The organism is Streptococcus sp. HMSC072C09 (assembly GCF_001813105.1).
GTDB lineage: Bacteria > Bacillota > Bacilli > Lactobacillales > Streptococcaceae > Streptococcus.
The window spans coordinates 1-56,290 of sequence record NZ_KV811485.1 but is presented as its reverse complement, the minus strand read 5'-3'; the positions used below and the strand labels follow the sequence as shown (position 1 = coordinate 56,290).

The following is a 56,290-nucleotide window of genomic DNA, read 5'->3' as shown; positions in this document are numbered from 1 at the left end:
CAGCTGCACGTTCAACAGTGAAGGCAACATCTTCGAAGGCCACTGCACCTTCTGGAGCTGAACCTTCTGCAATGGTCAACTCAGAAACAATCAAGAGTTGAGCGACATTGCTATCAACAGCTCCAAGAAGTGTTTTCACAACTTCATTTGGATAAACTGTCAAGTGAGCTTCTAGTGATTTACCAATCACTTTTTCATTACGTGCTTCTTCCAAGGCTTTTTGAGCTTGACCACGGAAGTCCATGAAGGCTGACCAAGTATCCAAGATTTCTTCTTGGTTGGCAAATGTTTCTGCTTCTGGCAATTCTGATAATTGAACAAAATCCTCTGCTTCAAACTCAAGGTATGACCAAATTTCTTCAGCAGTGTGAGGAAGAATTGGCGTCAAGAGTTTAGTGATTTTCACAAGGATGTCATAGAAGACTGTTTGCATTTGACGGCGTTCAAGGGATTTTGCACCTTCAATATAGACAACATCTTTGGCAAAGTCAAGGTAGAAGGCAGACAAATCAACGTTGATAAAGTTGACTAGCGCTTTGTAGATCGTCAAGAATTCGAAGTTGGTATAAGCATCACGAATCGTCTTAACAAGTTGGTTAAAGCGAATGGTCATGTACTTGTCAACTGAACGAAGCTCGTCGTAAGCAACTGTATCCTCAGCTGGATTAAAGTCAGAAGTATTGGCAATCAAGAAACGAAGGGTATTCCGGATCTTACGGTAAGTCTCAGACACTTGGCTCAAGATATCCATTGAGATACGCACGTCATTGCTTGAGTCTACACTGGTTACCCAGAGACGCAAGATTTCAGCACCAAATTGCTTTTCAACATCACTTGGAGCAATGGTATTTCCAAGAGATTTAGACATCTTCTCACCTTTCCCATCCAAAGCGAAACCTTGAGACAAGATTTGTTTGTATGGTGCGACACCATGGTTCGCCACAGATGTGATGAGTGATGAGTTGAACCAACCACGGTATTGGTCAGAACCTTCAAGGTAGAGGTCGGCTGGGTATTTGAGTTCTGGACGGTTAACCACAACCCCATTCCATGATGAACCTGAGTCAAACCAGACGTCCATGATGTCAGTTTCTTTTGTAAATTCGCCATTTGGTGAACCTGGATGCGTAAATCCTTCTGGCAAGAGGTCTTTCGCTTCACGCTGCCACCAGATGATGGAACCATGTTCTTCAAAGAGTTGCGCTACATGTTCGATGGTTTCAGCTGTCATGATTGGCGTTCCGTCTTCTGCATAGAAGATTGGAAGAGGCACACCCCAGGCACGTTGACGAGAGATGACCCAGTCACCACGGTCACGAATCATGTTGTAAAGACGGACTTTCCCCCATTCTGAGTGGAACTTCACTTTTTCAATTTCGTCCAAGATATCTTGACGGAATTTCGATACTGAGGCAAACCATTGTGGAACTGCACGCCAGATAATTGGTTTTTTCGTCCGCCAGTCAAATGGGTAGGAGTGAGAAATTTCTTCTTGAGCAAGGAGTAAATCGCCAAGTTTTTCGATAACTGTTGGAACAACCTTGTCATAGAACTGACCTGCAAAGTCAGGGCCAGCATTCTCCATCATGATTCCTCGTTCGTTAACAGTAACAGCAACTTCGAGACCATTAGCAATCCCTACATTGTAGTCATCCTCACCAAAACCAGGAGCGGTATGGACGATACCAGTACCTGAATCAAGCGTTACATGCTCACCAAGGATCACCAATTCATCCACTTCAGGATCCCATGGGTGTTCTGTAACAATATGGTTCAATTCTTTCCCTTGGTAAGTCGCAAGGACTTCAGCATTTTCCCAACCGAATTTTTCAGAAAGGCTTGGCAAGAGCTCAGATGCTACAACATACTTGCGGTCAGATCCAGCAGGTTTCACTACGACATAATCAAACTCTGCACCCACCGTCAATCCACGAGAAGCTGTAACCGTAAATGGAGTTGTTGTCCAAACAACGATGTAGGTATCTGTATCTAGGACACCCTTACCATCTTTAACCTTGTTCGCATAGTAAAGAGACGTTGATACCAAATCATGGTATTCAATCTCTGCTTCAGCGAGGGCTGATTCAGAAGACCAAGACCAGTAAACTGGCTTAGCCCCACGGTAGATATAGCCTTTATTGGCCATTTCACCAAAGACGCGGATCTGTGCTGCTTCATAGTCAGGCGTCAAGGTTACATAAGGATGATCCCAATCACCTGAAACACCTAAGCGTTTGAAGTCTTCGCGTTGTTTATCTACTTGAGAAAGCGCATATTCACGGCAGAGTTTCAAATACTCAACCAAGTCCATTTCTTTACGTTTCACACCTTGTTTGGCTAAGACTTGCTCAATTGGCAAACCATGGGTATCCCAACCTGGAATATAAGGAGCGTAAAATCCTGACATAGACTTAGAACGAACGATGATATCTTTTGAGATCTTGTTCATGGCATGCCCTACGTGAATATTTCCGTTGGCATAGGGAGGGCCATCATGAAGCGTAAAATGCGGTTTCCCTTCATTCAACTCTTGACGGCGTTGATACAATTTTGCATCTTCCCATTCTTTTTGCCAAACTGGTTCCTTCGTTGGAAGCCCAGCCCGCATTGGAAAAGCTGTTTTTCCAAGATTCAATGTTTCTTTGAGTTTCATTGTGTCTCCTTATTGATTTAAAAAGCTATAAAAAAACACGAGCATCCTAAAAAGGACGATTGCTCGTGGTACCACCTTTGTTCGAGAAGTCGCAAACGACTTTCTCCTCTCATCCCGTAACGAGGGAAACGTCCGTTCTTACTCAAGGGTTCAGAACGAATACTGTAAAAGGATCATCCATTAAGAGGGAGTGCAGATCTTCCACCATCATCTGCTCGCTAGACCTATCATTAATGGACCTGTTTTTACAAAATTATAAAATATTGACAGATTCACGATTTGCATCATCTTCTGGTTGAACAGTTTCTTCAACCTCAACGACTTCCTCATTTTCATGACGAGCGTGCTCTGCTTCTTCTAAAGCGGATTGAACTTTTTCATTCAAACCTTCAAACGCTTGTGTTGCACCCAATTCTAAATTAGCAGCTTCGATGCGTTTTTGCAATTCTTCGATTTCAGCTGGAGAGAATTGACGAGTCAAATCAATGTTATCATCTTCTGCATGATGATGGTGAACTGATTCACCCAAAGCTTTCTCCACAATTTCACGGAAAGCTTCATCACTTGTTTGAATGTACATAGCTGTTGGACGAAGAATTTCATCCCATTCAGGTGTATCGATAATGCTCAATTGGCTTTCGATGGTTGATTTCAAACGTTGATGGAAGACGCGTGTCTTGTTCTTCAATTCCTCTGTTTCAACGGCAACCTTCTTGGCATTATCCGTTGCATGACGAAGGATTTCATTTGCTTTTTGTTTTGCTTCATCTACTAAGTGCTGTGCATCTTGTTCAGCTTGACGAACAATATTTTCAGAACGTTCGTTAGCGGCTTGTTTGACACGTTCCGCAGTATCTTGTGCAATCAAAACAGATTGACTCAATGAATCTTTCATTTCATCAAAATAGTTTAAGCGTTCTTCAAGAGCTTGAATTTTTGCTTCTTGATCATGATTTAAACGAACAAGATCTTCATAATCGCGAACAACGATATCTAGAAATTCTTCTACTTCGTTCGCATCATACCCTCTAAATTTAACGCCAAAAGTTTTATCTTTAATTTCTAAAGCAGTAAGAGCCATAACTCCTCCTCATTTTTTACTTAAGAGTACTTCAACAGTTATTTTATATTTTCCACTCTTTGAAATACCATTTTCAGAAACAATTTTAAGACGCCCAAAGCGTCGGACACTGACTAAATCATTCAGACCTACAGCATAGCTAACATTGGAAGTAGTAGCATAGTTAACTTTCACTAAACCAGAACTAATCAACTGACTAGCTTGTGAGCGTGAAAGCTTGAAGGTCCCAGCAATCACCTTATCTAACCGATAACTCGACACGAGAATATCTCGCTGCTGGCTTTCTTCCTCTACGATCATTTGTTCAGAGAGAGGAACTTCCCTCAGCTTAACAGGTACCCGAGAAATTTTCTGGATGTGATCCATGAAATAGGGAACAAAACGCTGTTCAACAAATACTTGGATCTTTTCATCACTCGTTAGAATATCTCCAAAGGACTTGCGTTCCACACCTAATTGGTGAACAATGGTCCCCAGTACCTGGGAATGGGTCAAGTGATGAAATTTTGAAGCATAGACCATTTCCAATAGGGCCAGATCAAAGTCACTTGGATCTAATTGGTAATAATCTGGAGCAACAATAACCTTGGCATACTCCATTTTCTGCTCATCGCTGGAAGCAAAGACCTGTAATTGGTAGCTTGCCGCGACATTTCGTAAAATAGTGACCTGATGAGGGTTTAAAAAGCCCGTCACCTCAACAGAATAGCGTTCCACCACTCTTTCAGACAATTCAATACAACGATCAATGAATTCGTGATCTTCGCGATTGAAATGTTGGTAAATCTCTGTCTGTCCCATCGTTTTCTACCCAATCAAAAGTAGGAACAAGCGGGCTAATAACTGATTCATCAAGTTCAAGACCAAAAGTGCTACAAGAACCGTAAAATCCAAGCCCCCAAACTGTAATGGTAACTTTCTAAAAAGGCTCAAAAATGGTTCAACTAGGCGGTGAACCATTTGTCCAAGAGTACTCTGAGGTGCCCCAGGGAACCAAGATAGTAAGGCATAGATGACAAGAATGATGGAATAGATTTGAATGATATTTGATAAGTATTGAAAGATAACCATCTTAACGATTACGTTTCATATCATAGTCAAATTCTGTCACTTCCACATCATTTGGAAGGCGGATATCTTCAATGTTAACAACTACATTAATTGGAGTCAACAAGTACATGGTACTTGCAACACGACGAAGATTTCCTGCTAAAACATAACGAGCCCCATCCAAATAATCTAAACAACGACGTGCTTGTACTTCTGTCATATATTGGAAGTCAATCAAGATACTCTCATTAGATAGTAATAGATCAACAATTTCAGTCGCTTCCTCGTATTTGCGGGGATAGCGTACATCAATGGTAATCTTTTCATCTGTATTCGCACGATTAGCAGCCAATTCACGTTGACGTTCATGCAAACGAGTAATATTTTCAGATGTATTTTTCGTTGTTGAAACAGGTTCCTTCACTGCCGCTGTAGACACTGGAGTCGTAACAGGTGCGACAGGAGTCGGTTTTGGTTTTACTGGTTCTCTTTGACTAATCTGTGGACGTGGAGAAGTCACTTGAGGAGTCGGCTGTGGCTGTGGAACTGGTTGTGTTTCCGCCCCAGCTGCTTTTGCCTCGCGAACTTCTACTTCTTCACCGTCTTCTGTGAAGTAGTCAATAAAGTTGTTAAATTTATCTTTTAATGACATAGTTCTTTCCTATTTAAAAAATGATGTCCCAATTCTAACATAAGTCGCTCCGTTCGCAATGGCTACTTCAAAGTCACGACTCATACCCATACTTAGTTCTGAAAAAGGCATATTTTTTAATTGTTTCTTTTCTAGTTGTTTCTGAAGTTGGTGAGTTTTTGAAAAAATATCCTGCAACTCTTCTTGACTAGCCTCAAAAGGAGCCATCGTCATTAAACCAACAATTTCAATTTTGTCCAGCTGTGCGATTTCCGCTAAAAAATCACCCAGTTCATCGGGTGCAAATCCATGCTTACTTTCTTCTCCAGAAATGTTCACTTGGAGGAAACACTTGATCGGGTGTTCTGCTCGCTTTTGAATTTCTTGAGCCAGCTTCACCGAATCCAAGGCATGAAAGTAATCGACGAGATTGATCACGTCTTTTACTTTCCGCCGTTGGAGGCTCCCAATCAAGTGCCAAGTGAGATCATACTCTTTTAGAGCTTGATACTTTTCTAGGAATTTATCAACACGATTTTCACCGATATGTTGGATACCTGTTTTCACCAGTGCTTCTGTTGTAGCAACATCCACATACTTGGTGACAGCTATCACATTAACTTGATCTTGACGGTTAGCTTTGTTTCTTGCTGTTTCTACTTGTTGCCGAACAAGATCAGCATTCTCTACCAGATTCATGATTAACGATTCCGGAAGAATGGTGGTGTTTCCAATTCATCATCATCTGAAGATGAATCTACGTAACGATCAACTTGATGTGTTGATGTTGGTTCAGTTTGGCGAACGATATTCTCACGACGAATATCCCAATCACCAAAGGCTGAGCCACGGTTTGGTTCTACCGCTGGACGACTTGGAGTTGTTGGCAATTCAACATCTTGTTTCAAATCAAATTCACGGTCAAATGGTGCAGCTTGTGGGCGTTGTTCACGTGGTCCTGTTTTATAAGGACGTTGTGAGGAAGCAATTCCGCTAACGCGTTCTACCTTGTCTTGACGGACACCAGTTGCAACAACCGTCACGCGGATTTCATCTTTAAGAGATTCATCAATAGATGTACCCAACCAGATGTTCACTCCGTGACCTGCAGCTTGGTTCACAATTTCTGAAGCTTCTTCAGCTTCGATCAATGTCATATCCAAACCACCTGTTACGTTGACGATCACGTCTTCTGCACCATCAATTGTAGTTTCAAGAAGTGGAGAGTAAATGGCTTTACGAGCCGCTTCGATAACGCGTTCTTCACCGCTACCAACACCAATACCCATGAGGGCATTTCCTTTGTTTTCCATAACAGTCTTCACGTCTGCAAAGTCAAGGTTGATCAATCCAGGACTTGTGATCAAGTCAGTGATCCCTTGAACACCTTGACGAAGAACGTTATCTGCTTCACTCAAAGCTTCAAGAAGCGGTGTCTTCTTGTCTACAATTTCAAGCAAGTTGTTATTAGAAATAATCAACAATGTATCTACATGTTCGCGAAGTTCGTTGATCCCATCAATAGCGAAGTTACCACGTTTTGACCCCTCAAACCCGAATGGACGAGTGACAACCGCTACTGTCAAAGCACCTACAGCTTTGGCAATACGAGCGATGACTGGTGCAGCACCTGTACCAGATCCTCCACCCATCCCTGCAGTGATGAAGACCATGTCTGCACCTTGCAAAGCTTCTGTTAACACTTCTTCGCTTTCTTCAGCTGCCTTACGACCAACTTCAGGTTGACCTCCAGCACCCAATCCACGAGTCAATTTTGGACCCAATTGGATAACTGTTTCAGCTTTTGCACTTGAAAGTGCTTGAACATCTGTATTAGCTGCGATGAATTCTACACCGGCAACGCCTTCGTCAATCATACGATTGATGGCGTTACCGCCACCGCCACCGACACCGATTACTTTAATTACTGCACCTTGTGCCGCTGCTGTGTCAAATGAAAATGTCATAAATACTTACACTCCTTAATCAAACATATTACCGATCAAATTTTTCATTCGGTCTGTGAATGTAGTTTTTGGTTCTTGTTTGCTATCATTGCTTGCTGCTGGAATTTCTTGAGCATCCACTGGAGATTCAATCTTCTCAGCATTGTATGCAGGTACTACCGGTTGTGCTGGAGCAGCAGGTTGTGGTTGTACTTGTGGTTGAACTGGACGATCAAATTGAATCGGTTGTTGACGCAAGACTTCGTCTCCATGAACCGCAGCCTGAGCAATAATATCCACATCTGTCAAATTGCCTGCATATTCAGACAAGCTAATTACATGGGCAAAAGCTGGATTGCGAATTCCAATTTGATTTGGAACAAACAATTTCACATTTACACCAAAGACTTCTTGAGCCAATTCTTCAACACCAGGAAGGATCGCCCCTCCACCGATAATCACAATACCACCAGGAAGATCCAACAAATGTCTTCTCTCAAGGTCTTGTTTGATTTGCTCAAAGATGTGTTTGATACGTGCTGAAATGATTTCAGCTAAATACTTCTCAGTCACTTCAACTGGCTCTACTTCACCGATGACTTCTACATGGAAGACTTCGTTTCCAGCAGATGGCACATAGGCCTCACCATAGTTGAACTTCAAGCCTTCTGCCAATTTTTGAGAAGTTTTCAATACTTTAGAAATATCTTTGGTAACATAATCGCCACCTTCTTGGTAGATATTTGTAAATTGAAGTTCTTGGCTACGAACAGATGCCACCGTTGTTTGGCCACCACCCATATCGATCACCGTTGCTCCGAATTCACGTTCGCCTTCATTCAAGACTGTTTTGATCATCGCAAGCGGTGAAATGATGATGTTTTCAACTTGTAAGCCTGCACGTTCAACGGTTTTACGCAAATTGTGCAAGATTGTACGAGGTCCTGTATAAAGAAGGCCACGCATTTCAAGTCGGATCCCCATCATTCCGCGTGGATCGCGGATTCCTTGGAAACCATCTACTGTGAATTCTTCAGGAATGAAGGTGATTACTTCACGATCCGGTGTCATACTTTTTGTGAGTGCAGATTTGACAACATTTTCAACATCTGCATCTGTGATTTCTTTCGAATCACTTGTGACTGGAATCATTCCTTGAGTTGCTTCGATTTGTAGTAAGTTTGCAGGCAACCCAACATTGACTAGATTGATTGAAATCCCTGCTTTTTCTTCAGCTTGGCTGATTGCATTTTTAATTGCATTTGAAGCAGCTTCGATATCTACTATAATTCCATCTTTGACGCCAGCACTTTTTGCATTGCTGACTCCAATTACATTCATTTCTCCATTGACATGTTCTGCCACCAATACTTTTATTGAACTAGTACCGATATCTAAACCTGTAAAAAAGCCGTCTCTAGCCATTACACCAGTCCTCTCTCTTTATTTGTTTTCACTTTACATCTATTTATAGCCCTTTTAGTTGGAACTATCCAAACTTCATTATATCACAAAGAAGCCTAAAATGGACATTTTTTCTTCAATTATTTGAGATAATTTATGGGCTTTACTCATTCCCAGAAGAATTCTCTCCTTCTGGATTCTGTTCTGGATTCTGTTCTTGGCTTGCTTCCTCAGAATGTTCTTCTTGCTTTTCTGTACTTTCAGCCTTTCCTTTTTCAGCTTGCTCTTTGGCAGCTGCAATGGATTGTTCACTATAGCTGAATACTCCAGCCTCCATATCAATGGTGGAATCATCGTCTAATTGCTTACTGATCGCCTTATAATAAGGAAGCTTGCGGGTAATTTGGGAAACAGGCACCAAGATTTTATTATCGTTTTTCATAGTGATGGTCACCAGATCCTTGGTGACCTTGCTCGGAGTCAGATCTACCGAAACAATTTTATCCGTAATGGAAGAAGAAATAGACTTCATTTCTTGGACAAATTGTCTAACTAATTCTCGATCTGAGAATTTTAAGCTAATATAGGAGGACGGCAATTCCGAAGCTGGAGTTACTGTCTCCACTACTTCTCCATTTTCCAATACTGGATAGTGGTCTTCTCCCGTCACATAATAGGCAACCACTTTGTGTTCCACGATATTGACTTTAAAGGTCACTGGGAATTGATAATGCATGTGCACTTCTTTGATCCACGGACTAGCCGTTTTCATATTTTGTTCATAGACCGATTTATGAAGGAAGGTCGTCAGAGTATAATCTTCTTCTTTGATGCGACTTTTTTCATACAAGAGTTGCTGATCAACCGCCTTGTTCCCTGAAAATTCAATCACTTTCTGTGTGGACAAGGGACTTAAAAAATAGATTGAGAGAAGGGCGACAATCGAGCTGATTCCGATTACCGGAAGGGCACGATAGATATGGCGTTTTGCCACTGTCGGTTCCTTCTTTGGTTTTTTCGTCTTCAAGCCTTTAAAAAATGAAGGCTTTTTCTCTTGTTTCTCTGAAGGATCTAGCTCCTCTTTAGCCGGATCAACTTCTTCTCCTTCTGAACTTTCTCCATCCGCATCTGGATCCTCTTTGGCCTCAGATTCATCTTCCTCTTCAGACTCTTCTATTTCTTCAGATTCTTCCTCTGAGACAGAAGCTGTTTCTTTTTCTGAAAGGTCTTCGTCTTCTTTTGCTTCTTCGCTTTCAGTTTCCTCTGTCTCAGCTTCTTCCGCTTTTTCAAGCGCTTTTTTTTCTAAATATTCTTTGTTTCTTTTTTGCCAGGCTGACAATTCTGTAATTTTGTCATCCGTTGGCGTTTTTTTATTGTCGTCCGTCATCTTTTCCCTTACTGATATCTTTTTGAAGCAGGCCATAAAAATCGTCTAGTGAAAGGAGTTCTGTCGATTTTTCCATTGCTTGGTGGTAGACTTGGCTTTGCTTCAACATTTCTTGAATGGTTTCATTGAAGGTTTCGAGCGTCAATTGATCTTCCTGCAATTGCTCTGCATAACCTTTATCCACAAAATATTGGGCATTTTCAATCTGATCGCCACGGCTGGCTTCTTTTCCTAGCGGTACAATCAAATGGAGTTTGTTCATAGCTAAGAGCTCAAATAAGGTATTGGCTCCACCCCTAGTCACCACTAAATCAGCCTTTTGGAGCATTGGTAAATACTGATCGGTTACATAATCCACTCGATACAAGCCACCCTCAGCCTGATTCAATGTTGAATCACCCGTCAAATTGATGATATTGTAGTGCTGCAAGAGCTCTGCTTTGTGCTCTGTCACAAATTCATTAAAGACACGCGCACCGGCTGATCCTCCGACAAAGAGAAGGGTCGGCAAGTCTTTTCGGAAACCTTTTGTTTTTTCTTCTAAAACTTCTGAAGTTGGCGGTATATGATCTGTGACCTTGGTTACCGCACCGATATGCTCACTCTTTGTCAAACCATGTGCTTGCTCAAAAGTCGTGTACATCTTGGTAGCAAATTTATAAGCAATTTTATTGGCCAATCCCATAGAAAGATCGGACTCATGGATATAGACAGGAACACGCGTGAGTCGGGCTGCGATCACTGGTGGCACAGAAACAAATCCTCCTTTTGAGAAGAGAACTTGTGGGCGCACACGAAGCAGGATTGCAATGGACTGGAGCGTCCCCCAAGCCACCTTGAACACATCCATCATATTTTGGAAAGAGAAATAGCGGCGCAATTTCCCTGTTGCAATCGAATGGAATCGTACCTCTAATCCAGACTTTTTGATCTCTTGGTATTCGATTCCTTTTTTGTCCCCAATATAATGAACTTCCCATCCATCTTCGATAAATTTTGGAATCAAGAGGAGATTAAGGGTCACATGTCCCACGGTTCCCCCACCAGTAAACATTATTTTTTTCATCTTATTTCAACCCTTTTACTGTAGCAAGGAATTCATCCCCACGCACTTCAAAATTCGGATACATATCCCAGCTGGCATTGGCAGGACTTAAGAGCACAACATCTCCAGGGCTAGCCAAGTCGAAGGCTTTCTTTGTAGCATCTGCCACATCTGTCGCATCGACATAAGGGACGCCTGCTTTATCGGCTGCACGTTTCACTCGAGGAGCTGATTCCCCTAGAATTACCATTTCCTTTAAGCCAGTAATGTGAGGCACCAATTCATCAAATTCATTGCCACGATCGAGCCCCCCTGCAATCAAGATCACCTTGCTGTTATCAAAACCAGAAAGAGCTTTTTGTGTTGCTAGAATATTAGTCGATTTGCTATCATTGTAGAATTTGACACCTTGAATTTCATCCACATATTGAAGACGGTGTTTCACTCCTCCAAAGGCTGACAAGGTTTCTTTAATGACCTCATTCTCCACACCACGGACTTTTGCAACAGCAATCGTTGCCAAGGCATTCTCTACATTGTGACTACCTGGAACGCCCAGTTCATCTGCACGCATGACAGCTTCTCCCTTAAACTTGAGAAGTCCATCTTCCAAATAAGCCCCATCCACTTTTTCAACCGTTGAAAATGGAAGGACCCTTGCCTTGGTTTTTGTAGCGAGTTCCTTGGCCAGGTCTTGGTTGAAGTTCAAGACAATGACATCTTTTTCTGTCATATTCTTTTGAAGATTCCATTTGGCAGCTACATAATTTTCAAAAGAACCATGATAGTCGATATGAGTTGGCATGAGGTTGGTAATCACTGCAATCTCTGGATGGAATGCATCAATTCCCATCAATTGGAAAGAAGACAATTCCATGACCAGAACATCCTTTTCTGTTGCTGTTTGTGCAACTTGACTAGCTGGAAAACCGATATTCCCAGACAATAGACCACCTTGGCCGGCAGCCGTCAAGACTTCTCCGATCATGGTTGTTGTCGTCGTTTTTCCGTTTGATCCTGTAATCCCAATAATTGGCGCATCCGAAATCAGATAGGCCAATTCCACTTCAGTGAGGATGGGAATGCCTTTTTCAAGCGCTTTTTCAACCATTGGATTGGAATAAGGGATTCCTGGATTTTTGACCATGACTGCAAAGTCTTCATCCAACAGTTCCAGAGGGTGACCTCCTGTCACAACTTTAATCCCTTCTTCCAGTAAACTTTGTGCTGCTGGATTTTCTTCAAAAGGTTTGCCATCATTGACGGTCACAATCGCTCCTAAGCGATCCAACAAACGGGCAGCTGACTCGCCTGACTTAGCCAAACCTAATACAAGAACCTTTTTATTTTCAAATTGTTTCACAAATTTCATGATTTCTTCGCTCCATTTTTATCACTCTCTATTTTACCTTTTTTTAGCAAAATTAAAAAGCCCAAAGGGCTTTAAAAATCACGTCACCGTTTATTTTTTCTGTTTGGTCGTCATTTTGGAAATATCTACCAAAGCCATGTAGCCAACAAAGGCCAGAAAGGCACCGACAAAAAACTCGGACGGTAGTTGGAATATCTGAAAAATGGCTAGACAAGCAAGGACGATAAAAGAGACGATCAAGACCACCATTGTGACACTGTTTAAGGTACCACGAATACTCTTTGGGGTCATAAAAAGGTAAAAAAGGAGAATCAAAATCCCTAAGATAAAATAGACCATTTTGTTTCTCCTTTCTTTTCGTATTATTCAGCAGCTGCTGATTTTTTCTTTTTATTTGCTTTTTCGCGTTCTGCTTTGTTCAAGATCTGTTTACGCAAACGGATAGATTCAGGTGTTACTTCCATGTACTCATCGTCGTTCAAGAACTCAAGAGATTCTTCCAAGGTCAAGATACGAGGAGTCTTGATAACCGCTGTTTGGTCCTTAGTAGCTGAACGAACGTTGGTCATTTGTTTGGCTTTCGTAATGTTTACGGTCAAGTCGTTCTCACGAGAGTTTTCCCCGATGATCATTCCTTCGTAAACTTCTGTACCTGGATTGACAAAGATCGTACCACGTTCTTCGATAGACATGATAGAGTAAGTGGTTGCTTTTCCGTTATCGATTGAAACAAGAGCACCACGGTGACGTCCACCGATTTCTCCTGGAATCACTGGCAAGTATTGGTCAAAGGTGTGGTTCATGATTCCGTAACCACGTGTCATTGACAAGAACTCTGTTGAGTATCCAATCAAACCACGCGCTGGAACAAGGAAGACCAAACGAGTTTGACCGTTACCAGTTGAGATCATATCCAACATTTCACCTTTACGTTCAGAAAGACTTTGGATAACAGCTCCTTGGTATTCTTCTGGTGTATCGATTTGTACGCGTTCAAACGGTTCGCATTTGACACCATCAATTTCTTTGATGATAACTTCTGGACGAGATACTTGCAATTCGTATCCTTCACGACGCATGGTTTCGATCAAGATAGACAAGTGCAATTCCCCACGTCCTGAAACGGTCCATTTATCAGGTGAATCAGTTGGGTCAACACGAAGAGAGACGTCTGTTTGTAATTCCGCTTGCAAGCGTTCTTCAACTTTACGAGAGGTTACCCATTTTCCTTCGCGACCAGCAAATGGTGAGTTGTTGACCAAGAAGGTCATTTGAAGGGTTGGTTCATCGATGTGAAGGATTGGAAGAGCTTCAACTGCGTCTGTCGGTGTGATCGTTTCTCCAACGAAGATATCTTCCATACCAGAGATAGCGATCAAGTCACCCGCTTTAGCTTCTTGAATTTCACGACGTTCCAAACCAAAGAAACCAAAGAGTTTGGTAACACGGAAGTTCTTAGTCGTTCCATCCAATTTAGAAAGGGTTACTTGGTCCCCAACTTTTACAGTACCACGGAAGACACGTCCGATACCGATACGTCCAACGAAGTCGTTGTAATCAAGCAGGGATACTTGGAATTGAAGAGGCTCATCTGAGTTATCAACTGGAGCTGGGATGTGATCAATGATGGTATCAAAGATCGGTGCCATTGTGTGCTCTTGATCAGCTGGATCATCTGAAAGTGAAGATGTTCCGTTGATCGCTGATGCATAAACAACTGGGAATTCCAATTGGTCATCATCCGCACCCAATTCGATGAAGAGTTCAAGAACTTCATCTACAACTTCTTCTGGACGAGCAGATGGTTTGTCGATTTTGTTGACAACAACGATTGGAACAAGGTCTTGTTCCAAGGCTTTTTTCAATACGAAACGCGTCTGAGGCATGGTTCCTTCGTAGGCATCGACGACCAATACAACCCCATCAACCATTTTCATGATCCGTTCCACTTCTCCACCGAAGTCCGCGTGTCCTGGTGTGTCCATGATATTGATTCGAGTTCCGTTATAAGCAACGGCTGTATTTTTAGCAAGGATCGTGATCCCACGTTCTTTTTCAAGATCGTTTGAGTCCATTGCACGTTCTTGCAATTCTTTACGTTCATCCAAGGTGTGCGATTGTTTCAACAATTCGTCTACCAAGGTTGTTTTACCATGGTCAACGTGGGCAATGATCGCAACGTTACGAATATCTTCTCTTAATTTTGTCATGATTTCCTCTATAAAATTTTAAATAATATTTCTAACTGAACAATTATACCACAGTCCTATCTAAAAAACACAGTTCAGCTAGTTGTAAATGTTTTCATCTTCATTTCTTTTCTCGGACTCGATTTCCTTTTCTTTTCATGATACACTGATGATAAGAATTTCAGAAAAAGAGGCTCTCATGAGATTAGATCAATTGATGGCAGACCATCAGTACGCTCGCAAAGACATCAAACAACTTCTGGCCCGAAGGCAAATCTTGGTCGATCACCTACCAGCTCAAAAGCTATCCCAAAACATCGACCCTGGACTCCAACAGATTCAAATCGGGGAACGAATCATTCAAGAACCGCGTCACCACTACTACATGCTCCATAAACCAATTGGGGCCGTGACTGCCAAAAGAGACGCCCACCATCCAACGGTGATCGAGTTAGTGGACCCCCAGCAAGAGTACCCAGACCTCTATCCACTTGGTCGCCTCGATCGCGATACCAGTGGTCTGCTCCTCCTCACAGATAATGGTCCCTTAGGCTTTCAACTGCTCCATCCTCAATACCATGTGGAGAAAGTCTATGAGGTAGAAGTCAATGGTCCGCTCTATGCAGCCCACATCGAGCAATTTCAGAATGGGATTTCATTCACAGACGGTCCTATCTGCAAGCCTGCCTCCTTGACCATTCTAGAAAGCCGCCCCAGCTACAGCAAGGCCCAAGTCCGGATCTCAGAAGGAAAATACCACCAAGTGAAAAAGATGTTTTTGGCTATTGGAGTCAAAGTAATGACCTTAAAACGCTTGTCTTTTGGCCCCTTCACCTTGGATCCTCAGTTAGCACCTGGCGAAAGCCGACCTTTAAATGAGGTAGAACTCACATGGGTCAAAGACTTCCTTGAAAAAACGAGATAAAAAAGCTCTAACCACACATTTGGTGCAGTTAGAGCTCTTTTTTATTAGGCGTCTTTTTTTACTTTCCCATTCCAAGAATCAAGACCATAAGACAAGACATAAATGTCTGTATAGCCCTGTTTCTTAAGATAGAGAGCCGCATTGGTTACACGCGAACTACGGCTATTTTCATAGAGCAAAATTGGTTTATCTTTACGCAAGGCTGCAAGACTCAACTTCAACTGAGTAGAAGGAATGTTGCGTGCTCCTAAAATATGCTTGGCATGAAACTCAGCTGGCTCTCGCAAGTCAATCAACTGCCCTTTACGAATCAGCTCTTCAAAAGTGGCATTATCCACAAATTTAGCAGCTTTACGGATGCGGAAATAATTAAACGCCATCCATCCAAATGCTCCTAAAATAGCCAACCAAACAATGATATTTCCCATCACTCTACCTCACTCTTTTTCAAAAATTCTAATTCTTGCTTGTGTTCTCTTCTTAAAACGGTATCGGCTTCTAAATAATCGAGCCGCTCCATTAGGCCTGCATCATAAAGACGTTGAAGCTCAATTTTCATCAATTCGATGTCATAGAGGCGCTTCCCCACGTAAATGATGATTCCAAAACGTTTTAAAAATTGTTGAACATCATACAGGTTTTTCATGTTCATTATTGTATCAAATTTAGAAAGGCTTTACAAGATTTTCAAGCAAATGATGACATTTTTCGATTTCTTTACGAATAAATAAGTATGATCAACTTTTATTTTTTTACCATCGGTACTTGCATCGCCTCTTTTTTGGGGCTAGTTGTCGATCGTTTCCCAAACCAATCCATTCTCGCTCCTCGTAGTCATTGTGATCAATGTCAGCACGTCCTTGGAGTTTGGGATCTCATCCCCATTATCTCGCAACTACTCCATCGTTTTCGCTGTCGCTATTGTCATCAGACCTATCCATTTTGGTACTGCCTTTTTGAGATCTGGAGTGGCCTACTCTTTTTAGCCTGCGCCAATGGTTTCCTTTCTCTGCCTCAGCTTCTAACACTACTGGGAGCTGCCGTTTTAGCCATTTATGACCTTCGCTTTATGGAATACCCCTTGGTCATCTGGTGCTGTCTCCATGCCCTGGTCCTCTTTTTATCCGGTAGTAATCTCCTCATGCTGGTCTTTTTACTCCTTGCGATCGGAGCTCACTTTTTCTTTATCGGAATGGGAGCAGGAGATTTTCTCTTACTAGCTACCTTTTCGCTAAGCTTTTCTTCTACCCAGATCCTCATTCTCATTCAGATCGCATCCATCTTAGGCATTCTCGTCTTTGCTCTCAAAAAAGAAAGAGACCGGATTCCCTTTGTTCCCTGTCTCTTTCTCAGTTATCACGCTTTACTGCTTTATACGATGTTTTGCAGATAAATTCTTTTTATTTTGCAGCTTTCGCTTCTAGATAATCGGCGATGGCAGCCACATCCTTATCCCCACGTCCGGAAACATTGATGATGATGATCTTGTCTTTATCCAATTGTGGAGCACGCTTAACCGCTTCTGCAATCGCGTGTGAGCTTTCAATAGCTGGGAGGATCCCTTCTGTCTTACTGAGGAGAAGAAGAGCTTCTACTGCTTCATCATCTGTTGCAGCCACATATTCGACACGACCAGAATCTTTAAAGAAAGCATGCTCTGGACCAACCCCTGGGTAGTCCAAACCAGCAGAGATCGAGTACACTGGCGCTACTTTTCCATCTTCGCCAAAGACTGCATAGGTCTTCATACCATCAACCACACCGATAGTCCCTTTGGTCATGGTCGCTGCGTGTTGATCGGTGTCCAAGCCATGTCCAGCTGCTTCTACCCCAATCAAGCCGACTTCCTCTTCTGCGACATATTCAGAAAAGGCACCGATGGCATTGGAGCCACCACCGACACAGGCAATCACATAGTCCGGCAAACGACCTTCTTTTTCCAAGATTTGACGTTTAGATTCTTCACTGATCACTTTTTGGAATTCATGCACAATAGTTGGGTATGGGTGAGGGCCAACAGCAGAACCCAAAACGTAAAAGGCATCTAGATCCGCCATCCATGCTCCAAAGGCAGCATCAACGGCGTCTTTCAAGGTCTTAGTCCCGGTTTCAACCGCATGAACGGTTGCCCCCATCATTTCCATGCGGAAGACATTCAAGCGTTGGCGTTCCACATCTTCTGCCCCCATGTAGACATCACAGGCCATACCGAACTTAGCTGCCGCAGCTGCTGTAGCTACACCGTGTTGACCGGCTCCTGTTTCAGCAATCACGCGCGTTTTGCCCATGCGTTTAGCCAAGAGGATTTGCCCCAAAACGTTATTCAATTTATGCGAACCTAGGTGATTCAAGTCTTCGCGCTTCAAATAAATTTTTGCCCCACCTAAATGTTCTGTCAAACTTTCCGCAAAGTAGAGCGGTGTTTCGCGTCCAGAATAGTCTTTCAAATAATGTTTGTATTCTGCAATAAATTCTGGGTCCTTTTTATACTGTTCAAAAGTTGCCTCTAATTGATTGAGCAAGTTTTGAATGGGTTCTGGTACGAAAGATCCACCAAATTGTCCGAAATAGCCTTTTGTTTCTGTCATGATTGTGTCCTCTTTTCTATATCTTCAATCCTGTTTATGATCTTTTTCTCTCGCAAGCCCTTTGAGCTGCAGTCTCACTGGGTTCCTTTGAGATACAAAAAACCTCACACAGAAAAATCTGTGTGAGGACGATTCGATACCGCGGTGCCACCTCAATTGTAGGAAACTATTTTTTCTCCTACATCTCTGACCTGTCTAACAACAGGGTGCACGATAAGGTGTGCTCACCGAATTTTTATTGTTTCAAATTCATTATCATAAACGCATCAGCCCATTTCAAGATTCACCACTGCTTGTTCGCAATCACCACAAGCTCCCTGGAAGTGAGAAAAATCTCTACTTTTCTGATGTCTTGAAGCTATTATAGCTCCCACTTCTGACTTTGTCAACAAAAATTTTAAAAAGTGGCTGAAATGTTCGGATTTTACATTTCCCTATTTTTTGCTAGCAATCGTGCTCTGAAATACTGAAAGCCTAAATAAGCTAGATAAGCCCCTAAGGTATTGGTCCACAAATCATCTAGCTCAAAGACACGATTGGCATCAAACAAGAGATCTAATAGAACTTGGCTGCATTCAATCCACAAGCTCATCGCAAAGCCGAAGCACAAGACCCGTTTGCGGCTCCTCAACCAGGGCCATAGCCAGAGGAGTTGAAAGACCAGCGGGCTTAACAAAAAGATATTGGCTATGTTTTGGAGAATGACCTTAATGAGTTGGAGGACACTGGTGATCTGGCCAAGATTCATCACCGAATTAAGAGGAACCAGCAGGACGACGATGCGACCGAAATGTTGAATACCCGGTGTTTCCATACCTGGCTCTGGCTGTTGGGGCAAAAAACACATCAAACACAAGAGGATAAAATAGAAGAAGCTGCCACTCCGTAACAGCCTTCTTCCTCTTTTTGTTAGTTCTGTATGATCGATCAGCCCTTGTTTAAGGTTGCGCATGTTCAACAATCGCTTTCTCCCGGTCCCGTTTCATGGTATTTGAACGCAATTGGCCACAGGCAGCATCAATATCTGTACCGTGCTCTTGACGCACTACACAGTTAACACCTTGTTTTTTCAAGGTATCATAGAAGGCCATGACCCGTTCTTTTGGACTCCGGCTATATTGGTCATGCTCACTGACAGGATTATAAGGAATCAAGTTGACATAAGACAATTTCTTGATATTCTTGAGCAATTCTGCCAACTCTAAAGCTTGCTCGACTCCATCATTGACTTCATTGAGCATGATGTACTCAAAGGTCACCCGACGATTCGTAGTCTCAATATAGTATTCAATCGCCGCAAACAATTTTTCAATTGGAAAGGCCCGGTTGATCTTCATGATACTAGAGCGCAAGTCATTGTTTGGAGCATGAAGGGACACTGCCAAATTGACCTGCACACCTTCATTTGCAAAGTCACGAATTTTATGAGCCAAACCAGAAGTTGACACGGTAATATGGCGAGCACCAATCGCTAATCCCTTGTCATCGTTGACCGTCCGGATAAATTTCAAGACATTGTTATAGTTGTCAAATGGTTCTCCGATCCCCATGACAACGATATGGCTGACCCGTTCATCTTGGCCACGTTCGTCAAAGTATTTTTGGACCAACATGATTTGAGACACGATTTCCCCATTGTTCAAATCGCGTTGTTTTTTGATCAAACCAGAAGCACAGAAGGTACAACCGATATTGCATCCTACTTGAGTCGTTACACAGACAGATAAACCATAGTGCTGACGCATCAAGACGGTTTCAATCAACATGCCGTCTGGCAATTCAAAAAGATACTTGACCGTTCCATCTGCTGACTCTTGCACAATCCGTTGCTTGAGTGGGTTGACGACGAATTGATCATTTAACTTCGCAATCAAGTCCTTAGAAAGGTTGGTCATTTCTTCGAAAGACTGGACGCGTTTGCGATAGAGCCATTCCCAGATTTGTGCTGCACGGAATTTCTTTTCGCCGTTTTCTTCCGCCCAATCAATCATATCCTGGCGTGTTAAACTATAAATGGATGGTTTCATTCTTTCTTACTCCTCTTTTTGTCGAATCACAAAATGACGTTTGTTGTCTGTCTTCGTTGTCTTTTTAGTCTCAGCAGACGGTCTTGTTTTTTTCGAGTTTTTGGCTGGTTGTCCCTTGTCGCGTTCTCGTTTTTGGAAACGATCTTTTTGTTTGCGATTACGCGAACGCTTTTTAGGTTCTCTTTCTTCTGATTGAGCTTTTTTGACCGGTGATTTCTTATCAAAAGAAGCACGATGAGGCTCCTTATTTTCAAGGACAAAATAAGCACAACCATAGCTACAATATTCTAACAAATAATCGTCTAAGCGACTTAGTTTATCCATCGTTGCAACATCGCGCTCTTCCTTATAAAAGCCACGCAAGCGCAACTGCTCATTGCTCCAATCACCAACAATGTAATCAAACTTGGTTAAAATCTCAGAAAATCGCTGACCAAAAACGGTCGCATCAAATGCTTCCTTCTCATTTTTCAACAGTTCAAAGGAGAGGTTTTCTGAAAGGATCTGGTCTCCTACCTGACGAAACACAGGTCCAGGAAATTTATTGTAATTATATAATTCAGGGTCAATCTCTTTTCGCATAGTGTTCCTTCATCAAAATCTATTTACTGTAACACTTTATTTTATCACAAATTTGATGACTTGCGTCAGATTTGACTAGAAAAGAGTTGAAATTCCTTTGAGAACAAAAAGAGAGTGGGACAGAAATCGGTAATTCGTTAGAATTCGATTTCGTCGTCCCACCTCCGCACAGTTGAGTAGGGCTGTAAAAGCTGATGAAATCAGCGTAGTAGAGCCCACTCAACCACTGCGTCTTGCTCGACAATCCAAAAACTAATTGAGAGGCTAGGACTTTTGTCCCAGCCTCTATGAATATTCTTTGCCGGATGGAAGAGGCAAATAAAGAGTGATTTTCGTATAGCTATTGGCCTTAGAATCAATCTCCATATGATAGGCTTCGCCAAATTGAAGATGCAATCGTTGGTCCACATTTTTCAAGCCAACACCTCCTAAACGAAGAAGGGTTTGGTCTGTTGACTCTGATCGGTCAAACCCTCGTCCATTGTCAAAAATCGATACGCAGGCGGAGTCTCCACTGACTTCAGTCGTCACTCGAATGAGACCGGGCCGATCGATCTCTTTAATGCCATGGTAAATCGCATTTTCCACTAAGGGTTGAAGCACTAATTTGGGGAGCTGATAGTCGCCCAAGCGTTCATCTTCTAGAATTTCATAATTGAGCTTTTCACCATAACGTTGCTTTTGAATGAAAAGATACTGGCGTACATGGTCAATTTCATCTCTCAGTAGGATTTGTTCCTGGCCTTGGTTGAGAGCCAGTCGAAAATATTGAGCCAGAGACTTGGTGATGTCGACCACGCGCCGACTATCATTAAACTCCGCCATCCAGACAATCGTATCCAAGGTATTATAGAGGAAATGCGGATTAATCTGAGCCGAAAGTGCCCGCAACTCGTAACGCCGTGCGTTCTGCTCCTCTTCCTTGACCTGTTGCATGAGGTTATCGATTTGGTCCAACATGGCATTAAAAGCTTGAGCGAGGTCCACCAATTCTGGAGATCCTTTGGCTGCAGCTCTCACGTGAGCATCTCCTGCTCCAATCCTCAAAATGATAGTCTGAAGGTCTCGTAAGGGTTTGATCCACAAACGCAGAACAAAGCCGATTCCTATTAAACACATGATCAAAGCTAGTAATCCTAGGCCAATAAAAGAGTACAGGAGTTGCGACTGAAGCATCTGAAGTCCTTCAAGTGAAGCCACTCCAATCAAGGTCCAATCACTATTTGGAATCGGAACCTGATAGATAAAATTCTGCCCTCCTTTTGCATAACCATCTTTCACAGCAATATAGGGCTGCATGGCCTGCATTTCTTTGCTGGAGGAATAGACCGCCTTTTTAGGATGGTAGACAAACTCATGCTTTTGATTAATGATAAAACTAAAGCCTTGCTTCCCTAGTTGAAGGTGATCCAAGTAAGCCTGAAGGCTATCGTAGCCAATATCCAAGCGTACTACTCCGAGATTTTGTCCGGTCTGATCGACCACTTCTTGGGTAATAGAAACCACCCATTTTTCTTTTTCCGAGGTCAAGGATTCCTTTCGAGCTGGCGTCAAGACCGGCATGGCTCTTTCCTTAATCGCCTCTTGATACCAACTTTCATTCATCATATCTGAAGAAGTCTGCATGCTGATTTTGGTATCTGTCGCTACCAGACGTCCGTCCTTAGTCACCAGGACTGCTGAGACCAGGTCCGGATCCGTTTCAATCATCGTTCGCATCAAGTGCTGAACCGTTTCTTGATCCGCACTCTTGTCTTGGGCAAATTGCCTAACAGCCTGTTCCTTGCTAAGCACTGTTGTGGTCTGCTTTAATTTTTTTAGATAAGAGGTTATAAACTGACTGCTTTGATCGATACTATTTCTTGTCGTCCGCTCCGTTAGCTGGCGGATCGTCCCTGAGCTCGTTTGATAATAGAGGCTACCGATAAGACCAAACAGCAAGAGAATGAAGAGAAAAAAGTAGAGGACCAGCTGGATCAGCAAAGGATATCGTTTCATTCATGCTCTCCTTTTTTGTACTGCCTTGGCGTCACCCCAACAACCTGCTTAAAGCGTTGAGAAAAATAGTTCATATCTTCAAAACCAACCTGATCGGCGATCTCATAAATCTTTAAATCTGTCGTGAGAAGCAAGAGCCGAGCCTTCTTCATTCGCTCCTGGATAAGGTATTCTTGAAAGGGAAGTCCCAATTTTTTCTTGATCAATACACTTAGATAAGAGGGACTGAAACCAAGTTGATAGGCCAAATCCTTCAGGGTTAACTGGGAATCTGCTAAACGAGCATGAATAGCTTCTTCCAAGTCTGTCGAATAACCATGACTGACCAAATCTTCGACTTGTGCCTTTTTTCGCTCTTGATCGAGTTTTCCTTTCACCTTTGCTAACATCTCTTCAATATCATCTTTTGAAAAAGGCTTCAGCAAATAATCATCTGCACCTAACTTGATGGCTTTCCTTGCAAACTCAAAGTCATCATAACCTGTCAAAAAAATGATATGACAAGACGGAGACTGCTCTTTGACGAGATGGGCCAGATCCAAGCCATTCATTTGTGGCATATTGATATCGGTTAGAAGGATATCAGCTGGTTGATCTTGAAACTTCTCCCAGGCCTCACGGCCATTTTCTGCCTGGTTGATGACGGTCATTCCAAGCTGTTCATAATCCACTAAGGAAGTCAGTCCCTGCCGGATAAGCTCTTCATCTTCCACAATCATGATCGCATACATGTCTTTCACCTACTTGTCTTTGCTATGCTTATTATAGCAAATTGTGGCTCCAAATGTCTCAGACATAGTCCAATAAATAACCGTAGCCCTTTTCCACCATCTCTGCTTTAGGGATGAATTTGATTGACAAGCTATTGATGCAATAGCGAAGGCCGCCTTTTTCCTTGGGACCGTCGGTAAAAACATGGCCCAGATGAGAATTTCCCACACGGCTCCGAACTTCTGTCCGAGTCATATTGAAACTCTTATCCTCCTTATAAATCGCCACATCAGGACTAATTGGCCGACTGAAACTTGGCCAACCACAACCAGAATCAAATTTATCCTTAGAGGAGAAGAGAGGCTCACCAGTCACGACATCTACATAAATACCGGCATCAAACTGATCCCAGTAACGATTGGAGAAGGCTCGTTCGGTATCATTTTTTTGTGTCACCGCATACTCTTCAGGAGATAACTTCTTTTTGATTTCCTCATCGCTTGGCTTGGAGTAGCGGCTAGCATCAATAACAGGATAAGAAGCCTGATTGACATCGATATGGCAGTACCCATTCGGATGTTTCTTTAGATAATCCTGGTGGTAGTCCTCAGCCTTGATGAAATTGCTCAGTTCCTCTTTTTCCACTGCTAACGGTTTGTCGTATTTTTTTGCTACCTCTTCAAAGACTTGGTTAATGGTTGGAAGGTCTTCTTGGGAGACATAATAGACACCTGTTCGGTATTGAGTCCCTTGATCATTTCCTTGACGATTCTTCGACGTTGGGTCGATAATCCGGAAATAATGCAGGAGCAATTCTTTCAGAGATACCTGCTTGACATTGTAAGTGATATGAACTGTTTCAGCATGGCCTGTTTGAGGGACTAATTCATACTTGGTGGTATCCCCTTTTCCATTGGCATAACCTGATTCGGCATCAATGACACCCGGAACACGGGAAAAATACTCTTCCACACCCCAGAAGCAACCACCAGCTAGATAGATTTCTCGTTGGTCTTCTGGATTGACTTTTTCTTCCTTCTTTTTGTTTGCTACTGGTGTCTGACTCATGGACGCTTTTTTGATCTGCTCAGTCGTCGCATCTGATGTATCCAAGGCCATGGATCCTTTGACAAGGAAAAAGATTCCAAAACAAAATAGCCCCACTAAAAGAATGGAAATGAGTTTCCATTTTGTTTCCATTTTATGTCCTCCTTACTTCATTTCTTTTAGAGTCTGGACGATGTCTTCCTTGCTCATATAACCGATATGGGTCTTAGCGAGAGTCCCATCACTATTGATAAAGAGTGCCGATGGATAAGACCGAATCCCATACTCTTTTAGCAGCTCCCCTTTACTATCTAGCAAGACTGGGAAATCCTTGTAATCCAAAGACTGGTACCAGTTTTTGAAATCTGCTTCTGATTTTTCACCATTAAAAGTTGGAGCTACAACGGATAAGACCACATAATCCTTACCCGCCTCTTCTTTTGCCAACTCATTGGTATCCTCTAATGTCGATAGGCAAATAGAGCACCAGGAAGCCCAAAATTTGAGGTAAACTTTCTTCCCTTTGTAATCAGATAAGCGGTAGGTCTTACCGTCTACTCCTTGCAGGTTAAACTCTTGAACCTTCTTTCCAGCTTGCTCTGAAGATCCCGTTGTGGATGTCTGCTTAGTCTCACTTTTGTTGGATGATTCCATTCCTTGGTTAGAGCAAGCCCCCAAAAGTCCAGTACACAAGAATCCTGCAGCTACTAAAGCTAATTTCTTCATCATTATTACCTCTTTAAACAAGGAGAAAGTCATCCTCAGATGACCTCTCCCTTCTTTCATTAGTTGTCTGATTTCATATCAGATGATTCACTCTTTTCATCTTTCATTTCTGAATCGCTAGATTTCATCTCATCTTTTTTCATATCGTCCTTCATTTCAGAACTGCTGTCAGACATCATAGATGAATCTTTCATGTCTTCTTTTTTCATTTTATCATCGGACATGGATGAATCCTTCATGTCATCTTTCTTCATATCTTCCTTCTTCATATCGTCCTTCTTCATCATACTACTATCGTCCGTTTTTTTCATGTCTGAATCTGATTTCTGTCCAGAACAAGCTGCTAAAGTGACGATGCTAAGTGTAGCAATAGAAAGTGCAAGAATTTTTTTCATGATTTTTCTCCTTTAATCATTCAAGATTATTGAAACAGGGATGCGAGGCTATTAAGATTTCCTAGCATCAGCAAGATGCCCATCAAGATGATGAGGGCACCACCAATTTTTTTCAAGGTTCCCATATGGGGCTTGAGTTTAGCAAAATGTTGTAGAACCCAGCTAGAAGCCAAGGCCAAAAGCAAGAAAGGCAGCGCCAAGCCTAATGTATAGACCAGCATCAGGAGAGCGCCTTGCAATGCACCATCTCCTCCAGAAGCTGCAATGGCTAAAACAGAGCTCAAAACTGGTCCGACACAAGGGGTCCAACCAAAACTGAAGGTGACCCCTATCAGAAAAGCATTGAAGAATTCATTGCGTTTTTCATCCTTCTTCAGTTGGATACTCTTTTGTTTTTGGAGTTGCTGAAGATTGATGAGGCCCATCTGATGGATTCCCAATAAGATGACAATCCCTCCTAGTAGGTAACGGAACCAGGGAGCATAAAGCACCTGGCCAAGGGCCCCTGCACCGTATCCTAGAATCAGGAAAACAGTTGATAGACCTGCGATAAAACAAAGAGTCTTCACCAGGCCATACCAAGAAATGTCTCTTCCAAAAATTCGAACCGTCTTCACGCGTTCATAATCCAATAGAATCCCTACATAGACTGGCATCAGTGGCAAAATACACGGGGAGAAAAAGGATAGAACTCCCGCTAAGAATACTGAAATGGAAAACAAACTGGTTTGAATCATTTCACTACCTCCCTTTCTTTCTGATACCAGTATAAAGAAAAAATCCCTCTAAAAATAGAGAGATTGATAAGCAAAAACTTGAATTTAATTAGAAGGTGAATATTCCCCTCTGCTAACACGATGTCATACGTTCAAGTACGAAATTTGTCAAACAAGCTACTTTAATTCTTTTTCAAATAGTCAATGGCATCCTGCAAGGTTTTGACAGGAACAATTTTCATCTTGGTTTTAATTTTCTTAGCTGTTTCTACCGCTTCGTCGTAGTTGCTCTTGGCATTCGGATTGTTCTTTTTGACTTCTTCTGTCACTGGATTATCAGGGGCAAAGAAGATTTCAGCACCAGCGCGATCTGCTGCTACGACTTTTTTATCCACTCCACCGATATCTCCGACAGTCCCATCATGGTTAATGGTCCCTGTCCCCGCGATATGGCGTCCCTGACGAAGGTCTGGATCCGCTACTTGGGTATAGATGGACAAACTAAACATCATCCCGGCACTTGGACCACCGATGCCAGCTGTCGCAAATTCAATCGGTACATCACTCTTCACTTCTGTCCGGTCAATCAAGCTAATCCCAATCCCATTCTTGCCATTGACCAACTTAATAATCTTTCCTTCAGCAGTCTTGGTCTGGCCATCTTCTGTGTAGGTCACTGAGACCTTGTCCCCAATTTTTTGGGAACCAACATACTCGATGAGCTCTTTTGAGCTCTTGAAGGTTTTGTCATTCACAGCGATAACTGTATCCGTAACATTTAAAATACCTTTAAAAGTAGAATCCTCCATGACTTCCATGACGTAGACACCCAAGAATTCCATCTCTGTCTCTTTACCAGCAGTTTTCAACCCTTGGTATTTGGCCATATTTTGCGAGGTTTCCATATAGAATTGATTCATCCTGAAAAATTCCTCACTGGAACTGCCACCAGTCATTTCTTGTTTAGAGTGGATATCTGTAAAAGGAGTCATCCAGGCATAGATCAAATCAGCCGGAGTTGCTTCTTTCACTGCCACGGTTACAAAATCATAGGATCCTGACTTGGTATCCATTTTTCCATCCACTGTCATGACGGATCGAATATCTTCTGCCGTTCCCGGCATCTCAATATAATAGGGAAGGCGGATCACAAAAGCAGCTAGCAAGAGAAGCAAGAAAAGAACTCCTGCAATCGGCCATCGGTATTCTTTCAACCGTCCTTTTTTCTTTTTAGGGGTCAAGCTTGGTTTATTCGCTTGTGTCATCTTTAATTTCCTCCATTACACTCTCTGGGACATAAGGTGAGATATCCTGCTGAAAAGCCAGCAACTCTCGAATACGCGTTGAACTAATGGCCTGGTAAGGAGGCTGGGCATAAAGATAAACCGTCTCCAATTCAGGTGCCAACTGGTGATTAAAATAATCCATATTGGCTTCGTAAACCAAATCCTGTGCATTGCGCAAGCCCCGGATCAAGGTGATGACACCAAGATTACGTGCCACTGTCACAGCCAACTCTTGGGTCGACGTCACAATTTCAATATTTTCCAAATGAGCCAAGGCCCCTTCCACCATGCGCACGCGCTGCTCAATGGAAAAGAGTCCGACTTTTTCCGGATTATAAAAAATTCCGACATAGACACGGTCAAACAAGCGGCTCGCCCGCTCGATCAATTGCACATGCCCAATGGTAATCGGATCAAACGATCCTGTAAACAATCCAGTTCTATCTGACATATACTGTTACCTTACTAATTCCATAGATTTTTTCTTTCCAAATTCCCACCTGTCCGATTTCCTCAGGAAGTTCTACATGTTTATCTGTTTCGCACACAATCATGATGTTTTCTGATAAGAGATGGCGCTCGCACAAGGTTTCGATATCGCGGACAATCTCTTCCTTGGCATAAGGCGGGTCTAAGAAAACCAGATCAAAGGTGCCCGTTAGAAGCCACAAGGCTTGCTTGGCCTCCATTTTTAGTAGTTGAAACCGTTCCTTTTCCTTGGTCATGGCAATATTAGCTGCCACAATCTCCTGCGCTCGACGATCTCTTTCCACTAGAACCGCCTCTGACATGCCTCGAGAGACTGCCTCAATAGAGAGACCACCGCTTCCTGCATAGAGATCCAGCACTCTTCCGCCATCAAAGTAAGGACCAATCATATTGAACATGGCCCCTCTGACCTTATCAGAAGTCGGCCTGGTTGTTTTTCCTTCAAGTGTTTTGAGGGGACGTCCCCCATAGGTTCCAGATACTATTTTCATAGGGACCATTATACCAAAAAAAATCAGAAAATTGCGATTTGATATGGTTAAGCGACAATTAAAAGAGCCGAGCTCTCTGCTCGACTCTTTCATCCATTATAGGATATTTTCATATTCATCGCGGACAGATTGAGGCCAGACACTGGTTTGGACTTCACCGATATGTTTCTTACGAAGTAAGAACATGGCCAAACGAGATTGCCCGATCCCTCCACCAATTGTGAGTGGGAAAAGACCGTTTAACAAGGCCTTGTGCCACTCTAATTGGAGACGATCTTGATCTCCTGTAATCGCAATTTGACGGCGAAGCGTTTCCTCATCGACACGGATCCCCATTGAAGACAACTCAAAGGCTGAACCTAGGACATCATTCCATACAAGGATATCACCATTCAATCCCTTGTAGCCATTTTCAGATTCTGTTGTCCAGTCATCGTAGTCAGGTGCGCGTCCATCGTGTGGTTTGCCATCTGCCAGCTCTCCACCAATCCCAATCAAGAAAACAGCTCCGAATTCTTTGGCAATGGCATTTTCACGCTCTTTTGGAGTTAAGTCTGGATAGCGTTCCACCAATTCTTCAGTGTGAATGAAGGTGATTTGTTTTGGAAGGACAGACTCAATATCATAACGCGCTTCTACTGCTAGTTCTGTTAACCGAATCGCCTTGTAAATTTTTTCAACTGTTTCTTTAAGGTAGGCGATGTTGCGTTGACCATTTGGAATGACTTTTTCCCAATCCCATTGGTCTACATAAACAGAGTGGATGGCGTCTAGCGAATCTTCATCTGGACGAAGAGCCTTCATATGGACGAAGAGGCCTTCGCCTTCGCCAAACCCAAAACGTGCCAAGGTATGGCGTTTCCATTTCGCAAGTGAATGCACGACTTCATAAGTCTCATCAGGAATTTGAAGGACCTTTACAGATACCGGATGTTCAATCCCAGAAAGGTTATCTTGCATCCCGTCTCCGACCTTGCTCAAAATTGGCCCTTGGACTTCAATGATGTCCAATTTATCTTTTAAATATTGTGTAAAAGTCGTTTTAACAAACGAAATTTCTTTTTGTTGGTGTATAAAACTTTTTTTCATATAATCCCTCGTTGATAGAAGTTGTAAAACTGATTATACTCTTTTTTCACTTAAAATCCAAGTCTTTCCATCCCCTTATAACGGAATTTTTCTCTTGCAAAAGGATTTTATTTTTGATAAACTATATGTAACTTTTAAAACGTTACGTAGGAGAAGCGACATGTTTGATGCAAAAAAACTAAAAGAAAGACGCCTGGAAAAAGGCTTGACCCAAGCAGATGTCTACGAGGATCTCAAAATTTCTCGCAAGACTTACTCCAGTTGGGAGAATGGCTTAGCGGAGCCACACGAAAAAAATCTCAGGAGGTTGGCCAAGCGCCTCTCCGTTAAAGAGGACTACTTTATTAACAAAGAGTCTGCACTCTACACCTACCCTTTATTAACCCCACCTCATCAAAAGAAAGTCGACCAATTGGCCAGCCAGTTATTAGAGCAGCAGCAAAAAGTTGTTTCCTTGACGGCTTATAAGGTTCTTTCAATTGAGCTGGCAGCTGGTTTAGGACATACCTTTTATGATAACGAAACAGACTATGAAACCGTCTATTTTGACAAAGAGATCCAGCATGACTTCGCATCTTGGGTATCCGGAAATTCCATGGAACCTCTCTACCCCAATGGCTCTGTTGCCCTCATGAAGCAGACCGGATTTGACTATGATGGAGCTGTCTACGCCCTCATCTGGAATGGAAAAACTTACATCAAGAAAGTCTATCGGGAAGCGGAAGGCTTGCGCTTAGAATCCATCAACCCTGATTATGACGATTTATTTGCTCCTTATGAAGACGAGCCCAAAATCGTCGGTATTGTAGTCGGGCATTTTCTTCCACTTGAGGTGTAAGTATGCTATTTGATTATTCACGTGAGCCTCATTCTGATATTGCTTTTGTGGATATGAAAAGTTTTTATGCTAGCTGTGAGTGTGTCCGTCTGGGGCTCAATCCCTTGACCACTTCCCTTTGTGTCATGAGCCGAAGCGACAATTCTGCTGGCCTGATTTTGGCCAGCTCTCCCGTTTTCAAACAAGTCTTTGGCAAGAAAAATGTCAGCCGGAGCTACGACCTACCTTTTGATCTCAAAACCAGAAAATTTAATAGCTACGTCGCCGAAAAGCAAGGATTGCCAACAGATCCAGCCTTTATTGCATCCATTGAATCCTGGGCCAAGAGGACTCTGATTGTGCCTCCACGGATGAATGCCTACATTCAGGTCAATATGGAGATTCAGAAGGTCTTTCAGGAATTTGCGGCACCAGATGATATTTTCCCTTACTCGATTGACGAAGGCTTTATCGATCTGACTTCTTCCTTAAATTATTTTATTCCAGATTCCTCCCTCTCTCGAAAGGAAAAACTGGATCTCCTTTCTGCCAGAATCCAAAAAAGGATCTGGCAGGAAACTGGAATCTACTCTACCATCGGCCTCAGCAACGCCAATCCCCTTCTTGCCAAGCTAGCCTTGGACAATGAAGCCAAGCATTGTCGAAATATGCGCTCCAATTGGTCTTATGAAGATGTAGAAAGTAAGGTCTGGAAACTGCCCCAGCTCACTGATTTTTGGGGTATTGGACGTCGCACTGAAAAACGATTGCAAGGGATCGGGATCACGTCGATTGCTGAACTAGCCCAGGCTCACCCAGATCTCTTAAAGAAAGAATTCGGAGTCATGGGTCTTCAACTGTGGTTCCATGCTCATGGCATTGATGAAAGCAATGTCCACAAGCCTTATCGTCCGAAATCACGAGGCATTGGTAACTCTCAAATCTTGCCCTATGACTACTATCTACAAGCCGACATTGAACTGGTATTTCGGGAGATGGCTGAACAGGTGGCTATTCGCTTGCGACGGAAAAAAAAGAAGACCCAACTGGTCTCCATTCATGCCTCCTACTCCAAAATCGAGGGGCTTCCGTCCATTCACTGCCAGCAAAAGATTGAGCCCACCCAATCCACCAAGGTTTTATCCGATACGGTTCTGCGGCTCTTTCGCTCCAAGTACGAAGGAGGCGCCATTCGGCAGATTGGTGTTTTTTATGGAGAACTTGTCGAGGAGTCTCTTCAACTCTTTTCTCTCTTCGATGATCCAGTAGCCTTGGAAAAAGAGGAGAAACTCCAGCAGACGATTGATCGCATTCGGGACCAATTTGGCTTTACCTCTCTTCAGAAAGGCTCCTCATTACTAGAAAACTCACGCGCCATTGCACGCAGTAAACTAACAGGCGGACATTCCGCAGGAGGCTTAGATGGATTAACATGATCGACCGTTCTTATCTCCCTTATCAATCCGCACGCGAATTTCAAGACCGTGGCATGGCCAAATGGGCCGGCTTCTTTTTATCTGAGCACACAACTGCCCTTCACACCAAAGAAATCAACCGCAGTCAGCTCACGGTTCTTCCATTTGCTGAACAGATTCAGCTCCTCGAGCAGGCCTTCCAACAACAAACGACGATCTCGATCACGACTCTAGAGGGGAATCAATTTGCAACCTACACAGGTTCGATTCACACCTTATCTGCTTCTGAGCTTCTTCTCAAAAGCGATGGCCACTACCACCGTCTCCTCGTAGACTCTATCATTTTTATTGAATCTGAGGAAACACCCTATGAAACCTATTCAGAATAAACACGAATTACAATTTGATTATTTTTCGGAGAATTACCACCAATTTGAGATGGACTTTTACAAGTGGGCCGCTACTTCTACGCCGCTCGTCTTTTTAGAAGACGATATTCTCCACTCTATGGCAGCAGGCCAGCGAAACTACTTTCGTCTTCACCACACCAAAAGTCGGGATCATCGAGACCATTATTTCTATTTTAAAGTTTCCACACTCTCCCAATCACCCCTGACCCGTATTTACGCTTATACAGGACATCACTTACAAAAGATAGATCCTCATCAGACAGAGAAAAAGGATAGCTTGATCTAAGAAGCTATCCTTTTTCTTGATTTATGGGATTCACTACAGTCCTTACGAGTGATTAGAATCCATCTACGTTTGTGTAGATTTTTTGTACGTCCTCGTCGTCTTCAAGAACGCTGTAAAGTTTTTCAAATGTTTCCAAATCTTCACCTGACAACTCAACTTCTGATTGAGGAATCATTTCCAATTCTGTTACTTGGAATTCTTCGACACCTGATTCACGCAAAGCAACGATTGCTTTGTGAAGATCAGTTGGAGCAGTGTAGACTGTGATCGTTCCTTCTTCTGCTTCGACATCATCTACATCCACATCTGCTTCAAGCAAAAGTTCAAAGATCGCATCAGCATCATCACCAGCAAAGACGATAATACCTTTGTTGTCAAAGAGGTAAGATACAGAACCTGAAGCTCCCATGTTCCCACCGTTTTTACCAAAAGCAGCACGGACATTGGCAGCTGTACGGTTAACGTTTGAAGTCAAAGTATCAACGATCAACATCGAACCATTTGGTCCAAATCCTTCGTAACGTCCTTCTGTAAAGGTTTCGTCAGTGTTTCCTTTTGCCTTATCGATCGCTTTATCAATCACGTGTTTTGGCACTTGCGCTTGTTTGGCACGGTCAATAACGAATCTCAAAGCAGTATTTAGTTCTGGATCTGGTTCACCCTTTTTAGCAGCTACATAGATCTCCACACCAAATTTGGCATACACTTTTGAGTTGGCACCATCTTTGGCAGTTTTCTTGGCAACAATATTGGCCCATTTACGTCCCATGAGGATTCTCCTTAAATTTTTTCAAATTATTTTCAATCTTTTATATTATATCACAAATCACAAGACTTGGAAGAGTTTTTTGCGTATCCTTCCAATTGGAGTTGCTCGGCTATTCACCCTTTATTGATCTTCCACTCTCACGGGCACTCGACCCCAGATCTGTTCTGGCAATTGGGGATGGCCTAGCTGATACACCTGATCGGCTTGCTGGGTCAAGTCATCCCAAGGTTCCTTACCGATTCGAGTCACGATTTCTACTGATTTTTTCAAGCCTTTGAGGTGAGCTTGTCCCTTTGCGGAAAATCCTAAGACATGAATGGCATCGGGAAGAGCTTGATCCATCGCCCCTACCAAGATGTAGGTCAAGATGCGGCGCACGCGCGCCTTGGTATAGCGCTTGGTTGCGACTTTCTCCACCAGGTCTTCCACAGAGCTAGCACTTCGAACCGCATCCTTTATCCGATTGGCCAGTTCCTCATTGACCTGAAAAATCTGTGTCAAATCCGGACGGGTTAGGATTTGATAACGGAGCAGTTGGTCATAATTCTCCCAAGATACCTGTGGAGCCGACTGAAAGAGTTGGCTATTAGGCATGAATCTAGCGACAAAGCCCTGATCTTCCTTGTGCAGGCGTAGACTAGTGGCAGAAGCATAGGCCACCTCTTTTTCTTCTGAATGGTAGCCTGCTCCCTGGCGTTGGATAGCCTTGAGCGCAATCCCCTTCCCAGCACAAGCCTTGGCATAAGCCAAGCCCAGGATATGATTGGGAGTAGCTCCTGTGACCTCCACTCCAGCAAAGGTTTCCCACATTTTTTGGGTCTTCTGTGGATAGGATAAATCTTCTGGAAGGCTTCGCAAGAAAGCTTCCATTTCCGCCTCTTTCTCCGCATAAACTGTAGCAATCGCTTGGTAATCTAGAACTTCTTCTGTCCCAAAAATCAATTGGTCAATTCCTAGACGGGACAAGATTTCTACCGCTCCCTTGGCAAAATGATCCGCCGACTGAACAGCCACGAGAAAGGGGAGCTCGACCACCAGATCCGCTCCATTTTCCAAAGCCATCTGCGCGCGAATCCACTTGTCAACAATGGCAGGCTCGCCACGTTGAACAAAATTTCCGGACATGGCCACAATCTTCAGCCCTTCTGCCTGTTCCAGCAGGTACTTGTGTCCATTATGAAAGGGATTAAATTCTGCAATAATTCCTGTAACTGTCATGTTTTCCTACTTCTGTGCTACAAAAAACCATCGTTTGCTGGTCTTTGTTGGCGCTTTATCTTCAAAGTCTGCATAGAGTTTAAAGGATTTAAAGCCAGCCTGCTCCAATAAGATGTCATAGGTTAAAACTTCATAAGTGCGTTCCTCATGAACTTCATCGTGGCGACTAAAGGAGCCATCCTCTTCTTGGACAAAGAAGGTTAACTCATGGACGATCGAGTGAGGGGCCGCATCCTCATAGGTATCCCAGAGCATGGCAAAATCTTCCGCATTCTCATGATAAGAATAGCCTGGAAAGACCTCATCCGTCTGGTAGGTCGAATGGACATCAAAGATAAAGACCCCGTCCTCATTGAGGGCATTGTAGACTTCTTTAAAGACGTCTCCTACTTCCACCTCGTCCTGCATATAACAGATAGAATCGGAATAGCAGGTTACAAAGTCATAAGTGCCTGCTTGTGACAGGTCCAGCATATTGCCCTCGATAAAATCAATCTTCTGCTTGGCTGAAGCAGCTCTTTTTTCAGCAATTTTCAGCATGTCAGCACTCAGATCTAACCCTGTCACATCAAATCCAGCTTGAGAAAAGCGAACAGACTGAATCCCTGTCCCACAAGCCAATTCCAGTAATTTTTTCTTATCTTTTGTCTTTGGGAGATGGCGGAGGGAAAAATCCGTCCATAAGTCATACAGACTATCATCCATGACCGCATCGTAGACCGCCGCAAAGGTTTCATATGTTGCCATAATTAAGATACAAAGAGCGTTAAAAGCTAAGAGAAAATAGGAAACTTTCTGCCGTATCGTCAGATACAAAGGAAGTTACCCTTTTTCTCACAGCTTTTAGCTCGTGTTCAATTATCAAATTAACCAAACACGAGGCCCCATCCTTTCTTTCCATAGAATTTCAATTTAACCAACAAAACTCAGTTGCTACCAACTGAGTTTACCTGCTTATGCTAAGGCTGCTGAAAGATCGACAGCACTTGCTTCGTGCCATAGCTTTTCTAGGTTATAGTGGGCACGCATTTCTTCTGAGAAGACATGGACTACTACACCACCTAAGTCAAGAAGGACCCAACCTCCAGCTGAGTCACCTTCGACGTGGCTGGCATTGCCACCAGCTTCAACGACTTTCTCGCGAATATTTTCAGCGATAGCCTCCAACTGGCGGCTATTCATAGAGCTTGCGATGACAAAGTAGTCTGTCACACTGGTCAAGCTTTGAACATCCAAAGCCACAATGTCTTCCGCGCGCTTTTCATCTGCTGCTTTGACAACTAATTCAAGTAGTTCTTTTTCTTTCATGTAATCCTCTTTCCTTAAAAAATTGATTTGTAATCTAAGACATCCGCAAAACGTTCTGCCCAAATATTTTCATAAAATTCATTAAGCGTTTCTGCCGGAATATCCTCTCCATCAAAGGTTGTGACAGCTCCTTCTGGAATGACCAGCTTATAGCCGTATTCAAACCCCACTTTGACGGATGTATCGACACAATATTCTGTCTGCATACCACACAGGACCAGTTGTTGAATTCCTTGTTGATCCAAGTATTCTTTTAATCCTGTCTCCTTAAACATGCTATTGTATTGCTTCTGAAATACCTTTTCATTCTCCTGTCTTTTCAACAGGGGCGATAATTGCCAATCTTCCGACGTTAAAGCCTCTGGCGTTTCAATATGCTGCATGTAGATAATTTCAATCTGCTGTTTTCTAGCCTGATCTTGCAAATAAGCGATCTTCTCTATGATCTTTTCTGTCTCAAAACCTGTTTCCACTAAGATATTTTGTACATCAATAATGATAAAAGCTGTCTTCACTCACTGCTCCTCTTTCAAATACTTCACAAAGGCGTTATAGGTTTCAAGGGTTTGGGGATAAATGGGCAATCCTTGGTGGGCCAGGTGTTCGACCGTGCGAGCCGTCTCATAGGCCACGGCACGATCCAAAGAGACTTGGGCGATATCACGTGCTTGATCTACCCCTGGAAAGGTCCGGTTGTGCTCAATGTAATCAGCCACATAGACAATCTTGTCTAAGGTCGACATCTGTCCACTCCCCACGGTGTGAATCTCAATACTGCGAAGAATGGCTGGATCTGTCAGTCCGAGGTCTTCTTGGATCTTGTAAATCCCGACCATCCCATGCCAGACATTGTTGCCCCAGTTTTTTAATGCTGGATCCAGCTCATAGCGATCAATCAAGTCCAGAAATTCCTGATCTGATAGTTTCTTGGCGTAGTCATGTAACAAACCTGCTAGGCCAGCCTGCTCTTCGTCAGCCCCATAGCGTTTGGCCAAGTCACGAGCAGCCTTCTCAACCCCTAAACAGTGAGTGAGCCGCTTTTCTGGCAGGATTTGACGCATTTTTTCAAGCAAGACCTCACGAGAAAAGCCGAGATAGTTTTCATAGGTCATTGATACAATCCTTCTTTCTTGATGTAGTCCAAGACTGGTTTTGGCAACATAAAATTCGGCGTCCGACCCTTGGCTACAAAATCACGCACCATACTAGAGGAGATGTCCATTAGAGGAACATCCACCCAGATCACCGGATAAGAAGTCCCCGCCTTATAGCGTGGTCGCTGTACTCCGACAAATTGCACAATCTCCACCAATTCATCGATCCGGTGCCATTTTGGTAAATAATCCACCATATCTGCACCAATAATGAAGTAATAATCTGTGTCTGGATCCCGTTCATTGAGCAAGAGCATGGTGTCGTAGGTATAGGAAATCCCTTTCCGCTCGAGTTCAATCGTCTCGATCTCCAGACCTTCAATGCCTTCAATTGCTAATTCCAGCATCTTAAGGCGATGATGCTCTGCAATCGTCCCCTTGGCATCGACATGCGGCGGCTCATACTCAGGCATCAAGAGCACCTTATCTAACCCTAATTGTTGGCGCACTTGATCCGCAACGACCAAATGGGCATTGTGGACCGGATTGAAATTTCCACCCAAAATACCAACTTGTTTGCGTTTCTTGTCTTTGATCTCTGGCTCTAACTCTACCTTGGTAAAGGGAGTCAATAGTTCAATTGCCATAGGTTTGCTCTCCTCGATGTCCTAAATTTCTTTTACCTTCGCTGAAATTTTACGATTTTCTTTTTTGCTCGATTGTTTAAACAAGATGAGAATCCGACCAATCTTTTGGACAGTTTCCACACCGATTTCCTCTTCCAAGATTTCTGCTACTTCATGGATATTCTCATCCGTATTTTGAAGAAGGGTCACCTTGATCAGTTCACGCGCATCTAGCGCTTGGCGCACACTGGTTTTGATTTGGTCATTGAGCCCATTTTTCCCAATTTGGATAATGGGTTTAAGGCTATGGGCTTGGCTATTGAGGAAAGCCCGTTGTTTAGATGTTAATGTCATGTTTTTTTCATTGTTTCTTTTTTGATACTTTTCTGATGTGGTGGCGGTCGTCAGCGACCTCCTAGCGGAGTTCCATGACTTAAATTTGAGCCTAAGGTCTCAAATTTTCCACGCCTAAGTAGTAAAATACCTACTTAGGCTTTCACCACAGCGAAAAGTATCCTTTCTAGGCTCGTTACACTCGCCCTGTCTATAAAGAAACTATTTCCTTTCAAATTTTTAAATAATAGCTTTGCGGGTGACGACGGCGACGCCTTCTGGTGCCCAAACGGCTACTTTGGCTTCTCCATTGACGCGAATCCAGCCGAGGCCTGAGATGACCAGGTCGGTCTTGTCCTTGATGGTAAACTCATGAGAAACCAAGGGCGGGAATTCTTCTTTTTCCTTGCTGTTAGGTGGAGTTAGTAAGCCGCCGACATGCTTGTTATAAAAGGCGGTCGCGCCCTCTAGCTTGGTTCGGTGAAGCTTGAGTTCGTTGTCAAAGAAGGCAGTGAAACCTTGCTTTTCTCCCTTGATAAAGTCAAAGCGTCCCAAGCCACCCAAGAAGAGAGTCTGCTCTGGATTTAGCTGATAGGTCTTGGGCTTGATTTCCTTTTTAGGGCTGACATACTTGAGGTTTTTCGCCGTCAAGTAGTGAGCCATCTGGTGGCGATGGATAATCCCCGGTGTATCGTAGATGTAGGATCCATCGTCCAGTGGGATTTCGATCTTGTCCAGTGTCGTCCCTGGGAAGCGAGAGGTCGTGATGATATCCTTGTCTCCAGTGATTTCTTGGATGATTGCATTGATGAGGGTCGATTTCCCTACATTGGTCACACCCACCACATAGACATCACGTCCCTTACGGTACTGTTCAATCTTTTCCATTAAGTCCTTGATAGCGCTCTTGTTTTGAGCAGAGGTGAGGACCACATCGACAGGACGCATGCCTTCTTCGTGGGCCCGCTCCATCAACCAATGGGTCACCTTGCTGTCCTTGACAGACTTGGGCAAGATATCTTTTTTGTTCCCGACCAAGAGGACATCATTTCCTGCTACAAAGCGTGGTAGGCCAGGAATAACGGATCCATTAAAGTCAAAAATATCCACTACGTTGACCACGAGTGCGTCACTATCCCCTACTTCGTGAAGGAGCTTTAGGAAATCATCATCTGTCAAATGCACATCTGTGATTTCATTATAGTGACGCAGACGGAAACAGCGTTGGCAATAGACTTCGCCTGTTTCCAAGCCCTTTTCAAGAGCTGATTGGGGAGTATAGCCTAGCCCCTCTTTGTTTTCTGTCTGAATGGGGGCTCCACAGCCGATACAGAATAATTCTTCCATTCTTAAATTCCTTTTTTGTATACAATCGGACCATATTTCTCGGCCATTTGCTTCATAACACGGCGTTCACGCGCCCGGTTGATCTGCGTCTTGATCGAGTCATGCTCGACCAAAGGCTTGACCAAAATCGAACGAATGCCTGCACGATGGGCAGCCCGAATATCGGTCATCAACTGATCACCCACCATGACTACTTCATTTTTCTCATAGTGGAAACGTTTGAGAGCCCGATCAATCCCAAAAGTAAAGGGCTTGAGCGACCAAGCTTCATAGTCAATATCAAATTTCTCAACCGCACGCTTGACCCGTTTCGGACTATTATTAGACACCACGATAACCCGGATCCCCCCATCACGAAGGTCATGCAACCACTGGCGCATCTCAGGAGTTCCATCCGGATTGTTCCAAGCAATCAAGGTATTATCCAAATCCACAAGAACGGCCTTGATGCCCTGTTTTTTCAAGTCTGTAACGGTGAGATCATAGGCTGCTTCCACCGCAAAATCTGGTTTGTAATTTTCGATTGACACGTTTTTCTCCATTTTTTATACTCCTTTCATTGTAGCATAAAAAGGCCCATTTTGCACTCGCTTGACGACTAAAACAACGACAGACTCCTATCAGGTCAATTTCACTGCTCAAAAAATAGACAAAATCCTTACAAAGTTCCAAAAACATGGTATAGTAGAAGAAAAAGAACTCGGAATTTTTTATGAAACAAACAAGCTTAAAAGAGGTCTCTCCTCTTCTCCAGCGCATCATCAATTGGTCCTCCATCATCGGAGCTCTTGGGACCTTGGCCTTTTGTATCTGGGCCTACTTTGCTGGCATCCTTCAATCCAAGGAAACCTTGTCAGCTTTTATTCTCCAAGCAGGCATCTTTGGACCACCTCTCTTTATCTTTCTTCAGATCCTTCAGACAGTGGTGCCTATTATTCCCGGTGCTCTGACATCTGTAGCAGGTGTTTTCATCTACGGCCATATTATCGGGACCATTTATAATTACATTGGCATCGTGATTGGCTGTGCTATTATCTTCCATCTCGCCAGAATGTACGGACCTAAGTTCGTCCAATCCATGGTCAGTCAGAAGACCTATGACAAGTACATTGGCTGGCTCAATGAAGGCAAGCGGTTCGATCGCTTCTTTATCTTCATGATGATCTGGCCAGTTAGTCCCGCTGACTTCATCTGTATGCTGGCAGGTCTGACCAATATGACCTTCAAACGCTACATGACCATCATCATCCTCTGCAAACCTATCACCCTCGTCATCTACACCTACGGCCTGACCTATATCATCGATTATTTCTGGAAAATGGTCTAAAGCATGACACCACCCCTAAGACTAGGAGGTGGTGTTTTTGTAGTCCTATGAATAGTTTATTACTCTCTATTTCGCAATCCAACCGATCGCATCTGCAGGAGGATTGTCCACATCAATCCAGATGAAGTCAATGCCAATTTCACCGTTTTTGAATTTAGAAAGACGTATACCATTGATTTCTAGTTGAGACAGTTTCTTACCCGTTAAGATCTCTCTATCTTTTAGCTGAAAGACCCCACGAAGAATCCAATTGCCAAGAATTTCTTGCTTATCAGTTGATTGAATGGCCTTTCCAGCTTCTTGGTTGATATAGGCCGTAATCACATCACCTGATGATAAAAATCGTAGCTTAAAGGTCCGTTCTTCTTTTGGGAGCACAAGTTTACTTGTACCTGGCTCAAACCTTCCAATATCTTTACCAAAAAAGTCTGGACGCTCCTCATGAAAATGTTTGGAGTCTGGAAGAGGAATATACACTTCACTGACTGGACGATACACCAGCTGTTCAATTTCTTTGATTAGTTTTTCATTCCCCGTCTCGTGTACAAAGCGAATCAAGTCCTCGCGAATAGATTTCATCTGGGCTTTTTCTTCCTTGGTAGACCATTTTTTCAAGAGGATTTCTTCTAAAGAATAGGTCACAAAAGCTAGTTCTTCTGGAGCGAGACTGTCTTTAAATTTGTCCTGAATCTTTAAAATCCGTGGCAAGCGATCCTTCTTAGCCAACTTTGAACCACCATTAAAAGCATTAAAGCCAGAATTTTCTTCTACATTTCCATGCTTATCTGTGATCACCCAAGAAACCGTCTCAAGAATCTCTGAATCACTTTTTTCTGAGGTCAATAAGTGAAGGTGTTCAAAGAGATAAAAGGGGTCTTCAACATAATTCACATCCCATGTATCAACCACAATCTCCTTATTCCTAAAGGTCATATGGAGCTGACTATCTGCGGCCGTGTATTTGTAATCATGGTGACCGTCTGTGAAACGGAAATTTGTCGGATTGTTCTTGGTTGTTGATCCTAAAATTTTGAGATGGTCCAAATCAACGGGTAAATAAGTCGTCTCTCCTACATGGATCTGAGGCTTGTGTCCTTTCGAAGTCGGCATCAAGACATGATAGACGGCTTCTACATGACCAGCATCAGGATGAAATCCTTTTATGAGTGCTTTGGATGATTCAATCCGTTGGTTTCGCAAGGTCGCAATCTCACGGGCCAGTTTTTCATAGCGGGCATCATTTTCTTTATCAGCTGTTTCCTTGTCCGGTGAAATCTCAGCATGAAATCGAATTTCACTCAATAACTCATTCCAAGACTGTGAATCTTTCTTGAATTGAGCAATCTTTTGATCCCCTGAATCCAAACCAAAGGATTTAATCCCAACCAAATACTTATGTTGCTCGTCAACGACAAGCGAAGCATCATAAGAGGTATTGGCAATATCCTCACCAACAGCATGAAAAGCTTTTTGGAAAACAGTTTCTTGGAATTTTGAATTGACTATCGGAGCAACGTAGTTTTCTCGATCATTAGAATCTTCGGCTTCTGCCTTTTGAGAAAATGCCTCACTCAGACTAGCAAAGTTGGTAATGAGCGTCTTGTATTTTTCTTTTTGTTCATGTTTAAGGTTTTCCCACATCATTCATTCCTCACTTCTTATTTAAGTATATCAAAAGAAGACTAGATTTTCACTAGTCCCCTTACTTATATAATTCGTTAAATAATACTATAAAACTCCAAATTGCCACGTTTTTTTACCAATCTGAAATAATCTTCGTCTGATAAAATGGCAAGACCATCCTCATAGGAGGCAATCTTCTTCTCTGCTTCCTCATAAGTGGAGACAAAATCTTTCACATAAGACTGACCTTCAAACTGACCATTCATCTTGGTATAGATAATGGCAAATTTTCCGGAACGATCCAGTTGAGACAGCCCATTGCTCTCATTAAGGGCAAAAGCTATCCGCTCTGCAATACGTTTAATTACAGGGACAACCACACTATTTCCAGCCTGTTTATAAAGTTGACCATTGGAAACACTCTCAGGCAACTTAAAGGTCTTTGGATAACCTTGTACATTGAAGGTTTCCTTTGGTGTTAACTTACGAATCTCCCCACTGTCAGTCAAAATCAATGGAACATTATGCCCGCCAGTTCCCATATTGGCCGTTAAGGTTGGAACAACGCCACTTTTATTCTCACGAACATATTGACGACGCCACTGGTAGACCGTATCTTGACTAGTCACATTGGCCTTGAGATCAGCGTAGAAATTTTGCTTGCCTTCTCGATAATAGTAAGCCTCGTCTGGCTTGGCACCAAAATCAATGACCTCGCTCAAAGTTGTAGTCAGCTTGATTTCCTCTGGGAATTCAAACAAGTCATAGGCTTCTTTTGTATCAAAGCCTACAATGTAAATCCGCTCACGGTTTTGTGGGATATTTCCATAGTCTTTTCCGTTAAGAACCTTCCATTTGATAAAGTAGTTGTTCTCCGTCAAGGCCTCACGAATAACCTTGAAGGTATTGCCATGGTCATGGCCGACCATGTTCTTGACGTTTTCGATGAAAATGGCACGGGGTCTACGCCCCTCAATCATGCGAAGCAATTCGAAGAAAAGATCGCCACGATCATCATCAAAGCCCTTGCGGTAACCCGCAATACTAAAGGCCTGACAAGGGAATCCCCCCATAATCACATCCACACGCTCAGCCGGAATGTCTTCCGGTTGCACCGCATGAATATCACGACTATCCAAATGCGTATTTGGATAATTTAAACGATAAGTCTGACGCGCATACTTATCAAATTCATTGGCATACACCACTCTGAACTCGTTGGTCTGTTCAAATCCCAACTCAATTCCCCCAACACCTGAGAAGAAAGCTGCAATATTGTACTTCTCAGGTCGGTTCGAACTTACAGAATTTGTCATGTAGTAACCTGCTTTCTAGTATATTATTTAATTTCTATACACTAATATTATTGAGTTGAAAAATCTTTGAGTCATTATATTAAATTTATTTTTGATAATATAAATTTATATATCTTAAATAACATGGAATAATCTCAACGTTTTTTCAACCATTTGCTTCGTTTGTTTAAAACGCAATTTAGAAAAGGAATCTTTTGCATCATCATGATTAAACGGTCTGGTATAAGCAAGTATATCCTTTAAATCATTTAAATATGGATATAGTTTTTGAAAATCCTGATATTTTTTATCACTGTTAGAGTTTTTTATAAAATCTAAATAATTTTTAAGCCAAGTCTGTCCCTCAACATAAAACTCTGGATATTTTATTTTAAAAATTCTCTCTAAGAATGGTCTTATCTTCATTGTAATATCACGTAGTTCTAACTTATCAGAAATTTCCCCCTTAGTATAGAGGAATTCTTTAAATTCAATATAAGTAACTACTAAGGAGTCCTTTGTTTCAAAATTACTTCGCTTTATCAATTTCGAATAAGTGTCGGAGCTTTTCTCTATATTCATGCATAGGATATCACCATGTCTATCAAACTGATTATTAATTAACTCATTTTGTAATTCTTCTAAAAAATTCTCATCATGAGAAGTAATGATCAATTGTTCAACATCCTCCGAAATACGGACTAAATATTGAATAGTCATAAAGCGACGCTCAGAATCAAGGCTAGAAAAAGGATCGTCTACAAAAATAACTTTATCTTCTACGCCCTCTAGTTTCAACAAAGCCATATACAAAGCAAAAGTAAGAGCACTTTTATCTCCATCGCTCAAAACATAGTCAATACTATCCCTACCACCAATATCATTCACTAGTAAAGGAGACCCTAGGTTATTTGAAAAAATAATATCAAAAATTAATCTCGGAGATAAAATAACTTTACCATTATTTTCATCTAAACCAACATTTTGATAGACAATTTTAGACATCTGGATATAAAAATCTGTATTAAAATCACTTAAAATTTCATTGACCGTATAATCAATTTTATCTAAATACGGCTCATAAATTTGCTGTAATTTTGATTGATTTTTATCTATTCTTTTTTGTACTCGTAATTTGATCGCTTGTGTTTTATCAATTCGCTCGTTAAGATTGCGATACTTTTTTGAATCTTTTTTTAATTTTTTTTGTTGCTCCTTTAAATTTTTTATATAATGGTTCTTTCGATTCCTTTCTTTAAAATCTTCTTTTAGTCTCTCGTTTATCCTATTAACGTGGTCTTTCTCATCATAATTAATCATGTTTTGAATATAGAATCCATTCTTTTCAATATTAAAAACATGCACATTATCACTAATAAAATAAGAATTAAAGATTCTAATACTGTTACCAACTTGATGGTTGTCCAATAAAATACCTTTTTTGAAAGAAACTTCTTTATTGTTATCAAATTCTAGAACAAATTCAGGGTCTAAATTGCTTAGTCTATTTCTTTTTTTAAATATTACATCGACATTTTTAGTTGCTATAGATTGAAAGATAATTGATAAGCTTGTTTTACCACTACCGTTGGGAGCGTAAATTAAATTAATTTTCTTCAAGTTACCATTCTCTGGTAAATTTTCTGGAACAATATGTTGGAATCTTCCAAGTTGCCTAATCAGATTTATCCTAGTTAACATCTTCTACCTTTATATTCAATTTCTTTTCTTCATTCCACCAACTTCTTCATCTCATCAATACGCGCAACGGTTGCGTCGTATTTCGCTTGGTAGTCGGCTTGTTTGTCGCGTTCTTTTTGGACGACTTCTGGTTTGGCATTGGCTACGAAGCGTTCGTTGCTAAGTTTTTTACCAACCATGTCGAGTTCTTTTTGCCATTTGGCTAATTCTTTTTCAAGACGAGCCAATTCTTCTTCGACATTGAGAAGGTCAGCAAGTGGCAAGTAGATTTCTGCACCTGTGATGATGCTTGACATAACCAAGTCAGGTACTTCGACATCTGCTGCAATTTCCAAGTGTTCTGGGTTTGTGAAGCGTTTGATGTAGTTGACATTGTCATTGAAGAAGGCATCAAGCTTGCTGTCGCTTGTCTTAATCAAAATAGTGATTGGTTTGCTTGGCGCTACGTTCACTTCTGCACGTGAGTTACGAACAGAGCGAATCACATCTTTAAGAGCTTCTACACCAGCTGCTGCTTCTTCGTTTTCAAACTCTGGACGAACCACTGGGTATTCCGCAGTCACGATCGTTCCTTCAGAGATTTGGCCATAAATTTCTTCAGTCACAAATGGCATGATTGGATGAAGGAGACGCAAGATTTGGTCCAACGTATAAAGAAGAACAGAACGAGTGATTACTTTTTCGTCCTCATTGTCGCTATAAAGCACTTCCTTAGTCAACTCAACATACCAGTCCGCAAACTCATCCCAGATGAAGTTGTAGAGAATGTGACCAGCCACACCAAACTCAAACTTATCAAAGTTTTCAGTGACCTTACCGATGGTTTCATTGAGGTTGTGGAGAATCCAGCGGTCTGTCACGTTACCTGCTTGACCAGCAGCCACTTTAGCTACATTTTCACGCGCCACATCCAAGGTCAATCCTTCATTGTTCATGAGGATGTAACGTGAGATGTTCCAAATTTTGTTAATGAAGTTCCATGACGCATCCATTTTCTCGTAAGAGAAACGCACGTCTTGCCCTGGTGCAGAACCGTTTGAAAGGAACCAACGAAGGGCATCCGCACCATATTTCTCGATGACATCCATTGGGTCAATACCGTTACCGAGAGATTTCGACATCTTACGTCCTTGCTCGTCACGAATGAGACCGTGGATAAGGACATTTTGGAATGGCTGACGACCAGTGAATTCCAATGATTGGAAAATCATACGAGACACCCAGAAGAAGATGATATCGTAACCTGTTACCAAGGTTGAAGTTGGGAAGTAACGTTTGAAGTCTTCTGAGTCGACATCCGGCCAGCCCATAGTTGAGAATGGCCAAAGGGCTGAACTAAACCAAGTATCCAAGACATCTTCGTCTTGTTTCCATCCGTCACCTTCTGGCGCTTCTTCGCCAACGTACATTTCACCCTCAGCATTGTACCAAGCTGGGATTTGGTGACCCCACCAGAGCTGACGAGAGATCACCCAGTCGTGGACATTTTCCATCCATTGAAGGAAGGTGTCGTTGAAACGAGGTGGGTAGAATTCTACCTTATCTTCTGTGTCTTGGTTAGCAATGGCATTTTTCGCCAAATGGTCCATCTTCACGAACCATTGGGTAGACAAACGTGGCTCAACCATAACTCCAGTACGCTCTGAGTGACCAACTGAGTGGGTCATCTTCTCAATCTTAACAAGGGCACCAATGTCTTCTAACTTCTTGATAACAGCCTTACGAGCTTCAAAGCGGTCCATACCGTTGAATTCACCAGCTAATTCATTCATAGTACCATCATCATTCATGACGTTCACTTGCGGAAGATTATGACGTTGACCAACCAAGAAGTCATTAGGGTCGTGGGCAGGAGTGATCTTCACCACACCAGTACCAAACTCAGGGTCTGCGTGTTCGTCCCCAACGATTGGGATTGGCTTGTTCAAGATTGGCAAGATAACATTTTTACCAATCAAGTCTTTATAACGGTCATCATTTGGGTTAACCGCTACGGCAGTATCCCCAAACATAGTCTCAGGACGTGTTGTTGCTACTTCAAGGGCACGTGAGCCATCTTCCAACATGTAGTTCATGTGGTAGAAGGCACCTTCCACATCCTTGTGAATCACCTCGATATCAGAAAGGGCTGTACGGGCTTTTGGATCCCAGTTGATGATAAATTCACCACGGTAGATCCAGCCCTTCTTGTAAAGCTCTACAAAGACCTTACGAACAGCTTTTGACAAGCCTTCGTCAAGCGTGAAACGCTCGCGAGAGTAGTCTACAGAGAGCCCCATCTTGCCCCATTGTTCCTTGATAGTCGTCGCATACTCGTCTTTCCATTCCCAAACTTTTTCAAGGAATTTTTCACGACCAAGGTCATAACGAGAGATACCGTCCTCAGCCAAACGCGCTTCTACTTTAGCTTGAGTGGCAATCCCAGCATGGTCCATACCAGGGAGCCAAAGCGTATCAAATCCTTGCATGCGTTTTTGACGGATGATGATATCTTGAAGAGTTGTATCCCAAGCGTGACCAAGGTGAAGTTTCCCAGTTACGTTTGGTGGTGGAATAACGATTGAGTAATGCTTCGCCTTTTTATCGCCAGAAGGCTTGAAAACATCTTCGTCAAGCCATTTTTGGTAACGACCAGCCTCAACCTCGGCTGGATTGTATTTAGGTGAAAGTTCTTTAGACATGTGTGCGTCCTTTCTAGTTATTTCTTTTTAATGTTTATTTTGAGTTTCCCACTCACTCTTCAGCAAGCCATATCTCAAATCATCACAACGATTGCCTTGGGCATCTTTACGGTCTCTTATGCGAGCTTCGAGGGTAAAGCCAAGCTTTTCCGCGACTCGTTGACTTTGAAGGTTGTAACCAAAGCAAGACAATTCTATCTTGTGAAGGTTCAATTCTTTAAAAGCTAGATCAATCAAAGCACGCGTCGCTTCAGGCACATAGCTTCGCCCCCAATAGTCTGGGTGCAAGGTATAGCCAATCTCCAGCACATCGTCTTCATGGCGATGGTTGAAATCAACAGAGCCGATGATTTTATCGGTTCCTTTGACCACAATGCCGTAACCAGCTGGAAGATTTTCTTTTTGATTGCGATCGGGAAGGATATGCTCTAGGTAATAGATCTCGTCTTCCAAGGTCTTGACGGGTGGAAAACCTGCTGGGTAAGAGACTTCTGGAAGACTAGCGTAAGCATGGATGTCCTCTGCATCAGCCACTGTTCGGACTCGTAAGACCAGACGCTCCGTTTCGATTCGTTCTGGCAGTTCAGCTCTTGTCATTCTTCTTCCTCGCTTTCTTAATAAAGCTTCCCATGGGGTCGACTCGGTTATCTAGATAACGGTAAACGCGCTGATGGCCGTCCCCCATAAAGTAAGTCGGCGCAAAACGGTCATTTTTAAAATGCCCCTTGTCATCTAGGAGCTCTGGATCAGCCAGTCGCTCAAGAATCTTAGCAAAGATATGGCAGATGCCATCTTCCTCGATAATCCGATCTACCTGGCAATCCAAAACGACTGGACAAGCTTCTAAAATCGGAGCCTGAGTCCGTTCAGAAATCTCGTAGTCTAGCCCTAGGTGTTCCAACTTCTCCCGATGGCTGATAAACCCAGCCTGCTCCATCTCAAGCATAAAGTTTTCATCAGGGATGTTCACAGTGAACTGTTGATAATGCTTAATCTGGTCAGCCGCATTTTCCTCACTACCAACCCCGATGACCAGCCAATCTCCCAGGCTATAAGAGGAACTGCAGGTCGTGATATTGTGCCCAAAGTTCTTGTCCTGATACCCCAAGATGAAAATCGGAAAGCCATAGTAGAGTTTACTAGTGTTAAAAGATTGTTTCATGACAAGCTCCTTCAGCTAGGGTTGCAAAAAGAAAAATCGCCCCTGTCATCAATCTGACAGGGACGAATGTGTTAATCCGCGGTACCACCCAATTTCGGGCAATGCCCGCAACTTTGTTTATTTCATTTTCATCCATTAGCAACCAGTTTTGTCACATTTGTGGACTTCTCAGCACCGCCACTTTCTGTAAAATGTGGGATTCAAAACACCTCTAATAGGTTCATTTTAGCAAGTTTTCTTGGAAATAGCAAGAAATCACAAAAGCGATTATTTAAATTTAACGCCTAGTTCTTTCAATTTCTTGATTGTAGCTGGGCCGATTCCTTTAAGGGCCAACAACTCTTTTTCTGTCCAGTTTGCGAAGTCCGCAACAGAGCGAATACCTTCATCATAGAATGTTTGCGCACGATCAAGTGCCACACCTTCCAAACTTGCAGCAAATTCTTCCACTGAAGAAGCTGCTTGTTTCACTTCTTTCGCCACTGCTTTTGTAGCTTTCTCAACCTTTTTAGGTGCTTCTTTTACAGCTGCAGTTACAGTTGCGACAGCTTTTTTCAAAAGATGTCTATTTTGATGTTTGTATTGTTTCGCACGGTTTACGTTCTTCTTTGCCATTTTTCCTCCTAAATTCAGTGATCAATTCCTAAGGCAACAAGGTTTCATCACCATTATTCCATTCAAAAATCCGTTGATGTCATTTCAACTTTTTTATTGTATCACAATCCCCTAAAAAATCAAGTCATTGCTCAATTTTCAGGTAAATCTAGCTAGTAAAACGCCTTCAATAAGGCCATTTTAATATTTTCTTTCACCAAAGAGGCCATCTGGTAAATCATGAAATCCTTTTCCAGCATGGAAATTTTCAAACTTCCCTTGCAAGAACTGATAAGCGTCCAAACGGCTTTCATAGCGAATCATCGCGATTTTAGCTCGCTCATCCTGGTCTTCATCAAAAACCTTCTTACTCTCTTCTAGAGCCATTTCATTGATCATGACTTGAGTCTTGATCCACTCCTCAAACTCCTTCATAAATTCTGTTTCGTAACTCATCTTTACTCCATTCCTCTATAAAAATCCGTATCGATCTCCCGATAAGGTTGAATGTCCTGAACATATTCCAAGACACCTTGAAAATCTCCAGCTTCATCACGCACGGCTGCATAGGTGACATGGACAAATTTCCCACGCGATTCTGATTTGAACCACATTTCATACTTGTCTTTTTTCCCTTCACGAAGCCCTTGCATGATCGCTTTGACCTTCTCCAAATATTTCGGTGGGTGACACAGCTCAACATTGCGTCCTACCTGCGATGGCGTCCTCTTAAAAATCATTTCCTCAAAAGGCGCAGCATCATTGTAATATTGGAAAATATCATCCTTATTGACAAAGGTGATCTCCATCGGCAAATGATTCAAGATTAAATTCGCTTGCTCCACCGATAGAAAGCCATGGCCAAAAGCTTGTGGTTGCTGACGGTCGAAGCTCTCTTCTTTTTTCTTAGGCGTGAAGGTAATGGTCAATTGCCCCTCAGGAGTCTCAATGACCTGGCGTTGCTCATCGCCTTTTGAAGAAGGAAGTGGTTCAGTTGAACCTTCTGACTCTTTCGACGCTTCCTCCTTGAAGTCCACGCGTTTCGGCACCCATTTCTCACTTGGGAGAATAATGGCATAACCATAAGCATCACTTTCTTCTGCAATGGAGAGCCAGTCATCCTGGGTAAAGGCCTCCAACAAAATCATCAAGAGGATCGATTCTTCCTTGAAGATCATGCCCTCAAACTCTTGCGCAAAGGCTTCAAAGCGTTCCTTGACTTCAGAAATACTAGAATCCGGTAATATCTTGGCCGCATCCAAAATTTGCGCAAAGAGTTCCCGAATCTGGTCATCCACTCCCCACATCACTTTTGGTGGGGAATCATGCCCATATTTTTCCATAATCGGAAACATCAACTCTTCCTTACGACGGTAATGCCGATCAAATTGACCCACCAAGCCCAGCTGACGTAACAAGCCCTTCTGAATCTCCTGAATCATCTCAGGATCCTCAGTCGTCTCATAATTGTCTAGCAAGCGACGTACCCGCATCATAGCCGCACGAAGGGCTAAGTTCTCCTGTTTAAAGATTTGAACCGGATGACCTGGATGGTCGGTATCTGCAACTTCGACCCCTTGAACCGCATTTTTAAAGAGATTGGCATGGACATCACAAAGCTCCATCACATCTTCAAAAGTAACACCTGCATCGGAGTTCATCAGTTCATGCTCCATAAGAGAGATCTCAATCGCAGAAACCCCTGCAAAGGTCGCATCAAACCGTTCCTGAACCGACTCAGGGGAAGCTCCATGATGAAGCTCTAATAAGATATCTCTTAAGACGTGAATTCGTTCATCACTCATTAGTCTAGCCCCACTACTTCATAGCCATTAGCCTCTAGTGTTCTCACAATCTTCTCCATAGGAGTACCTTCTAATTTTGATCCTTGTTTTAAGGAAACCTTGCGCCCAACTGTATTGCGCATGATCGGATTGGCTAAGGGTTTAAAGCCCAACTCCACCAACAAATCCAATACCTCCGGATGTTGATCAATAACTTGAACAACTGGAATCGATACATCAATAACATTGTCCATTTATTTATTTCCTCTACTTCTTCCCTTTATTCTCTCTCTGACGAGCCCGTTCTTCGCCCCACCAAAGAGGCATCAATTCACCTAAAGTAATGGTCTTGCGACTCTCATAATCCACCATAAATTCTAGATGACGATTCTCTGCATTTAGCTCAAGGAGAAATTCACGACAGGCCCCACAAGGCATCCCAGAACCTTCTCCATAAGGAGGCTTGTCTCGAAAAGCAATAATGCGCTTGACCTTGGTCTGTCCTGATTGTTGATACATGTTGAAAAGGGCCGCTCGTTCGGCACATAAATGAAAGACACCGCAGGTTCCTTCCATACAAAAGCCCGTAAAAATCTGACCATCTGCAGCCTCAACAGCAGCAACCACATGTCGAGCATAGACAAAATCTGAAACCTCTTGAGGCGCATAGAGAGCTTTCGCCTCAAGATAAAGTTTTTCCCAAATATCCATTCTTCTACTTTCACTTCTTCACTAACTTCACAACTGCTTCCGTCCTTGCAGTATGGGGAAACATGTCCACTGATTGAATATATTCAACCTGATAAACCTTCGTCAAAGCTACTAGATCCCGTGCCAAAGTAGAGACATTACAAGAGACATAGACCATCTTTTCAGGTGCATAGTGCAACAAGGTCTCGATTAATTTTGTCCCCAAGCCCGTACGAGGTGGATCCACGATCACAGCATTAGCCCGATAGCCTTCCTGGTACCAGCGAGGAATGATCTCTTCTGCTGTCCCAGCCTCATAGTGGGTATTCTCAAATCCCATCCGTTTGGCATTGTATTTAGCATCTTCAATCGCTTCAGGAATGATATCCATCCCCCGCACACTTTTTACTCTATTCGCAAAAGCAAACCCAATCGTTCCAACCCCACAATAGGCATCAATCAGGTGATCCTCTGGAGAAACATCTAGAGCCTTGACAGCCTCACTATACAATACTTCAGTTTGTTCCGGATTCAACTGGTAAAAGGCTCGAGGAGATAGGGAGAATTCATAATCCAAAACACCTTCCAAAATGGCCTCTTCTCCCCAAATAATCTGTGTTTGTTCACCATAGATTTCACTGGAGCGAGACGTATTTTTATTAACAGCAACGGTGACAATCTCAGGGTGTTTCTTAACCAAGTCTTCCACTAAATCCTTTAAATTAATCTGCCGACTGGTGACCACAATTATCTGAACCTGACCAGACTTCCGAGCTCGTCGAACCATCATAGTTCTGACACCCAGTTCTTTACGCTCATCAGCAATTGGAATCTGATAGTAAGTCAATAAATCCGCAAAATCATTGGCAATCGCTTGAATAACCTGATCTTGAACCAAACAATCTTTTAATTCTACCAAATAATGTGAATTTTGAGCATAGAGACCCGCCTTGACCTGGCCTTTAAATTTCCTTGTTTGAAATTGCAATTTGGCCCGATAGTAAAGCGGCTCCTGCATTCCGATTGTTGGCCGAATGTCATACTGTTCAAAGCCTTCAGGTGAGAACTTTTTCAAGGCTTGTTGCAATAAATCTGTTTTAAACTCCAGCTGCTTGTCATACTTCAAATGCATGATTTGACAGCCCCCACAGGTCTCATAGATATCACACATGGGTGTCACCCGATACTTAGACGCTTTATTCACAGATAAGAGTTTGGCTTCCGCAAAATTTTTCTTGACACTTGTAATTTGGCAGAAGATATCTTCACCCTTGAGGGCTCCTGGAACAAAAACAAGGGTTTTCTGGAAAAATCCGATACCTTCCCCGTTTATCCCCATACGCTTGATTTTTAATGGAATTTTTTGTTTGACTTTAAGACTCATAAGTCTATTATACCACGTAGTTTCTCAATGGTTAAGAATATGTTACAATAAAACCATGAATACAAAGATATCTCATTTTTCCCCATTGGATTTTCCTGAGCAATTACGAACTTATATAGAGGGAACAACTCTTTCTGACAGCTCTTCTCATTCAGGCGCAACGGTTCTCTATCTTGATTCAGGTTACTATTTGAAAATAGATCAAAAGGGAAGATTAGAGCGAGAAGCTAGAATTGCAAGTTTGTTTGAACAAGAGGGAATAGGAACTCCAGTCATCCACTATCTATCTACAGATAAAGACTACCTCCTGACTAAAGAGGCTATTGGTCATGATACTCTCGCTTTTTTAGACCAGCCAGAAAAAATCTGCCGAACCATGGCCGAAGCTCTTAAAAAACTTCACAGCTTTTATCCGCAAAATTTTCCATCAGAAAATCATTTACAGGCCTATAAAGACAGAGCCTTAAAAAACTATGAAAAAGGTGAGTTCTATGCCAAGGCTCTCCTACCCCAATTCCGGATTAGCAGTCGTGAAGAGGCCTTCCAGCTCATTCGAGAACAAGGGCACCTTTTAAAGACAGATGCCTTTATTCACGGGGATGCCTGTCTACCGAACCTTATTCTAAAAGATGCTGACCACTTCTCTTGCTTTATTGACCTTGGCTTAGCTGATTTCAGTGACCGACATATCGATCTCTTTTGGGCAGTTTGGTCCCTCAACTATAACCTACATGACCCGAAATACGCTGAACTATTTCTTGACTATTATGGGAGAGAACAGGTCGATATAAATAAACTTCGACTCGTTGCTGCCTTTGAAGCGTTTGGATAAAAGGAAAACCATGAAAATCACAAAACTAGAAAAGAAAAAACGTCTCTACCTGCTAGAACTTGATAGCGACCAAACCTGCTATATTACAGAGGATACCATTGTTCACTTTATGTTGACCAAGGATAAGGAAATTAGTCCTCAAGAGTTTACAGAAATTCAAACCTTTGCACAATTTTCCTACGGAAAAAACTTGGCGCTCTACCACTTATCCTTCAAGGCCCGTACTGAAAAAGAAGTCAGAGACTATTTAGTTAAACATGAGATTGATGAGAAAATCATACCACAAGTCATCCAAGCCCTAAAAGAAGACAAGTGGTTAGATGATCGTCAATATGCAAGAAACTTGATAGAGGCCAACCTTCTCAGTGGCGATAAGGGCCCTCTCTTATTACAACAAAAAATTCAACAAAAAGGGATCCCAAAATCTATCCTTCAAGAAATACTTACAGACTATGATTTTTCAGAAGTGATCGACCGTACCGCAATAAAACTCCTAAAAAAATACCAAGGAAAATATCCGTTAAAAGCCATTGAAACGAAAATCATCCAAGCACTCATTTCAAAAGGTTTTGCTTACAATCAAGCAAAGATAGCATTCCAAAATCTTGAACTAGAAGCAGATGAAAAAACAACCAATGAGCTCGTTCTAAAAGAGTTAGAAAAACAATACCGTAAATACAGTAAAAAATATGAAGGCTATGACCTCAAACAACGCTTGACTCAAGCACTGGCCAGAAAAGGCTACGACTATTCTGATATAAAATCAGCCATCAGGGACTTCTTAGATGAATAATTCTATCTTAAACAATCAATTTGGAAATATAATAGAAAAATAAGAAAAAATTTGAAAAAATATGATACAATATAGAGGATATACTTAGATTGTAGAAAGTTGGTAAGTTATGAAACTACCTAAAGAAGGCGACTTTATTACAATTCAAAGTTATAAACATGATGGCAGTTTACACCGAACATGGCGTGACACCATGGTATTAAAGATAACCGAAAATGCAATTATTGGAGTAAATGATCATACACTTGTTACTGAAAGTGATGGTAGACGTTGGATTACACGTGAACCAGCGATCGTATATTTCCATAAAAAATATTGGTTTAACATCATCGCCATGATCCGTGACAATGGTGTGTCTTACTACTGTAACCTAGCAAGTCCATTTCACATTGACCAAGAAGCCTTAAAATATATCGACTATGATCTCGATGTCAAGGTCTTTACCAATGGTGAAAAAAAATTGTTAGATGTGGAAGAATACGAGCAGCATAAAGAAAAAATGCACTATTCAGATGACATCGATTTTATTTTAAAGGAAAATGTTAAGGTTCTAGTAGATTGGATAAACCAAAACAAAGGTCCCTTTTCTGAGGAATATATCAAAATTTGGTATAACCGTTATGTTGAACTGCGAAATAAATAAAGTTGGAAAGAGCGAAAGCTCTTTTTTCTTGTAATCCAATAAGATAATCACCTACAAAAAAAGCCTAATGACAATCATTAGACTTTTTCAATACACTATCGGGAAGACAGGATTCGAACCTGCGACACCTTGGTCCCAAACCAAGTACTCTACCAAGCTGAGCTACTTCCCGATCTAAAGCTACCGCTTTATGCACCCTAGAGGAGTCGAACCTCTAACCGCCTGATTCGTAGTCAGGGTACTCTATCCAGTTGAGCTAAGGGTGCTCTTTCTTATTCTATTCTTACATAGTCTCACGACCATGCACCCTAGAGGAGTCGAACCTCTAAC

General features: G+C 42.4%; 61 protein-coding genes, 2 tRNA genes and 1 other annotated feature (1 of these 64 cut by a window edge). Of the genes, 10 read left to right on the top strand and 53 right to left on the bottom strand.

The window, feature by feature from the left end:
• The 13 genes from ileS to typA all read right to left on the bottom strand — a co-directional run.
• Positions 1-2,653, bottom strand: partial view of an isoleucine--tRNA ligase gene (gene ileS, locus HMPREF2893_RS00315; RefSeq protein ID WP_070673761.1) — the 5' portion only. It extends 140 nt beyond the left edge of the window; 2,653 of the gene's 2,793 nt are visible here — the first part of the coding sequence; it begins with the start codon at positions 2,651-2,653; its stop codon lies off the left edge, out of view.
• A 253-nt stretch (positions 2,654-2,906) separates the two neighbouring features.
• The gene (locus HMPREF2893_RS00310) at positions 2,907-3,734 is read right to left on the bottom strand and encodes a DivIVA domain-containing protein (RefSeq protein WP_021152770.1); all 828 of its coding nucleotides are present in this window, start codon (positions 3,732-3,734) and stop codon (positions 2,907-2,909) included.
• Between the two features lie 9 nt (positions 3,735-3,743).
• Positions 3,744-4,535, bottom strand: a complete 792-nt coding sequence (locus HMPREF2893_RS00305; protein ID WP_070673760.1) for a YlmH family RNA-binding protein — start codon at positions 4,533-4,535, stop codon at positions 3,744-3,746.
• A 6-nt stretch (positions 4,536-4,541) separates the two neighbouring features.
• Positions 4,542-4,805, bottom strand: a complete 264-nt coding sequence (locus HMPREF2893_RS00300) for a YggT family protein (protein ID WP_003011858.1) — start codon at positions 4,803-4,805, stop codon at positions 4,542-4,544.
• 1 nt (position 4,806) lies between these two features.
• Positions 4,807-5,436, bottom strand: a complete 630-nt coding sequence (locus HMPREF2893_RS00295) for a cell division protein SepF (protein WP_003005962.1) — start codon at positions 5,434-5,436, stop codon at positions 4,807-4,809.
• A gap of 9 nt (positions 5,437-5,445) precedes the next feature.
• Complete coding sequence (locus HMPREF2893_RS00290) at positions 5,446-6,114, bottom strand: YggS family pyridoxal phosphate-dependent enzyme (protein ID WP_070673759.1); 669 nt, start codon at positions 6,112-6,114, stop codon at positions 5,446-5,448.
• A 2-nt stretch (positions 6,115-6,116) separates the two neighbouring features.
• The gene (ftsZ, locus tag HMPREF2893_RS00285; protein ID WP_045759167.1) at positions 6,117-7,382 is read right to left on the bottom strand and encodes a cell division protein FtsZ; all 1,266 of its coding nucleotides are present in this window, start codon (positions 7,380-7,382) and stop codon (positions 6,117-6,119) included.
• Between the two features lie 15 nt (positions 7,383-7,397).
• Positions 7,398-8,786 carry a cell division protein FtsA gene (gene ftsA / locus HMPREF2893_RS00280; RefSeq protein ID WP_003005953.1) on the bottom strand — a complete coding sequence of 463 codons (1,389 nt, stop codon included), beginning with the start codon at positions 8,784-8,786 and terminating at the stop codon, positions 7,398-7,400.
• Positions 8,787-8,928: 142 nt separating this feature from the next.
• Positions 8,929-10,152, bottom strand: coding sequence for a cell division protein FtsQ/DivIB (locus tag HMPREF2893_RS00275; RefSeq protein WP_061591335.1), 1,224 nt, complete (start codon positions 10,150-10,152; stop codon positions 8,929-8,931).
• Complete coding sequence (locus HMPREF2893_RS00270; RefSeq protein WP_042759943.1) at positions 10,136-11,218, bottom strand: UDP-N-acetylglucosamine--N-acetylmuramyl-(pentapeptide) pyrophosphoryl-undecaprenol N-acetylglucosamine transferase; 1,083 nt, start codon at positions 11,216-11,218, stop codon at positions 10,136-10,138. Before HMPREF2893_RS00270 ends, HMPREF2893_RS00275 begins: the two co-directional genes overlap by 17 nt.
• A 1-nt stretch (position 11,219) precedes the next feature.
• On the bottom strand, positions 11,220-12,569 hold the full coding sequence (gene murD / locus HMPREF2893_RS00265; RefSeq protein WP_024055331.1) for a UDP-N-acetylmuramoyl-L-alanine--D-glutamate ligase: 1,350 nt from the start codon (positions 12,567-12,569) through the stop codon (positions 11,220-11,222).
• 90 nt (positions 12,570-12,659) lie between these two features.
• Entirely contained in the window at positions 12,660-12,908 is a 249-nt protein-coding gene (locus HMPREF2893_RS00260; protein WP_024055332.1) for a DUF3165 family protein, read from the bottom strand.
• 23 nt (positions 12,909-12,931) lie between these two features.
• Positions 12,932-14,779: a translational GTPase TypA gene (typA, locus tag HMPREF2893_RS00255; protein WP_061591336.1), complete on the bottom strand. Its 1,848-nt coding sequence runs from the start codon at positions 14,777-14,779 to the stop codon at positions 12,932-12,934.
• A gap of 178 nt (positions 14,780-14,957) precedes the next feature.
• On the opposite strand from typA, the gene HMPREF2893_RS00250 reads away from it, so the two are divergent.
• Entirely contained in the window at positions 14,958-15,683 is a 726-nt protein-coding gene (locus tag HMPREF2893_RS00250; protein WP_024055335.1) for a 16S rRNA pseudouridine(516) synthase, read from the top strand.
• Between the two features lie 44 nt (positions 15,684-15,727).
• On the opposite strand, the gene HMPREF2893_RS00245 is transcribed toward HMPREF2893_RS00250, so the two are convergent.
• A complete protein-coding gene (locus HMPREF2893_RS00245; RefSeq protein ID WP_024055336.1) occupies positions 15,728-16,111 on the bottom strand; it encodes a rhodanese-like domain-containing protein in 384 nt (127 codons plus the stop codon).
• Positions 16,111-16,329: a YqgQ family protein gene (locus tag HMPREF2893_RS00240; RefSeq protein WP_003017930.1), complete on the bottom strand. Its 219-nt coding sequence runs from the start codon at positions 16,327-16,329 to the stop codon at positions 16,111-16,113. Before HMPREF2893_RS00240 ends, HMPREF2893_RS00245 begins: the two co-directional genes overlap by 1 nt.
• An 87-nt stretch (positions 16,330-16,416) precedes the next feature.
• On the opposite strand from HMPREF2893_RS00240, the gene HMPREF2893_RS00235 reads away from it, so the two are divergent.
• A complete protein-coding gene (locus tag HMPREF2893_RS00235; RefSeq protein ID WP_024055337.1) occupies positions 16,417-17,076 on the top strand; it encodes a prepilin peptidase in 660 nt (219 codons plus the stop codon).
• A gap of 7 nt (positions 17,077-17,083) precedes the next feature.
• On the opposite strand, the gene trpB is transcribed toward HMPREF2893_RS00235, so the two are convergent.
• The 14 genes from trpB to asnA form a co-directional block, all read right to left on the bottom strand.
• Complete coding sequence (trpB, locus tag HMPREF2893_RS00230; protein ID WP_070673758.1) at positions 17,084-18,271, bottom strand: tryptophan synthase subunit beta; 1,188 nt, start codon at positions 18,269-18,271, stop codon at positions 17,084-17,086.
• A 121-nt stretch (positions 18,272-18,392) separates the two neighbouring features.
• Positions 18,393-18,628 (bottom strand) — a binding site (T-box leader).
• Positions 18,629-18,695: 67 nt separating this feature from the next.
• Positions 18,696-19,223: a VanZ family protein gene (locus HMPREF2893_RS00225; protein ID WP_070673757.1), complete on the bottom strand. Its 528-nt coding sequence runs from the start codon at positions 19,221-19,223 to the stop codon at positions 18,696-18,698.
• Positions 19,210-20,298, bottom strand: a complete 1,089-nt coding sequence (gene rlmN, locus HMPREF2893_RS00220; protein WP_003005918.1) for a dual-specificity RNA methyltransferase RlmN — start codon at positions 20,296-20,298, stop codon at positions 19,210-19,212. The genes HMPREF2893_RS00225 and rlmN overlap by 14 nt, the downstream gene beginning before the upstream one ends.
• Before the next feature lie 6 nt (positions 20,299-20,304).
• Positions 20,305-20,880 carry a YutD family protein gene (locus HMPREF2893_RS00215; RefSeq protein ID WP_049483935.1) on the bottom strand — a complete coding sequence of 192 codons (576 nt, stop codon included), beginning with the start codon at positions 20,878-20,880 and terminating at the stop codon, positions 20,305-20,307.
• A 285-nt stretch (positions 20,881-21,165) separates the two neighbouring features.
• Positions 21,166-22,878 carry a cache domain-containing sensor histidine kinase gene (locus HMPREF2893_RS00210; RefSeq protein ID WP_070673756.1) on the bottom strand — a complete coding sequence of 571 codons (1,713 nt, stop codon included), beginning with the start codon at positions 22,876-22,878 and terminating at the stop codon, positions 21,166-21,168.
• On the bottom strand, positions 22,875-23,609 hold the full coding sequence (locus HMPREF2893_RS00205) for a response regulator transcription factor (protein WP_070673755.1): 735 nt from the start codon (positions 23,607-23,609) through the stop codon (positions 22,875-22,877). Before HMPREF2893_RS00205 ends, HMPREF2893_RS00210 begins: the two co-directional genes overlap by 4 nt.
• A gap of 58 nt (positions 23,610-23,667) precedes the next feature.
• Positions 23,668-24,789 (bottom strand): peptide-methionine (R)-S-oxide reductase MsrB, encoded by a 1,122-nt coding sequence (gene msrB, locus HMPREF2893_RS00200; protein ID WP_070673754.1) that lies wholly within the window; start codon positions 24,787-24,789, stop codon positions 23,668-23,670.
• Positions 24,790-24,801: 12 nt separating this feature from the next.
• Entirely contained in the window at positions 24,802-25,362 is a 561-nt protein-coding gene (locus HMPREF2893_RS00195) for a redoxin family protein (RefSeq protein WP_070673978.1), read from the bottom strand.
• A 59-nt stretch (positions 25,363-25,421) separates the two neighbouring features.
• Positions 25,422-25,757, bottom strand: coding sequence for a hypothetical protein (locus HMPREF2893_RS00190; protein WP_048715812.1), 336 nt, complete (start codon positions 25,755-25,757; stop codon positions 25,422-25,424).
• 26 nt (positions 25,758-25,783) lie between these two features.
• Positions 25,784-26,494 carry a thiol-disulfide oxidoreductase-associated membrane protein CcdA2 gene (ccdA2, locus tag HMPREF2893_RS00185; RefSeq protein ID WP_070673753.1) on the bottom strand — a complete coding sequence of 237 codons (711 nt, stop codon included), beginning with the start codon at positions 26,492-26,494 and terminating at the stop codon, positions 25,784-25,786.
• 161 nt (positions 26,495-26,655) lie between these two features.
• Positions 26,656-27,738 carry a SepM family pheromone-processing serine protease gene (locus HMPREF2893_RS00180; RefSeq protein WP_070673752.1) on the bottom strand — a complete coding sequence of 361 codons (1,083 nt, stop codon included), beginning with the start codon at positions 27,736-27,738 and terminating at the stop codon, positions 26,656-26,658.
• Positions 27,722-28,210 (bottom strand): pantetheine-phosphate adenylyltransferase, encoded by a 489-nt coding sequence (gene coaD / locus HMPREF2893_RS00175; RefSeq protein ID WP_070673751.1) that lies wholly within the window; start codon positions 28,208-28,210, stop codon positions 27,722-27,724. The genes HMPREF2893_RS00180 and coaD overlap by 17 nt, the downstream gene beginning before the upstream one ends.
• Positions 28,200-28,739, bottom strand: coding sequence for a 16S rRNA (guanine(966)-N(2))-methyltransferase RsmD (rsmD, locus tag HMPREF2893_RS00170; protein WP_070673750.1), 540 nt, complete (start codon positions 28,737-28,739; stop codon positions 28,200-28,202). Before rsmD ends, coaD begins: the two co-directional genes overlap by 11 nt.
• 96 nt (positions 28,740-28,835) lie before the next feature.
• Positions 28,836-29,828 carry an aspartate--ammonia ligase gene (gene asnA / locus HMPREF2893_RS00165; RefSeq protein ID WP_009732373.1) on the bottom strand — a complete coding sequence of 331 codons (993 nt, stop codon included), beginning with the start codon at positions 29,826-29,828 and terminating at the stop codon, positions 28,836-28,838.
• Between the two features lie 160 nt (positions 29,829-29,988).
• Between asnA and HMPREF2893_RS00160 the strand changes: the two genes are divergently transcribed.
• Genes HMPREF2893_RS00160 through HMPREF2893_RS00145 form a run of 4 tightly spaced genes read left to right on the top strand, consistent with a single transcriptional unit; the run spans position 29,989 to position 32,756 of the window.
• The gene (locus tag HMPREF2893_RS00160) at positions 29,989-30,666 is read left to right on the top strand and encodes a helix-turn-helix domain-containing protein (RefSeq protein ID WP_031575880.1); all 678 of its coding nucleotides are present in this window, start codon (positions 29,989-29,991) and stop codon (positions 30,664-30,666) included.
• A gap of 2 nt (positions 30,667-30,668) precedes the next feature.
• A complete protein-coding gene (locus HMPREF2893_RS00155; protein WP_070673749.1) occupies positions 30,669-32,081 on the top strand; it encodes a Y-family DNA polymerase in 1,413 nt (470 codons plus the stop codon).
• Complete coding sequence (locus HMPREF2893_RS00150) at positions 32,078-32,449, top strand: hypothetical protein (RefSeq protein WP_070673748.1); 372 nt, start codon at positions 32,078-32,080, stop codon at positions 32,447-32,449. Before HMPREF2893_RS00155 ends, HMPREF2893_RS00150 begins: the two co-directional genes overlap by 4 nt.
• Entirely contained in the window at positions 32,430-32,756 is a 327-nt protein-coding gene (locus tag HMPREF2893_RS00145) for a DUF5960 family protein (RefSeq protein ID WP_031575871.1), read from the top strand. Before HMPREF2893_RS00150 ends, HMPREF2893_RS00145 begins: the two co-directional genes overlap by 20 nt.
• Positions 32,757-32,808: 52 nt before the next feature.
• Here HMPREF2893_RS00145 and HMPREF2893_RS00140 read toward each other — a convergent pair whose 3' ends face one another.
• From HMPREF2893_RS00140 to HMPREF2893_RS00095, 10 genes are all read right to left on the bottom strand, one after another.
• Positions 32,809-33,525: a YebC/PmpR family DNA-binding transcriptional regulator gene (locus HMPREF2893_RS00140; RefSeq protein ID WP_070673747.1), complete on the bottom strand. Its 717-nt coding sequence runs from the start codon at positions 33,523-33,525 to the stop codon at positions 32,809-32,811.
• A 120-nt stretch (positions 33,526-33,645) separates the two neighbouring features.
• Entirely contained in the window at positions 33,646-34,743 is a 1,098-nt protein-coding gene (locus HMPREF2893_RS00135) for a nucleotidyltransferase (RefSeq protein ID WP_070673746.1), read from the bottom strand.
• A gap of 6 nt (positions 34,744-34,749) precedes the next feature.
• Complete coding sequence (locus tag HMPREF2893_RS00130) at positions 34,750-35,490, bottom strand: class I SAM-dependent DNA methyltransferase (protein WP_186822234.1); 741 nt, start codon at positions 35,488-35,490, stop codon at positions 34,750-34,752.
• 207 nt (positions 35,491-35,697) lie between these two features.
• On the bottom strand, positions 35,698-36,051 hold the full coding sequence (gene rsfS, locus HMPREF2893_RS00125; protein WP_003014310.1) for a ribosome silencing factor: 354 nt from the start codon (positions 36,049-36,051) through the stop codon (positions 35,698-35,700).
• Positions 36,052-36,065: 14 nt separating this feature from the next.
• Complete coding sequence (locus HMPREF2893_RS00120; protein ID WP_070673744.1) at positions 36,066-36,566, bottom strand: cysteine hydrolase family protein; 501 nt, start codon at positions 36,564-36,566, stop codon at positions 36,066-36,068.
• Positions 36,567-37,163 (bottom strand): bis(5'-nucleosyl)-tetraphosphatase (symmetrical) YqeK, encoded by a 597-nt coding sequence (gene yqeK, locus HMPREF2893_RS00115; protein ID WP_049506414.1) that lies wholly within the window; start codon positions 37,161-37,163, stop codon positions 36,567-36,569.
• The gene (locus HMPREF2893_RS00110; protein WP_003012335.1) at positions 37,160-37,792 is read right to left on the bottom strand and encodes a nicotinate-nucleotide adenylyltransferase; all 633 of its coding nucleotides are present in this window, start codon (positions 37,790-37,792) and stop codon (positions 37,160-37,162) included. Before HMPREF2893_RS00110 ends, yqeK begins: the two co-directional genes overlap by 4 nt.
• A 21-nt stretch (positions 37,793-37,813) precedes the next feature.
• A complete protein-coding gene (yhbY, locus tag HMPREF2893_RS00105; protein WP_003005853.1) occupies positions 37,814-38,125 on the bottom strand; it encodes a ribosome assembly RNA-binding protein YhbY in 312 nt (103 codons plus the stop codon).
• A 219-nt stretch (positions 38,126-38,344) separates the two neighbouring features.
• On the bottom strand, positions 38,345-39,451 hold the full coding sequence (gene yqeH, locus HMPREF2893_RS00100; protein ID WP_003014340.1) for a ribosome biogenesis GTPase YqeH: 1,107 nt from the start codon (positions 39,449-39,451) through the stop codon (positions 38,345-38,347).
• A 2-nt stretch (positions 39,452-39,453) separates the two neighbouring features.
• Positions 39,454-39,981, bottom strand: a complete 528-nt coding sequence (locus HMPREF2893_RS00095; RefSeq protein WP_118095844.1) for a YqeG family HAD IIIA-type phosphatase — start codon at positions 39,979-39,981, stop codon at positions 39,454-39,456.
• 182 nt (positions 39,982-40,163) lie between these two features.
• On the opposite strand from HMPREF2893_RS00095, the gene HMPREF2893_RS00090 reads away from it, so the two are divergent.
• Entirely contained in the window at positions 40,164-40,778 is a 615-nt protein-coding gene (locus HMPREF2893_RS00090; protein ID WP_009732361.1) for a TVP38/TMEM64 family protein, read from the top strand.
• Positions 40,779-40,844: 66 nt separating this feature from the next.
• On the opposite strand, the gene HMPREF2893_RS00085 is transcribed toward HMPREF2893_RS00090, so the two are convergent.
• From HMPREF2893_RS00085 to rlmD, 12 genes are all read right to left on the bottom strand, one after another.
• Positions 40,845-42,419, bottom strand: a complete 1,575-nt coding sequence (locus HMPREF2893_RS00085) for a hypothetical protein (protein WP_070673743.1) — start codon at positions 42,417-42,419, stop codon at positions 40,845-40,847.
• 77 nt (positions 42,420-42,496) lie between these two features.
• Positions 42,497-43,717, bottom strand: a complete 1,221-nt coding sequence (locus HMPREF2893_RS00080; protein ID WP_070673742.1) for a DNA cytosine methyltransferase — start codon at positions 43,715-43,717, stop codon at positions 42,497-42,499.
• Between the two features lie 114 nt (positions 43,718-43,831).
• The gene (locus HMPREF2893_RS00075; RefSeq protein WP_070673741.1) at positions 43,832-45,397 is read right to left on the bottom strand and encodes an AAA family ATPase; all 1,566 of its coding nucleotides are present in this window, start codon (positions 45,395-45,397) and stop codon (positions 43,832-43,834) included.
• 29 nt (positions 45,398-45,426) lie between these two features.
• Positions 45,427-48,078, bottom strand: a complete 2,652-nt coding sequence (locus tag HMPREF2893_RS00070) for a valine--tRNA ligase (protein WP_070673740.1) — start codon at positions 48,076-48,078, stop codon at positions 45,427-45,429.
• A 27-nt stretch (positions 48,079-48,105) separates the two neighbouring features.
• Positions 48,106-48,675, bottom strand: coding sequence for a GNAT family N-acetyltransferase (locus HMPREF2893_RS00065; RefSeq protein ID WP_070673739.1), 570 nt, complete (start codon positions 48,673-48,675; stop codon positions 48,106-48,108).
• Positions 48,662-49,240, bottom strand: coding sequence for a flavin reductase family protein (locus tag HMPREF2893_RS00060; RefSeq protein ID WP_070673738.1), 579 nt, complete (start codon positions 49,238-49,240; stop codon positions 48,662-48,664). Before HMPREF2893_RS00060 ends, HMPREF2893_RS00065 begins: the two co-directional genes overlap by 14 nt.
• 267 nt (positions 49,241-49,507) lie before the next feature.
• A complete protein-coding gene (locus HMPREF2893_RS00055) occupies positions 49,508-49,855 on the bottom strand; it encodes a helix-hairpin-helix domain-containing protein (RefSeq protein WP_003011968.1) in 348 nt (115 codons plus the stop codon).
• A 180-nt stretch (positions 49,856-50,035) separates the two neighbouring features.
• A complete protein-coding gene (locus tag HMPREF2893_RS00050) occupies positions 50,036-50,290 on the bottom strand; it encodes a DUF1912 family protein (RefSeq protein WP_013903179.1) in 255 nt (84 codons plus the stop codon).
• A 2-nt stretch (positions 50,291-50,292) separates the two neighbouring features.
• A complete protein-coding gene (locus HMPREF2893_RS00045; RefSeq protein ID WP_070673737.1) occupies positions 50,293-51,639 on the bottom strand; it encodes a DUF438 domain-containing protein in 1,347 nt (448 codons plus the stop codon).
• Positions 51,639-51,872, bottom strand: a complete 234-nt coding sequence (locus tag HMPREF2893_RS00040; protein WP_070673736.1) for a DUF1858 domain-containing protein — start codon at positions 51,870-51,872, stop codon at positions 51,639-51,641. The genes HMPREF2893_RS00045 and HMPREF2893_RS00040 overlap by 1 nt, the downstream gene beginning before the upstream one ends.
• 13 nt (positions 51,873-51,885) lie before the next feature.
• Entirely contained in the window at positions 51,886-52,329 is a 444-nt protein-coding gene (locus HMPREF2893_RS00035) for a cytidine deaminase family protein (RefSeq protein ID WP_070673735.1), read from the bottom strand.
• 10 nt (positions 52,330-52,339) lie between these two features.
• Positions 52,340-53,692 (bottom strand): 23S rRNA (uracil(1939)-C(5))-methyltransferase RlmD, encoded by a 1,353-nt coding sequence (gene rlmD / locus HMPREF2893_RS00030; RefSeq protein ID WP_070673734.1) that lies wholly within the window; start codon positions 53,690-53,692, stop codon positions 52,340-52,342.
• 55 nt (positions 53,693-53,747) lie between these two features.
• Between rlmD and HMPREF2893_RS00025 the strand changes: the two genes are divergently transcribed.
• From HMPREF2893_RS00025 to HMPREF2893_RS00015, 3 genes are all read left to right on the top strand, one after another.
• Positions 53,748-54,524, top strand: coding sequence for an aminoglycoside 3'-phosphotransferase (locus HMPREF2893_RS00025; RefSeq protein WP_049485509.1), 777 nt, complete (start codon positions 53,748-53,750; stop codon positions 54,522-54,524).
• Positions 54,525-54,534: 10 nt separating this feature from the next.
• Positions 54,535-55,317: a recombination regulator RecX gene (gene recX / locus HMPREF2893_RS00020; protein WP_070673733.1), complete on the top strand. Its 783-nt coding sequence runs from the start codon at positions 54,535-54,537 to the stop codon at positions 55,315-55,317.
• A 109-nt stretch (positions 55,318-55,426) separates the two neighbouring features.
• Entirely contained in the window at positions 55,427-55,960 is a 534-nt protein-coding gene (locus tag HMPREF2893_RS00015) for a nucleoside tri-diphosphate phosphatase (RefSeq protein WP_003005798.1), read from the top strand.
• Positions 55,961-56,058: 98 nt separating this feature from the next.
• Here the strand turns inward: HMPREF2893_RS00015 and HMPREF2893_RS00010 are convergent.
• Together HMPREF2893_RS00010 and HMPREF2893_RS00005 are read right to left on the bottom strand one after the other, a co-directional pair.
• Positions 56,059-56,132, bottom strand: a tRNA-Pro gene (locus HMPREF2893_RS00010).
• Between the two features lie 19 nt (positions 56,133-56,151).
• Positions 56,152-56,226: transfer RNA gene (locus HMPREF2893_RS00005), tRNA-Arg, on the bottom strand.
• Between the last annotated feature and the right edge of the window lie 64 nt (positions 56,227-56,290).

Coding starts and splice junctions, on each gene's coding strand:
- HMPREF2893_RS00090 (WP_009732361.1), top strand. CDS start 40,164: ATGAAACAAACAAGCTTAAAAGAGGTCTCTCCTCTTCTCCAGCGCATC.
- coaD (WP_070673751.1), bottom strand. CDS start 28,210: ATGTCAGATAGAACTGGATTGTTTACAGGATCGTTTGATCCGATTACC.
- HMPREF2893_RS00065 (WP_070673739.1), bottom strand. CDS start 48,675: ATGACAAGAGCTGAACTGCCAGAACGAATCGAAACGGAGCGTCTGGTC.
- HMPREF2893_RS00070 (WP_070673740.1), bottom strand. CDS start 48,078: ATGTCTAAAGAACTTTCACCTAAATACAATCCAGCCGAGGTTGAGGCT.
- HMPREF2893_RS00060 (WP_070673738.1), bottom strand. CDS start 49,240: ATGAAACAATCTTTTAACACTAGTAAACTCTACTATGGCTTTCCGATT.
- HMPREF2893_RS00215 (WP_049483935.1), bottom strand. CDS start 20,880: ATGCGAAAAGAGATTGACCCTGAATTATATAATTACAATAAATTTCCT.
- HMPREF2893_RS00180 (WP_070673752.1), bottom strand. CDS start 27,738: ATGACACAAGCGAATAAACCAAGCTTGACCCCTAAAAAGAAAAAAGGA.
- HMPREF2893_RS00050 (WP_013903179.1), bottom strand. CDS start 50,290: ATGAGTTACGAAACAGAATTTATGAAGGAGTTTGAGGAGTGGATCAAG.
- HMPREF2893_RS00085 (WP_070673743.1), bottom strand. CDS start 42,419: ATGTGGGAAAACCTTAAACATGAACAAAAAGAAAAATACAAGACGCTC.
- ftsZ (WP_045759167.1), bottom strand. CDS start 7,382: ATGACATTTTCATTTGACACAGCAGCGGCACAAGGTGCAGTAATTAAA.
- rsmD (WP_070673750.1), bottom strand. CDS start 28,739: ATGAAAATAGTATCTGGAACCTATGGGGGACGTCCCCTCAAAACACTT.
- HMPREF2893_RS00205 (WP_070673755.1), bottom strand. CDS start 23,609: ATGTATGCGATCATGATTGTGGAAGATGAAGAGCTTATCCGGCAGGGA.
- HMPREF2893_RS00290 (WP_070673759.1), bottom strand. CDS start 6,114: ATGAATCTGGTAGAGAATGCTGATCTTGTTCGGCAACAAGTAGAAACA.
- recX (WP_070673733.1), top strand. CDS start 54,535: ATGAAAATCACAAAACTAGAAAAGAAAAAACGTCTCTACCTGCTAGAA.
- rlmD (WP_070673734.1), bottom strand. CDS start 53,692: ATGAGTCTTAAAGTCAAACAAAAAATTCCATTAAAAATCAAGCGTATG.
- ccdA2 (WP_070673753.1), bottom strand. CDS start 26,494: ATGATTCAAACCAGTTTGTTTTCCATTTCAGTATTCTTAGCGGGAGTT.
- rlmN (WP_003005918.1), bottom strand. CDS start 20,298: ATGAAACCATCCATTTATAGTTTAACACGCCAGGATATGATTGATTGG.
- HMPREF2893_RS00080 (WP_070673742.1), bottom strand. CDS start 43,717: ATGACAAATTCTGTAAGTTCGAACCGACCTGAGAAGTACAATATTGCA.
- yqeH (WP_003014340.1), bottom strand. CDS start 39,451: ATGGAAGAATTATTCTGTATCGGCTGTGGAGCCCCCATTCAGACAGAA.
- HMPREF2893_RS00210 (WP_070673756.1), bottom strand. CDS start 22,878: ATGAAACGATATCCTTTGCTGATCCAGCTGGTCCTCTACTTTTTTCTC.
- HMPREF2893_RS00260 (WP_024055332.1), bottom strand. CDS start 12,908: ATGGTCTATTTTATCTTAGGGATTTTGATTCTCCTTTTTTACCTTTTT.
- HMPREF2893_RS00160 (WP_031575880.1), top strand. CDS start 29,989: ATGTTTGATGCAAAAAAACTAAAAGAAAGACGCCTGGAAAAAGGCTTG.
- HMPREF2893_RS00155 (WP_070673749.1), top strand. CDS start 30,669: ATGCTATTTGATTATTCACGTGAGCCTCATTCTGATATTGCTTTTGTG.
- HMPREF2893_RS00275 (WP_061591335.1), bottom strand. CDS start 10,152: ATGACGGACGACAATAAAAAAACGCCAACGGATGACAAAATTACAGAA.
- HMPREF2893_RS00250 (WP_024055335.1), top strand. CDS start 14,958: ATGAGATTAGATCAATTGATGGCAGACCATCAGTACGCTCGCAAAGAC.
- msrB (WP_070673754.1), bottom strand. CDS start 24,789: ATGGAAACAAAATGGAAACTCATTTCCATTCTTTTAGTGGGGCTATTT.
- HMPREF2893_RS00140 (WP_070673747.1), bottom strand. CDS start 33,525: ATGGGACGTAAATGGGCCAATATTGTTGCCAAGAAAACTGCCAAAGAT.
- murD (WP_024055331.1), bottom strand. CDS start 12,569: ATGAAATTTGTGAAACAATTTGAAAATAAAAAGGTTCTTGTATTAGGT.
- HMPREF2893_RS00150 (WP_070673748.1), top strand. CDS start 32,078: ATGATCGACCGTTCTTATCTCCCTTATCAATCCGCACGCGAATTTCAA.
- HMPREF2893_RS00130 (WP_186822234.1), bottom strand. CDS start 35,490: ATGGCAACATATGAAACCTTTGCGGCGGTCTACGATGCGGTCATGGAT.
- HMPREF2893_RS00245 (WP_024055336.1), bottom strand. CDS start 16,111: ATGGGAAATATCATTGTTTGGTTGGCTATTTTAGGAGCATTTGGATGG.
- HMPREF2893_RS00300 (WP_003011858.1), bottom strand. CDS start 4,805: ATGGTTATCTTTCAATACTTATCAAATATCATTCAAATCTATTCCATC.
- HMPREF2893_RS00045 (WP_070673737.1), bottom strand. CDS start 51,639: ATGAGTGATGAACGAATTCACGTCTTAAGAGATATCTTATTAGAGCTT.
- yhbY (WP_003005853.1), bottom strand. CDS start 38,125: ATGACATTAACATCTAAACAACGGGCTTTCCTCAATAGCCAAGCCCAT.
- HMPREF2893_RS00225 (WP_070673757.1), bottom strand. CDS start 19,223: ATGCGCAACCTTAAACAAGGGCTGATCGATCATACAGAACTAACAAAA.
- HMPREF2893_RS00040 (WP_070673736.1), bottom strand. CDS start 51,872: ATGGACAATGTTATTGATGTATCGATTCCAGTTGTTCAAGTTATTGAT.
- HMPREF2893_RS00035 (WP_070673735.1), bottom strand. CDS start 52,329: ATGGATATTTGGGAAAAACTTTATCTTGAGGCGAAAGCTCTCTATGCG.
- HMPREF2893_RS00295 (WP_003005962.1), bottom strand. CDS start 5,436: ATGTCATTAAAAGATAAATTTAACAACTTTATTGACTACTTCACAGAA.
- HMPREF2893_RS00195 (WP_070673978.1), bottom strand. CDS start 25,362: ATGAAGAAATTAGCTTTAGTAGCTGCAGGATTCTTGTGTACTGGACTT.
- HMPREF2893_RS00110 (WP_003012335.1), bottom strand. CDS start 37,792: ATGGCAATTGAACTATTGACTCCCTTTACCAAGGTAGAGTTAGAGCCA.
- typA (WP_061591336.1), bottom strand. CDS start 14,779: ATGACAAAATTAAGAGAAGATATTCGTAACGTTGCGATCATTGCCCAC.
- HMPREF2893_RS00270 (WP_042759943.1), bottom strand. CDS start 11,218: ATGAAAAAAATAATGTTTACTGGTGGGGGAACCGTGGGACATGTGACC.
- HMPREF2893_RS00015 (WP_003005798.1), top strand. CDS start 55,427: ATGAAACTACCTAAAGAAGGCGACTTTATTACAATTCAAAGTTATAAA.
- HMPREF2893_RS00055 (WP_003011968.1), bottom strand. CDS start 49,855: ATGGCAAAGAAGAACGTAAACCGTGCGAAACAATACAAACATCAAAAT.
- HMPREF2893_RS00305 (WP_070673760.1), bottom strand. CDS start 4,535: ATGGGACAGACAGAGATTTACCAACATTTCAATCGCGAAGATCACGAA.
- HMPREF2893_RS00235 (WP_024055337.1), top strand. CDS start 16,417: ATGATCAACTTTTATTTTTTTACCATCGGTACTTGCATCGCCTCTTTT.
- yqeK (WP_049506414.1), bottom strand. CDS start 37,163: ATGACCTATGAAAACTATCTCGGCTTTTCTCGTGAGGTCTTGCTTGAA.
- HMPREF2893_RS00310 (WP_021152770.1), bottom strand. CDS start 3,734: ATGGCTCTTACTGCTTTAGAAATTAAAGATAAAACTTTTGGCGTTAAA.
- trpB (WP_070673758.1), bottom strand. CDS start 18,271: ATGACAGAAACAAAAGGCTATTTCGGACAATTTGGTGGATCTTTCGTA.
- HMPREF2893_RS00240 (WP_003017930.1), bottom strand. CDS start 16,329: ATGAAAAACCTGTATGATGTTCAACAATTTTTAAAACGTTTTGGAATC.
- HMPREF2893_RS00025 (WP_049485509.1), top strand. CDS start 53,748: ATGAATACAAAGATATCTCATTTTTCCCCATTGGATTTTCCTGAGCAA.
- HMPREF2893_RS00145 (WP_031575871.1), top strand. CDS start 32,430: ATGAAACCTATTCAGAATAAACACGAATTACAATTTGATTATTTTTCG.
- asnA (WP_009732373.1), bottom strand. CDS start 29,828: ATGAAAAAAAGTTTTATACACCAACAAAAAGAAATTTCGTTTGTTAAA.
- HMPREF2893_RS00135 (WP_070673746.1), bottom strand. CDS start 34,743: ATGACAGTTACAGGAATTATTGCAGAATTTAATCCCTTTCATAATGGA.
- rsfS (WP_003014310.1), bottom strand. CDS start 36,051: ATGAAAGAAAAAGAACTACTTGAATTAGTTGTCAAAGCAGCAGATGAA.
- ftsA (WP_003005953.1), bottom strand. CDS start 8,786: ATGGCTAGAGACGGCTTTTTTACAGGTTTAGATATCGGTACTAGTTCA.
- HMPREF2893_RS00190 (WP_048715812.1), bottom strand. CDS start 25,757: ATGAAAAAAATTCTTGCACTTTCTATTGCTACACTTAGCATCGTCACT.
- HMPREF2893_RS00075 (WP_070673741.1), bottom strand. CDS start 45,397: ATGTTAACTAGGATAAATCTGATTAGGCAACTTGGAAGATTCCAACAT.